This is a genomic window from Neisseria sp. (assembly GCF_030530745.1).
Lineage (GTDB): Bacteria > Pseudomonadota > Gammaproteobacteria > Burkholderiales > Neisseriaceae > Neisseria.
This window is the reverse complement of sequence record NZ_JAUMUI010000015.1, coordinates 1-57,671: the sequence shown is the minus strand read 5'-3', so window position 1 is coordinate 57,671 and position 57,671 is coordinate 1. Positions and strand designations below refer to the sequence as shown.

Here is a 57,671-nt window from a genome sequence, read left to right as displayed (position 1 = left end):
ACGAACGTGAAAACATCGCCCCCGGCCTTTCCGACAAAATGACCGTTACCCTCTTGCCCGGCGAATACGCCATGACCTGCGGCCTCTTAAACAACCCGCGCGGCAAGCTCACCGTTACCGACAGCGGCTTCAAACAGGCCGGCGGCGAAGCCGATTTGGAAAAACTCGCCCAGCCGCTGGCCGACTATAAAGCCTATGTTCAGGCCGAAGCCAAAGAGCTGGTTGCCAAAACCGCCGCATTCGTTGCCGCCGTGAAAGCGGGCGAGGTGGAAAAAGCCAAATCCCTGTTTGCCGACACCCGCACCCACTACGAGCGCATCGAGCCGATTGCCGAATTGTTCAACGAACTCGATCCCGCCATCGATGCGCGCGAAGACGACTATAAACAAGGCCCGAAAGACCCCGGATTTACCGGCTTCCACCGCATCGAACACGCCTTGTGGATTGAAAACTCCGCCGAAGGCGTGAAAGAAACAGCCGGCAAACTCGAAGCCGACGTGAAAAAGCTGCAGGCCGAAATCGACGCGCTCACCTTCCCGCCGAGTAAGGTTGTAGGCGGCGCCGCCGTGCTGATGGAAGAAGTGGCCGCCACCAAAATCAGCGGCGAAGAAGACCGTTACAGCCGCACCGATTTGAGCGACTTCCAGGCCAACGTCGAAGGATCGCAGAAAATCGTCGAACTGTTCCGCCCGATGATTGCCGAAAAGAATCAGGCGCTGCTTGATAAAGCTGATGCCAACTTCAAGCAGATTAATGAAATTCTGGCGAAATACAAAACCGCAAACGGTTTCGAGCCCTACGACAAGCTCACCGAAGCCGACCGCAAAACCCTGCAGGCGCCGATTAACACGCTGGCCGAAGATTTGGCGCAACTGCGCGGCACTTTAGGCCTGAATTAACCTGAATTAAAAACTTTCAGACGGCCTTCAAAGCAAATTGAGGCCGTCTGAAACATAATAAACTCAAGATAGGGAAAAACCATGCCAAACAACCGCCCGCCCGCCCAACCCGGAAAACGCACCCTGTTGAAAACTGCCGCCGCCGCAGGCGCAGCCGGCATTGCCGCCGCAGGCGGATTCGTGTGGGGCGGAAAACAGGGCAAAACCAAACAGGAAACCGCACAACGACAGCATTCCGAACAAAGCTACCCCTGCTACGGCACGCATCAGGCGGGCATTACCACCCCGCACCAGCAATTTGCCATTATGGCCGCGTTCGACGTAACCGCCAAAACCGTTAAAGAGCTGGAAAACCTGCTGCGCATCCTCACTTCGCGCATCGAATTTCTAACCCAAGGCGGCGAATTGAACGACGGCGACGCCAAACTGCCGCCCGCCGGCAGCGGCATACTCGGCAAAACCGTGCGCCCCGACGGCCTCACCGTTACCGTCGGCGCAGGCGCAGGCCTGTTTGACGAACGTTTCGGCCTGGCAGAAAAAAAACCCCGTCATTTGCAGGAAATGAAAAAATTCCCCAACGACCGCCTGCAGCCGGAATGGTGCGACGGCGACATCAGCCTGCAAATCTGCGCCTTCACCCCCGAAACCTGCCAAAACGCCCTGCGCGACATCATCAAACACACCGCCCAACTGCTCACCACCCGCTGGAGCATTGAGGGCTTTCTGCCCAAAACCGAACCGGGCAGTGCACCGCGCAACCTGTTCGGTTTCCGCGACGGCAGCGCCAACCCGAACGTGCAAAACCCTGAAACTGCCGGTGATGTGTTGTGGACGGGCATCGCCGAAAACAGCCTGAACGAACCGGCATGGACAAAAAACGGCAGCTATCAGGCCGTACGCATCATCCGCCATTTTGTGGAATTCTGGGACAGAACGCCCCTGCAGGAACAAGAAGCCATTTTCGGGCGCGAAAAATACAGCGGCGCCCCTTTGGGCATGAAAAAAGAACACGACACGCCCGATTACGCGCGCGACCCGGAAGGCAAAACCATCCCCAAAGACAGCCATATGCGGCTGGCCAACCCGCGCAACCCCGATTTTCTGAAAAAACACCGGCTTTTCAGACGGCCTTTCAACTATTCGCGCGGCCTGGCCAAAAACGGCCAGCTTGATGTCGGCCTGATATTTATCTGTTACCAGGCCAACCTTGCCGACGGCTTTATCTTCGTGCAGAAACTGCTCGATTTCGAGCCGCTCGAAGAATACGTCAGCCCGTTCGGCGGCGGCTATTTCTTCGTTTTGCCCGGCACGGAAAAAGGCGGCTTTTTCGGGCAGGGGCTGCTGTTCGGCTGATGCCGTCTGCAGGGGCTGCCGACATTCAACGCAACGGAAAATCCGCTTGAGAAAAAGTACACACGTCATACCCGGGCCTGACCCGGGTATCTTTTTGGATTTCAGAAATTTTTAGGAAAAGGAGATACTCGGGTTAGGATCGGGTATGACGGAACTGTTACTAAAACAAACGGTTTAGCCATAACCGCACTAACCGCACTTCGCCCGCGCCTCTGCCAGCGCCCGGTCGAGCTTTTCTGCCGTTACCTCGCCCAAAACCGTTTTTTTATAAGCGCATTTGGGTGCTTCCACCACGGTAAAGGGCAGGCCGCCCACGGTATTGCCGAAACCTTTCATAAAGCCGCGGCTGTCGTTGCCGGTGTAGCGCCAAACAGGGTAGGCCACCGGCGTTTGTTTGAGAAACCCGGCAATGTTTTCGCGGCTGTCGAATGCGATGCCCACCATATCCACACTGCCTTTTTTCTGCTTTTTATACCATGCCGACATGGCCGGCATTTCTTTACGGCAGGGCGCGCACCAGGTTGCCCACAGGTTGATGACGCGCACGGGGGCTTTGAGCGACGCAATATGCCGGGGCGTGCCGTTATCCCAGCTCTGCAGCCCGGAGGCCGCAGCGGTGCCGCACGCAGCGGCCAGCAGCAAGGCAGATAAGATTTTCATAATATTTCCTTTTTCGAAACCGTTCCGGCAGCATTGTAACCTTTTACGCGGCCTTGCCGCCCCATGCCGCACTCATATCGAAAACTTTTTGATTTTACTCAAAATATGGCTGGAACAATACGTAAAGATTGGTTTACAATCAGAAAAACCGTTCAAATATTAAGGAACCGCCATGCCGAAAACCGTTACACTCTACCATAACAACCGTTGCAGCAAATCCCGCGCCGCCCGCCTGATGCTGAACGTGCGCGGCATAGACGCAAAAGTGGTGAACTATCTCGACACCCCGCCTTCGCTTGAAGAGCTGCAGGGCATTTTCGCCAAACTCGGCGCCGATTCGCCCCGCAGCATGATGCGCGTAAAAGACGCGCTCTACCGCGAACTGGAACTGGACAATCCTGCTTTGAGCAACGACGACCTGCTTAAAGCCATTGCCGGACACCCCGCACTTTTAGAACGGCCGATTGTGGTGGCCGGCGGCAAAGCGGCGGTGGGCAGGCCGCTGGAAAACATTGAAGCTTTGCTGTAAAAAAACACCCTTTCAGACGGCCTGCCGTTTGAAACGCAAAGGCCGTCTGAAAAACCCGCTTTAACCAACCGGAAACTATGCACACACCCGCCCTACGCAGCCGCAACGGCCTACGCTACCACTTTCTGCACGGCTTGGTTTTAAGCCTGCTGCTGGTGGCATTTTCATTTGCCTGCTGCGTGTGGTCGGTTTACCGCACCGGCAACCAAACCCTGCCCGCCTATGTACACGCCGATGCCGCCGTGGTGCTGGGTGCGGCCGCATGGGGCACACGCCCCTCGCCCGTGTTTCAAGAGCGCATCAACCACGGCATCGCCCTTTACCAGAGCGGGCGGGTGGAAAAATTGGTGTTCACAGGCGGCACCCCCAAAAAAGGCTTTATGACCGAAGCCGAAGTCGGCCGCCGCTACGCCATCAAACAAGGCGTGCCCGCGCGCGACATCCTGTTTGAAAACAAATCGCGCAACACCTATGAAAACCTGTATAACGTGCGCCCGCTGCTGCGCACCAACGGCATCGGCACCATCATCATCGTCAGCGACCCCTACCACACCGCCCGCGCCGCCGCCATTGCCAAAGATTTAGAATTAAGTGCCTACACCTCGGCCACCCCCACCACCCGTTACAGCGAATCGCGCAAAAAAACCAAGTTTTTATTGCAGGAAAGTTACGCGCTGTTCCTCTATTATTTCGAACGCTGGGGTAACAGCGTGCTGGCATTTTTCGGCTTGAGATAACCGCCGTGCACGGCCCGCAGCCTTTTCAGACGGCCTTTTCATGTAACCCACTGTAATCATGACGCAAATCAAGCCCGCAACCGCAGCGGCTTTACCCCAAACCGCTCTTCGCGCATAATAAACCCCGATTTTTCCCATTCTCCGCAAAGGAAACCTGCCATGGCATTCTTGAAGCTCACCGACCAAAACGTATCCGGCAAAACCGTACTCATCCGCGCCGACATGAACGTGCCGTTTAAAGACGGTAAAATCAGCGACGACACCCGCATCCGCGCCTCGCTCGCGTCCATCAAATACTGTTTGGACAACGGCGCGGCGGTGATTGTGATGACCCACCTCGGCCGCCCCACCGAAGGCGAGTTCCGCCCCGAAGACGACGTGGCCCCCGTGGCCGCGCACTTGGGCGGCCTGCTCGGCAAAGAGGTGAAAGTGCTGAACGACTGGCGCGACAACAAACCCGCGCTCAAAGCGGGCGAAATCGCCATGCTGCAAAACGTGCGCATCAACCAAGGCGAAAAGAAAAACGATTCGGAATTGGGCAAGGCCTACGCCGCCTTGTGCGACATATTCGTCAACGACGCATTCGGCACCGCCCACCGCGCGCAAGCGTCCACCGAAGCCGTGGCCCAAGCCGCCCCTGTGGCCTGCGCGGGCGTATTGATGGCGGGCGAACTCGATGCCTTGGGCAAAGCCCTGAAAAACCCCGCCCGCCCGCTGGCGGCAATCGTGGCCGGCAGCAAAGTTTCCACCAAACTCACCATTCTCGAAAGCCTGGCCGACAAGGTTGATCAATTAATCGTGGGCGGCGGCATCGCCAACACCTTCCTGTTGGCCGCCGGCAAGCCCATCGGCAAATCGCTGGCCGAACACGATTTGGTGGAAGAATCCAAAAAAATCATGGAAAAAATGGCCGCCAAAGGCGGCAGCGTGCCCCTGCCCACCGATGTGGTGGTGGCCAAAGCCTTCGCCGCCGACGCAGAAGCCACCGTTAAAGCCATCGACGACGTGGCCGGAGACGACATGATTCTCGACATCGGCCCCCAATCCGCCGCCGCGCTGGCCGCCGCCCTGAAACAGGCCGGCACCATCGTGTGGAACGGCCCCGTGGGCGTGTTTGAGTTCGACCAGTTTGCAGGCGGCACCGAAGTGCTGGCCAAAGCCATCGCCGAAAGCCCCGCCTTCTCGATTGCCGGCGGCGGCGACACGCTGGCGGCGATTGCCAAATTCGGCGTAACCGACCGAATCAGCTACATTTCCACCGGCGGCGGCGCTTTCCTGGAATTCTTGGAAGGTAAAGAACTGCCCGCCGTGGCCGTGCTCGAAAAACGCGCTTAAGCTGCGTTTGAACGCAAGCAGGCCGTCTGAAACCTTTCAGACGGCCTGCTATCTTTATTATTCCCTCTCCCGTGGGAGAGGGCAAAGAAGGCGGGTATTTCAGAAACAACTGTTTTAAAATGTCTGCATGAATCTTGAAAACCCGACCATGCTCGAAATCCTCTACCGCGACAGCCTCTGCACCGCCGTCAACAAACCCGCCGGCATGCTGGTGCACAGAAGCTGGCTCGACAGCCGCGAAACCGTGTTCGTGATGCAGACCCTGCGCAACCAAACCGGCCGCCATGTGTTCCCCGTCCACCGTCTCGACCGCCCCACCTCGGGCGTTTTACTGTTTGCCTTCAATAAAGAAAGCGCCCGCTCCCTCACGCAGCAGTTCGAGCGGAAAAACGTGCAAAAACGCTATTGGGCGGTGGTCCGCGGCCATTTACACGGCAGCGGCCGCATCGACTACCCGCTCAAAGAAGAAGCCGACAAAATCGCCGACCCCTTTGCCGACCCCGGCAAACCCGCCCAAAACGCCGTTACCGACTACCGCTGCCTCGCCCTCACCGAGCAGCCCTTCCAATCGGCCAAGCGCTACGCCACTTCACGCTATTCGTGGCTGGAACTCACCCCGCACACCGGCCGCAAACACCAGCTGCGCCGCCATCTGAAACACATTTTCCACCCCATCGTGGGCGATACCACCCACGGCGACAACGCCCAAAACCGCGCCGTGGCCGAACGCACCGGCGCCACCCGCCTGCTCTTGCACGCGCGCGAACTGGTGTTCCAAAGCCCCGAAAACGGCCGAACCGTTACCGTGCGCGCCGATGCAGACGAACAATGGCAGCGGGTGGCCGAAGCCTTCGGCTGGGCGGGTTTACCGGTGGAGTAACAATGCAGAACCAAGTTGGAGCCTTACAAAACTACTTTACGGCCGTCTGAAACGCTTTACGCGCTGTTCGTCAAAAACCGCGCCTAATATTTAAAAAATCTTTTATAATCGCCCGTTTACCGCAACACAACCCGCAGGCCGCCCGAAGCCTGCGTTTACCGGAAGAACCACTGTGGACAAACTCAAAATTTCCGCCAACGGCCCGTTAAACGGCGAAATCACCGTTTCCGGCGCCAAAAACGCCGCGCTGCCGCTGATGTGCGCAGGCCTGTTAACCGCCGGCACCCTGCGCCTGAAAAACGTGCCCATGCTGCGCGACGTGAAAACCACCCAGAAACTGCTGCAAGGCATGGGCGCGCGCGTGCTCACCGACAATGTGCACGAATTCGAAATCAACGGCGGCACCGTCAACAATACCGTCGCCCCTTACGAATTGGTAAAAACCATGCGCGCCTCGATTCTGGTGCTCGGCCCCACGCTCGCCCGCTTCGGCGAAGCGCAGGTGAGCCTGCCCGGCGGCTGCGCCATCGGCTCGCGCCCCGTCGACCAACACCTGAAAGGGCTGGAAGCGATGGGTGCCGAAATCACCATCGAACACGGTTATGTGAAAGCCCGCGGCCGTCTGAAAGGCGCGCGCGTGGTGATGGACGTGGTAACCGTAGGCGGCACCGAAAACCTGTTGATGGCTGCAACTTTGGCTGAAGGCACCACCGTTTTGGAAAACTGCGCCATCGAGCCCGAAGTGGTGGATTTGGCCGAATGCCTGGTCAAAATGGGCGCGAAAATCAGCGGCATCGGCACTTCGGTGATGACGGTGGAAGGCGTGAAAGAGCTGCACGGCTGCGAGCACAGCGTGGTGCCCGACCGTATCGAAGCAGGCACGTTTTTGTGCGCCGTCGCCATGACGGGCGGCAAAGTCGTGCTGCGCAACGCCGCGCCCAACACCATGGAAGCGGTGCTTGAAAAACTGGCGGAAACCGGTGCCGTTATCGAAGCTGGCGACAACTGGATTTCCATCGATATGCGCCAACGCCCCAAAGCGGTGGACATCCGCACCGTCGTCCACCCCGGTTTCCCCACCGATATGCAGGCGCAGTTTATGGCCGTCAACGCTGTGGCAGAAGGCACGGGCAAAGTGGTGGAAACCATTTTTGAAAACCGCTTTATGCACGTTCCCGAACTCAACCGCATGGGCGCCGACATCACGGCGGAAGGCAATACCGCCGTGGTGAAAGGCGTGGAAAAACTTTCCGGCGCCACCGTGATGGCCACCGACCTGCGCGCCTCGGCCAGCCTGGTGATGGCCGGTTTGGTGGCCGACGGCGAAACCATCGTCGAGCGTATCTACCACCTTGACCGCGGCTATGAACACATCGAAACCAAGCTCGGCCAAGTGGGCGCGAAAATCGAGCGGATTTCCTGATTATCCGACCGGATAAAGAAACCGGGTTCTGCAAACGGCAGAATCCGGCTTTTTCAGCTTCACGGCCGCAATACCCGTATAACGGAATCACTAAATTGCAGCGGCTTTCTGGAAACCAGCAGCCTGAAACCTTTTATTTTAGAGCAATCACCCTTAAAATAGCCCGTCCGCCCGCCGTGCACGGGTCTCCGTTTAACTTATTAGGAAAATAAAATGATTAATCAAGTAAATGCTGTAAGACATTGGGCAGACGGCCATCAGAACACTGCGTTCTGGCTGAAAACGGTTTTGGGCGCAAACCTGATCGCGGTTATGGCCCAATTTTCGATTCCGCTGCCGTTTGTTTCCATCACCCTGCAATCCCTGGCGGTTACACTGATAGGTTTTTCCCTCGGCCGCAAAGCCGGCACTGCGGCAGTGTTGCTGTATTTGTTGGAAGGTGCGCTCGGCATGCCGGTATTTGCCAACGGTAAGGCAGGTTTTGCCGTATTGGCAGGCCCCTCCGGCGGCTATCTGTTCGGCTTTGCCGCCATGGCCTTTATCTTGGGCTGGTTCAGCGACAAAGGCGTGCTGAAATCGGTTTGGAAAAGCATTGCCGCAGCGGCATTGGCAACTGCCGTGATGTATGCGCTGGGTTTGGCGCAGCTGTCTTTGTTTGTCGGTTCCGGCAAAGTATTGGAATACGGCCTGTATCCGTTTGTTGCAGGCGATTTGATTAAAGCCGTTGCTGCGGCGTTTCTGGTATCGCCGACCTACCGTTTCTTCAAAAAGCTCTAGGGCCTGTTAACAATTAACGCAACGGCGGTGTTTTTGGTCAAAAATCCCCGTCTGCGGCGTTAAAAATGCTCGCAAGGTGTCCAACCTTGCTGCGCTTTTTGCCTTGCATACGCGCTTTTTGCCTCAAAAAACCGCTTCGCCGGTCAATTGTCAACAGACCCTAAGGCTGAAGGCCGTCTGAAACATTGAAGCGGAATCACGGGTTCCGCTTCAATGTTTCAGACGGCCTTGCGTATAACATGCAGAAATTATCCGATATTTTTCAAAAACTCAGCCGAACCGAAACCCTGCTTTTCGAATCTTCCAGCCTTAACGGCTCGCAAATGGGCTGGAATTGCAGCGGCAGGGGAGAAACTTCGGTCGGACAAAGCGGCATGCTGCTGACTTTCCGCGACCGTTTCCGCCTGGACAACGGCCGCATCTGCCGCGATGACAAACAGTGGCTGCTGGAAGAGGGCGGTTTGGCATTTTTCCATTACCGCGAACAACGCTTCCAACGGATTTTCACCTTTCAAGAACACGGCGGCGAAATCGTATGCAAACAACCCTACCTCTGCGCGCCCGACCGCTATTTCGGCACGCTGGCAGCCGACAGTGTGCAAACCGTGCTGACAATCCGGATTAAAGGAACACGCAAAAACGAAGTGATACGGTATGTTTACCGTTAAAAATTTTATGATTCCTGCTTAAAGGCCGTCTGAAAAGCTTGTTTCAGACGGCCTTTGGCATTGCCCGAAAAAGACGGGGCGGCGGTTACGGCACAATCACGGTAAACACATACGCCGCCAAACTTACCAGCAGCACCACGCCGTAGAGCATATTGGTGCGGCCGTGGTTGAGCGAGAGCATCACGGTAAACACCGAAAGCGCCAACAGCACCATCGATTTTAAGTCCAAACCCAAAACCATATTGATGTCGAACAGCAGGCACACCACCACCACGGCGGGAATGGTCAGGCCGATGCTGGCCAGTGCCGAACCCAAAGCCAGGTTGATGCTGGTTTGCAGGCGGTTGCGGTGGGCGGCTTTAAGTGCGGCCAAGCCTTCCGGCAGGAGCACCACGGCGGCAATAATCACACCCACCAAGGCTTTGGGCGCGCCAAAATCGGCCACAATGGCTTCAACGGCGGGCGAAAGCGCTTTGGCCAGCAACACCACAATGCCCAGGCAGACAATCAAAAACACCAAACTGGTAAATGCCACTTTGGCCGAAGGCGGGTCGGCATGATGGCTTTGATCGTCGTCGTCGGCAAGAAAATAATCGCGGTGGCGTATGGTCTGCACCATGATAAACGAGCTGTACAGCACCAACGAGGCAACGGCCACAAACATGAGCTGCGCGGCATTGTAGGTGGGGCCTTCGGTACTGGTGGTGAAATTGGGCAGCACCAGCGTGAGCGTGAGAATGGCCACCAGCGTAACCAACGCAGTGGTGGCCGATTTCTGGCCGAAAAACTGTTCGCGGTGCCTCAGGCCGCCGATTAACAGACAACCACCCAAAATACCGTTTAAAATCAGCATAATCGCGGCAAAAACCGTGTCGCGCGCTAGATAGGCGGCGTTGTCGCCGCCGGCCACCATCAGCGACACGATCAGTGCCACTTCGATAATGGTAATCGCCAGCGCCAGAATAATCGTGCCGAAAGGTTCGCCGACCTTGTGCGCCACCACTTCGGCGTGGTGCACCGCCGAGAGCACGCTGCCGATCAGCAAAACGCCGCCGCCGATTTGCAGCCAGCCGCTGTCTTTAATGCCGATGAAATAAAGCCCCCAGGCCAAAACGGGAAGCGCGAGCGACCACCAGGGAAGTTGTGTGTGCGGGTGTGAAGCCATAAATAACGGATATCCTGTTAGAATGAAAATATGTGGAAAAGCCGCATATTATAACGGGCAACGGCCTATTTTTCATAAACTTATCAAACAAGCGCCATGCCGCCGTTTGCATTTTCCAACGATTTTGCAAACGCCGCGCGGTGCGGCCGTCTGAAACGGCTGACTGCCGCCATCCCCGGGTATGACGATAATCGGATGTTTCAGACGGCCTAAAAGAATTTTGCAAAGGTCTCGGATTAGAATTTTCAAAGGTTTCAGTCTGCCAATCACGGCTGTGCTTATGTTATAAACGTATTTCGTCCGACAACCGCCGTTTTGCTTATGCCCAAGCTTGCCGATTTTTCCGCCTCCCATTTTGCCGCCGCCGTTGCCGCGTTTTTGGTGTCTTACGGCAGCAGCGCGGTGATTATTTACCAAGCCGCGCTGGCTTTCGGCGCATCACCCGCACAAGTTGTGTCGTGGTTTACCGCGCTGGCGCTGGTGTGCGGCGTGCTTACCTTGGGCCTGAGCCTGCGCTACAAAACACCCGTGATGATTGCCTGGTGCACGCCCGGCGCGGCGGTGCTGGCGGGCCTGGAAGGCATCATGCTGAACGATGCGGTGGCGGGCTTTATGGCGGCGGCGGCGGCGATGTGGCTGGTGTCGGCGTTCGGCTGGTTCGACCGCCTGGTGCGTATGATTCCCGCCCCGCTGGCGGCGGCGATGCTGGCGGGCATATTGATTAATTTCGGCAGCCGCGTGTTCGGCGCCATGGGCAGCCAAACGGCTCTGGTGCTGATTATGCTGGCGGTGTTTTTCTTAACCAAAATCCGCCTGCCGCGTTACAGCATCCTGCTGATGTTGGCGGCGGGCTTCGGCTATGCGGCATGGGCGGGGCTGATCGACTGGTCGCGGCTGGTTTGGCGCAACCCCGTGTTGGAATGGGTTAGCCCCGGGCTGCATTTGGGGCATATCGTCAGCGTGGCCGTGCCGCTGTTTATCGCTTCGCTGGCCACGCAAAACGTGCCGGGCATGGCTATTTTGCGCAGCTACGGCTACCAAACCCCCGCCCGCCCGCTGGTGGAAAGCAGCGCCGCCGCTTCGTTGCTGGCCGCGCCCTTCGGCGCATTTATGGTGAATCTGGCCGCCATCAGCGCCGCCATCTGCATGGGCAGCGATGTGGATAAAAAGCCCGAACGGCGCTATCTGGCCACCGTTCTGCTGGGCGTGATTTACCTGCTGATGGCCGCTGCCGGCGGCGTAACCGTGGCCATGTTCACCGCCCTGCCCGCCGAACTGATGGCGGCGCTGGCCGGCATCGCCGTATTCGGCACCCTGCAAGCCAACCTCGCCGCCGCCTGGCAGCACGAAAGCTCGCGCGAAGCGGCATTGGTAACGCTGCTGGCTTCCGCATCGGGCATGACGCTCTTGGGCATAGGCAGCGCATTCTGGGGGCTGGTGCTGGGTTTGGCGGTTTACCATCTGAATCTGAAAACGGCGAAATAACATAACCAGGCAATGGTTTTCAGGCCGTCTGAAATCACCTGCTTACGTCATAAATACCCTGTTCGCGTCATACTCGGGCTTGACCCGAGTATCTTTTTGTTCCGTAAAAAATAACAGATATTCGGATCAAGCCCGGGCTTGACGGAACGGATACCAAATAAGCGGTTCAACTATATATCCAGGCCGTCTGAAAATTTTTCAGACGGCCTTAAGTTTTTCATTCAAAGATATCCCGCAAGCCCTAACGCAACAGCTCGTCGGTAATCCGCTGCAAAAACGCCAGCCGCGTTTCGCGGATTGCACCTGCTTCAGCGGCGTTTTTTACAGCGCAACCCGGCTCGGCGCGGTGGGTGCAGTTGTGGAAGCGGCATTGCCCCGCCAGATGGCGCAGGTCGGGAAAATAGCGCAGCAATTGCGCCGCGTCCAGATGGTGCAGGCCGAACTCTTGCAGGCCGGGCGAATCAATCAGCTTGGTTTCTTCATTCAAATCATACAATTGGGCGTGTGTTGTGGTGTGTTTGCCCGAATCGAGCGCGGTGGAAATTTCGCCCACGCGCGCGGCATCGCTGCCCAACAGCGCGTTGGTGAGCGTGGATTTGCCCATGCCGCTCTGCCCCAGAAAAATATTGGTGTACCCCTGCATCAGCGGCCTTAGGTTGTCGGCGTTATCCAACGCGCAGGTTTCGATAACTGGATAACCCAATGATTCGTAAAAACTTAATTTTTCACGCCAAGCCGCTGTTTCGGGCAGGTCGGCCTTATTCACCACCACTGCCGCATCAATGCCCGCCGCCTCCGCCGCCAGCATCGCCCGCTGCAGCAGCAATTCATTCGGGGCAGGCACGGCGGCGGTTACGATAAACAGCTTGTCCACATTGGCGGCAATCAGCTTGGTTTTCCAAGCGTCCTGCCGGTAGAGCAGGCTTTGGCGCGGCAGATAATCTTCGATTACCGCCTGCTCACTGTTAACGGGGCTGATGCGCACCCAATCGCCGCAGGCAAAATCCACCCGTTTTTTGCGGGCGGTGGCTTCGAAAACGGCACCTGCAGGCGTGCGCACGATAAAACGGCGGCCGTAACTGGCAATAATTTGAGCGGTATCCGGCATAAGCGGCAAAACAGAAACAAAAAATTTATTCTACAGGAGGATTCAGGCCGTCTGAAAATAAAAATTTTATAGACAAAACCCACCAAGGCAGCATTCTGTGTTGAGCTATAATAGGCAGCCTATGATTATTATTCCACTCTAATCAGGATCCATCATGAAGAAAAACGTTTTCCTTTTTATCACCGCCCCGCTCGCCATCCTGCCCGCCGCCGCGGCCGAAATCCATATTGCTGAGCAGATTCCTTATAAAGAAGGCCATAATATCAGCCCCCGGATTACATCCCAATGCACTGAAACCGGCACCATATTATCCGAATCCATCGCCAAACATGCGGCCAAGAAAGGCATCACCGTAATACGCAGCCCCAATTACGAAAGCCACAGCACCTATGCCAAAATCGAAATCGACTCGGCCACCGGCATAGGCGGCGCCATGATAGGGCATTGGAAAGGCATGGCGTTAAGCGGCGGGTTTTATCAAAACGGCAAAGAATCGGATAAAACCACCTTCAAACGACATTCGACGGGCGGCATGTTCGGCGGATTTAAAAGATCATGCTCGGTGCTCTACCGCACCGCCAATACCTTGGGCAAAGACGTAGCAGGCTGGCTGGCAGCCCAAAGCAAGCGGTAGCCGGCAGTTTATAGCGGCTTAACTTAACTTCCGCTACGGCGTTATTGCGCCTAAGCTCAAAGGGAACGGTTTTGCAAGCAGCCAAAGCGGCAACAGAACCGGTTCCGTATTGCTTGTACTGCCTGCGGCTTGCTGCCTTGTATCGAAGCAATTAAATCCGCCATAAACCATAATTCAAAGCAAGGCCGTCTGAAAAAAATCTTTCAGGCGGCCTTTGTCCGTATGGGTTTTTCCTGCCGGGCGGCGGTTTCCGGCGCGGCGCCGTTTTATGCCATCTGTTTGAATTAAATTCCGTTTGTCATTTCATTATGTATTTGTTATATGCGTGTGGTTAAACTGATCCGATTTAACCACACGCATATAACTTTATCATGAACCTTTGTTCCGCCATCCGCCTGTATTTCCCCGCCCTTTGTATCGCTTCCGCCGTTACCCCGGTGCCGGCCGGCAGCCTGCCGGCAGCCGACATCGAGCAGCGGCAGTCGGTACAGGAAGCGCAGCGGCAGCTGCTGCTGCACCAACCGCAGCCCGATGTACGTTTGGATGCCCCGCCGGTGCCGGCGGTGCAGGCACTGCCGCAGGGGGAAACACCGTGTTTTGCCGTTAACCGCATCAGCCTTGAGGGTGAGGAAGCCGGCCGCTTCGGGTTTGCGCTGGAGCGGGCACTGAAGCAGTCGGGCTTTGAAGCGGGCATGTGTTTGGGCGCGCAGGGCATCAACCGCATCATGACGCTGGCGCAAAACGCCCTGATCGGCAGGGGCTACACCACCACGCGCATTCTGGCAGCGCCGCAGGATTTGAACGGCGGCGTGCTGGTGCTGACGGTGATGCCGGGGCGCATCCGTGAAATCCGTGTCGACATGTCGGATGCGCAGACCACTCATGCTGACCGGATTGTATCGTTTCAAAACGAATTTCCGGTTTCGGCGGGAGAAGTTCTCAACCTCCGCGCTTTGGAGCAGGGGCTGGAAAACCTCAAGCGCATCCCCACGGCCGAGGCGGATATCCGCATCGTTCCGGCGGACAAGCCGTCCGAAAGCGACGTGGTGGTGGTGTGGCGGCAGCGGGAAGTGCCGTTTCGGGTGAGTGCGGGCGCCGACGACGGCGGCAGCAGGGCCACCGGCAGGTATCAGGGCAGCATAACGCTGTCGGCCGACAACCCGTTGGGGCTGAGCGATTTGTTTTATGCGTCATACAACCGCGATTTGGGGCACAAGGCATCGTATACTGATGCCGAAGGGCGGCATACCGGCAGCGGCACCAACGGCTACAACCTGCATTATTCGGTTCCGTTCGGTTATTGGCAGGTGTTTTGGAACCACGGTTATTACCGCTATCACCAGGCCGTGGCGGGCGACTCGCAGAATTACGACTACAACGGCAGAAGCCATACCGGAGAAGCGGGGCTGGGCCGCCTGCTTTACCGCGATGCGCGCCGTAAAACCCATATAACGGCCAAACTGTGGCAGCGCGAATCGGAAAGTTTCATCGACGATGCCGAAATCGAAGTGCAGCGCCGCCGCACCGCGGGCTGGGCTGTGGGCGCGACGCATAAAGAATACCTCGGCCGAACCGTGCTGGACCTGGGTTTGGGCTACAAACGGGGCACCGGCCGCAACCGCAGCCTCTCTGCACCCGAAGAAGCGTTTGGAGAAGGCACCTCGCGCATAAAAATCCTCACTGCCGATGCCGGTGCGAACGTGCCGTTCGAAATCGGCCCTCAAAGCTTCGCATTCGACAGCCGCCTGCATGCGCAGCGGAACAAGACGCCTTTAACGCCGCAAGACAAAATCGCCATCGGCAACCGCTACACCGTGCGCGGTTTCGACGGCGAAACGGTGTTGGCGGCCGAGCGCGGCTGGTATTGGCGCAACGATTTGTCTTGGCAGTACCGTCCGAACCATCAGCTTTATGCAGGCGCGGACGGCGGCCGCGTTTCCGGCGCCTCCGCCGGATACCTGCCGGGCCGGGGCCTGAGCGGCGCGGCATTGGGCGTGCGCGGCCAAACCAAAGCCGGCGGCGTGCTTTCCTACGATTTGTTTGCGGCCAAACCGCTGCACAAGCCCGAGCGCTTTCAGACGGCCGAAACCTCCTTCGGCTTCAACCTGAATTACAGTTTCTAATCCCTGCTTCCCCATGCCGTCTGAAAACCGAAGGCATGGGGCGCTTTTGTTTCACAGGAGCCTGCCATGAACAAAACCTGCTACAAGGTCATCTTCAACAAAAAGCGCGGCATGATGACGGCTGTGGCCGAACACGCCGTCCGCAGCGGCAAAAACGTGCGGGACGGCCGTGCAGGCGTTTCAGACGGCCTTTCGCAGGGTGCGGGCAAATTTCAGATGCGGACGGCGGCGTTCTCGGTGTGGTTGGCGGCGGGCTCGGCGGCCGTTGCCCCCGTGTGGGCGGCCGGTATTCAGGCGGACAAATCCGCACCTTTAAGCCAGCAGCCCACCGTTTTGCAGACGGCCAACGGTTTGCCGCAGGTCAATATCCAAACCCCGAGTGCAGGCGGCGTGTCGGTCAACCAATACCGCCAATTCGATGTCGACAAACGCGGTGCCATATTGAACAACAGCCGCAGCAATGTGCAGACGCAGCAGGCCGGTTGGATACAGGGCAATCCGTGGCTGGCGCGCGGCGAAGCGCGGGTGATTGTGAATCAGGCCAACAGCGCCAACCCCTCGCTGCTGAACGGCTATGTCGAAGTGGCGGGGCGCCGTGCCGATGTGGTATTGGCCAATCCGGCCGGCATCCAAGTGAACGGGGCGGGCTTTATCAATGCGGCGGGGGTAACGCTCACCACGGGCAGGCCGGTGTTCGATAACGGCGGCCTTGCCGGCTTTCAGGTGCGTGAGGGCAATATTGCCGTGGGCGGCGGCGGATTGGACACATCGGATGCCGACTACACCCGCATTCTCGCCCGCGCCGCGCAAATCAATGCCGGCGTTTGGGCAAAAGATTTAAGCGTGGTATCGGGCAGCAACGATGTGGCAACCGACGGCAGCCACACCCAAGTTTCAGACGGCCGCCCTGCTCCTGCCGTGGCCATCGACACCGCGCAACTGGGCGGCATGTATGCCGACAAGATTACGCTGGTTTCCACCGACAAAGGCCCGGCCATCCATCATGCCGGTCAGGCCTTTGCCGCAGCCGGCGGCGTGACCCTGAGTGCCGACGGCAAAATCGGCAACAGCGGCAGCATTGTGGCCGCCGGCAATACGCAAAGCTCGAGCGCAGCGGCGCGCGTGAATGTTCAAGCCACGGCGTTTGACAACAGCGGCACCGTGTCATCCCAAGGCAAAACCGCGATTCAAAGCCCGAAAGTCAGCAACAGCGGCCTGATCACCTCATCCGACGAACTGAATATCCGCACGCAAAACCTGAGCAACAGCCGAAGCATGCAGGCCGCCCGTTTCGACATCGAAACAGGCCGTCTGAACAACAGCGGCAATATGGCGCAAACCGGTCTGCAAAGCCTCAATATTGAAGCAGGCAAATTGAACAACAGCGGTTTAATCGGTTATGCCGACCAAGACCATGCTTCCGGCAAGGGCGGCAATGCTTCCCCTGCCGCGCCCGCTGCGCCGTCCACCGCGACCGGTGCGGGTTCTACCCAAAGTCAAAGCCAAACTGCAGCCGCGCCACTCAATCTTGCCCAAGGCCGTTTAAAGGTTTCAGACGGCCTGAACAACAGCGGCACACTCACCGCCAACGACGGCATCGAATTAAACACGCAAAACAGCTTGGCCAACAGCGGCAAGCTGCATTTGGGCAGCCTGAATGCCCAAGGTGCGCTGCTGGACAACCGCGAAGGCGAAATCATCACCCGCCAAGCGGATATTGGCGCGCAAACTCTGGATAACCGCCAAGGCGTCTTCACCGCAACCGAATCGTTGCGCATCAACAGCCAAACCGCCGACAACCGCCAAGGCAGCCTGCAATCCGGCGGCAGCCTGGCTGCGGCCGTCCAAACCTTGGACAACGGCAACGGCCAGCTGGCCGTGAATCAAGAAGCCGATATCAAAGCCGCTTCTCTGCTCAATCCAAACGGCCAAATCGACACAGGCCGTCTGAAAGCCGAAGCCGCCCGTCTGGACAATCGCTCAGGCAAAATCCGCAGCGATGAAATGACCGAGCTTAAAGTTTCAGACGGCCTCGAAAACCCAAGCGGCCTGATCGGTTCGGCCAAAAACATCCGCATCCACGACGGCAATCAGCAAACCTTAACGCTGAACAACGCATCGGGCGAAATCCTGGCCGGACAAAACCTCGATATCCAAGCCGAAACATTGGCCAAGCAAGGAGAGCTTGCGGCCAATCAAAACCTGTCGCTCAAGCTCAAAGACAGCTTTACCGCCGAACGCAACATCCGCGCCGGACAAGGTTTGCACATCAGCAGCGAAGGCGGCATCCGCAACAGCCGCACCTTGGAGGGCGGCCGCTTTGTGCTGCTTGACGCCCAAAACATCGAGAACACAGCCAACGGCGTCATCCAATCCGGCAGCGACACCCGTCTCAAAGCAAAAAACCTCACCAACCGCGGCTTAATCAACAGCAACGGCCTCACCCTCTTGGACGCGGGCGGCACCGTATTGAACATCGGCACCGGCCGCGTGTATGGCGACCGGATCGGTATTGAAGCGGAAAAGCTGGTGAATCGTGAGGAGGACAAAGGAGCCGTGATTGCCGCGCGCGAGCATTTGGCCGTGGGTGCGAAAGAGATTGTGAATGAGGGCAGCGGTTTCCATAAGATTGAAAGCGGCAAACTGCAAAGCGGCACCTCATCATCGCTGATTACCAGTCTGGGCACGCTCTCTGTCGGAAGCCGTCTGAACGGAGATTATGACGCAGAGGGCAGCGCGGAAACATTGGCCAACAAAGGCGCGAGGATCGAATCCGGCGGCAATATGGCCTTGAATGTGCGGCAGATACACAACCTGAACAGCCGTTTGGAAATCGACAAAAAAGTCCGCATTCAAAGCCTCGGCAGCGAACACTCGGTCAGCGCGCCGGGCAATCCCGAATGGTGGGTTAACGGTAAAGACGGCCGTTTCCGGCAAACCGGCGACCATGCCAAAGGACAGTTTGACTTTACAGACGGCCGCGCACCGGTTATCAGCGATGTTTGGAATGAAAAACAGGTCAATGTCGATGTTTATCAAGACCAATTAAAGCATTCCGAACCCGGACAGATTATTGCCGGAGGCAATTTGCGCGTGGACGGCAACGAATTTCTGAACCAAGACAGCCAAATTTTAATCGGCGGCACTTGGCAGGGAGCGGATCAGTCCAAAGTTTTGAAAAATTCAGCCGCACAAAGCGAACTCGTCACTACCGAAAAAGGCTACGGCAAGCAGACTTACGCGAAAAAATCCAAAAGCTTCAAATGGGGGCGTAAAGATCGTAACGGCTATTCGATAGATGCCGTCCGCTCCATCGAAACCAAGCCGTTTGAAAACGACTTTATCCATTATCAAGAACGCGCTTCCGCACTGGAAGTTACGGATACGGCAACCGCCGCCGCAACCAACCCAACCACCGTTACCCACGGCGGCAGCACCCCTGCGCCCGTTAAAACCCTCAACACCGATACCAAGCTGCCCGCCTCCGGCCACTATGCCGTCAACCCGGCCAACCCGTCGTATCTGGTCGAAACCGATCCGGCCTTTACCGACTACAGGCAGTGGCTGTCAAGCGGCTACATGCTCGACGCACTGGGCGTCGATCCCGCCGCCGCCCACAAACGCCTGGGCGACGGCTACTACGAACAAAAGCTGGTGAACGAGCAGATCGCCCGCCTCACCGGCTACCGCCGCCTCGACGGTTACCAAAGCGACGAAGAGCAGTTCAAAGCCCTGATGGAAGCCGGCATCACCTTCGCCCGCGGGCAGCAGCTCACGCCGGGCATCGCCCTTTCGCCCGAACAGGTGGCGCGGCTCACTGCCGACATCGTCTGGCTGGAAACCCAAACCCTCACCTTAATCGACGGCAGCACGGTTGATGTGTTGGCGCCCAAAGTCTACCTCACCGTCAAACCCGGCGACATCAACGCCCACGGCGGCTTAATCAGTGCCGGCAAACTGGCGCTGGACGGCGCGGGCAGCATCGTCAACAGCGGCACACTGGCCGGACGCAAAATCGTCGACTTATCCGCCGCCGATATTCAAAACAGCGGTGTGGTTCAAGGCGGTAAAGTGCGCTTACGCGGCCAAGATGTGAACATCGAAGGCGGCACCGTTGAAGCCGATACGCTCCTCGCCGTTGAAGCCGACCGAATCCGCGTTGCCTCCACCACCGCCACCGGTGGCAACGAGCGTAACGGCCAAACCCAAATCGACCGGGTGGCCGGTTTGTACGTCAACAACGCTTCAGACGGCCTCTTAAGCCTCAAAGCCAACCAAAGCATCGACTTTGTGGCCGCCACCCTGCGCAACGAAGCAGCCAAGGGTAAAACCCAAATCGTTTCAGACGGCCGCATCGGTTTGGGCACCGCCAAGCTCGAAGCCCGCGGTAAACGGGGCGAGTTGAGCGATAAAAACCACCGCCACATTACCCAAACTTCCGAAACGGGCACCGCCATCAGCGCGGCGGGTGATATTCTGGTTTCAGCCAAAGACGATTTAAGCATCCGCCAAGGCAGCATTGAAAGCGGCGGCACGGTTGCCCTCTCCGGCCGCAACGTCAGCATCACCGAAGGCCGCCAAACGCTGAATTTGGACGAATCGGTTTACAGCAAATCGCGCGGCTTTGCGTCTAAAAAAACCAGCCTCGACCAATACCGCCGCCAACACGACGAAGCGGCGGGCAGCAGCATCAAGGGTAAAGAGGTAACAGTTTTTGCCGGGCAGGACATCAACGTGCGCGGCAGCAATGTGGTTTCAGACGGCCGCACCGTGTTGAAAGCGGGCAATGATGTGAACATCACCGCTGCCGGGAACACTTATGCCGACCATGAGTTCCACGAACGCAAACGCTCGGGTTTGAGCGGCGGCTTTAAAGACGGTGTGCTCAGCGTCGGCGCGGGTAAATCATCGCAGAAACTCAATCAAGATGATGCATCCACCAGCCTCACCGTTTCCCAAGTCGGCAGCATTACGGGCGACACCGCCATTATCGCGGGCAACAATCTGACCACCGAAGCTGCTGTCTTGGCCACCGGCGGCGATATGACCCTGCAAGGCCGAAATGTGTCGCTCAATGCGGGATACACCGCATCGCAAAGCGACAGCCGTACGGAAACCAAACAGTCAGGCGCGTCAGTCGGCATCACCGTCAATCCGTTTGAAGCCGCGAAAGCCGGCTACGACCGCAATATGCAGGGCGGCGGCTACAGCGGTTCCGTTGTCGGCAAAACCATACGGCGTGACGATGCCGTCGGTAAGGCCATTCATGCCGCCGCCAGGGTCGGCGTGGTTACCGCAGGCCGCCGAAAATCCGGCGAAAGCCGCCACAGCGGAGGCACTCAGGCAGTCGTGACCTCGGTATCCGCACAAGGCGATTTGAACATCATTGCCACCGAAGGCAATATCCGCAGTGAAGGTGCGAAGCTTACCGCCGAAGGCAATGCGCTGCTCTCAGCCGCCGAAGGCATTGAGTTAGGGTTCGCACGAGATACCGTTGCGCAAAGCGGCGGGCGCAAACGCAGCGGCTTCAGCATTGACAACCGCGAAGCCATTCCGATCGGCACCTTCAACGACAAGAGCGAAGCGCAAGGCAGCCTCGACAAAGCCACCGGCACACAATTGTCTGCCGGCGGCACAGCCCTCTTGCAGGCGCAAAAAGCCGATATCGACATCTTGGGCAGCAGCATTGCCGCCCAAGACGACGTTACCCTGATTGCCGGCCGCAACATCAACATCCGCTCCACCCGAAACAGCCAAAACCGATCCGAACGCCAAACCACCGGCGGCATCGGCACGGCGGTGATTTCCGATACCGAACACTTCGCCGGTTGGATGAAAAACCGCCAAGACAGCAACAGCAAGCAAGTCGAGCAGGTCAAATCGCAAATCGGCAGTTTGGGCGGAAATGTCCATATTCAGGCCGAGGGCAGCTACACCCAGCAAGTCGCCGATGTATTGGCGGCCAAAGACCTCAATATCACCGCAAAAAGCGTCGACGTGCTGGCCGACCACAACCTCAGCAGCAGCAGCCAAGCCGAACGCGACGTTAAAATCGGCACCTTTGCCAAAATATCGTCGCCGCTGATTGATTTGGTGAATGCCGCCGAAGGCGCGGTGAAGAGCAAAGCCGACGACCGCACACAAGCACTGCAAACGCTGGCGGCCGGCGCACAGGCTTATTCCGCCTACAATACCGCCACCGGCGGCGGCGCATTGGCCAAAGCCGAAGTCGGTTTCGGCTTCAAAACCGCCAACAGCAGCCAAGACCAAAGCCAAAGCCTCAGCCAGGGCAATGTGTTGAACGCCGGCGGCGACCTCAATATCCGCTCCACCGAGGGCGACATCCGACTGCAGCACACCCGTGCCACAGCCGCCGACACCCTGCGCTTAGATTCGGCCAATAACTTAATCCTCGAATCCGGCCAATCCGCCCAAACAGCCGACGGCAAAAACAGCAGCCTCGGCGCATCGGTGGGTGTCGGCGTTTCCGTGGGCGCGCAAACCGGTGTGTACGCCTATGGCGAAGTGGGCGGCAGCAAAGGCAAAAACCGTTATCTCGCCCAAACCCACGACCATACCACGCTCGAAGCGGATAGAATCCAATTGGCCAGCCAAGGCGACACCACCCTCAAAGGCGCAACTGCCACCGCCCGCCGCATCGATGCCGATGTCAAAGGCCGTCTGAACATCGAAAGCGTTCAAGACCATATCGAGCAGGAAAACAAACAGACCGGCGCGGGCGTACGCGTCCAGGTTTCCTTCGGCACCGCATGGGAAGCCTCGGGCAACTTCAGCCAAAGCAAAGCCTCGGGACAGAGCCAAACCGTCACCACCCAATCCGGCCTCTTCGCCGGCGACGGCGGCTATCACGTCAACGCCGACAGCGTCCGCCTCAAAGGCGGCGCCATCGCCTCCACCGCGCCTAAGGAACAAAACGAGCTGACCGCCAACCGCTTTACCTTTGAAAACATCCAAAACCGAAGCAGCTACAGCGCGTCCGATGTCGGCTTAAGCGGTGGTTACGGCGAAAACCCCGACAAGGAACCGGGCTATACCGACGGCACCAGCTTCAGCCCGTCTCTGCCGCAATACCAAAAAGGCGGCGACAACAGCACCACCTACGCCACCTTAAGCGAAGGCCGTCTGAACATAGCCGGTAAAGACACCACCGTACAGGAACTGGGCATAAACAGCGACAGCGAAAGCGCACACCGCGCCGTTGCCGCCCTGCCCGATTTAGCCAAGATTACGGAGAAACAGCAGATTGTGGCGAAGGCTACGGCAGATGTGGCTTCAGCCGTATCGACTTACCGTCAAAACCAACTGGCCAAAGCCCAAGAAGCCCTCAGTAATGCTGAAACCGAGTTGATGGGTGCAACCTTCAGCGGCAATCAAAGCGATATTGAGGCAGCCCAAGGCCGTCTGAATGAAGCACGGGAGAATGTGAAAGCATGGGAAACCGGAGGCAGCAAAACCCGAGCCTTAAACGCAGGTACGACGCTGATTACCGGCATATTGGGCGGACAAAGCGAAGTTCAGGCAGCGGTGAACAGCGCGAGCCCCTACACTGCGGCAATCATCGGCCAAACCTTCGGTCAAAACGGCAGCCATCCGAATGAAGGGCTCCAACTGCTCGCTCATGCCGTTAACAGCGGCGTATTGGCCACTGTAAACGGCGGCAGCTTTGAAGCCGGTGCCGTCAGCGGCGCAGGCAGCGAGCTGGCGGCCAAAGTGCTCACGCAAACCCTGTTCGGCGAAGAAGCAGCGGCCAATCCGAGTGTATTGGGCGAGCAGGAAAAGACACTGGTCAGCGACTTATCGGCGGCGTTCGGTATGGTGTCGGGCGGTTTGGCCGGCGGTTCGGCTGTTAATGCGCAGATTGGTGCTGTGGCGGGGCAGAATGCGGTGGAGAATAACCAATTAGGTGGATACGAGTATTTAATAGGAGGGAATGCTGGAGTTGAATCATTAAAAGGGGCTGTATCACTTTATAAGCAACAATTAGAAAATGGAAAAACAATAGAGGAAGCTAATAAAGAAGTTAACAAATATCTACAAGGACATGGCTTGACACAACATACAGGTGCTGAAGTTCTAGTATACGGTTCTTTAGCGCTTCCTATTATAGCGATTGGAGGAAAAACTTATACTATTGCTGCTTTATCTTCTGCCGGACAAGGTGCTATTACTACTGTAATAATAGAAGGAAAACCATATAAAGTATCTGATTTATCTTATGATGCAAGTTTGGGAATTTTAGTTGGTAAAGGTTTGAGTAAGGCTTCTGAAAGTATGTTCAAGTGGTCTAATGTAAGAAGTAATGATTTAAAAGCAAATCAAATCATGAGGAATAGCCTTATCATTCCATCCCTATCTACTCAATATGGTGTAGGGAAAGCAGGTAGTGGGACTGCATCAAAGATTCTAGGAAAAAGAGATATTATTCTTATAGAAGTTCCAGGGATAAGAAAGAACATACAAAAAAGATAGGTATTTTTATGATTAAATTTAAAGAAAACAGGAGAACCCTATATGGTACTTCTCTCTTAATTCCAGCTGTAGTGCATTTTAATTTATTCATAATCAAAATATTTTTAAACATACAAAGTAAAAATCAATTAATTTTAGCAAATATATTAATATTTATAATGTTTCAATTAGAGTTTTTATTAATTATTTTTCTAATTGGAAAAATAGATTTATTTAGCTTTAAACAGATAGGAATTATTTTTATAGCTTCATCATTATTTTTTTTGCTAGGATGGGATAATTTACCGTATTGGAGTGAGGATGAAAGTATTTAAGTTTTTGTTTTAAAGTTAAAAACCAACCTGCAAGCCGCCGCCAACACCCTGTCGCCCTACGCCGCAGCCGCCATCGGCAACACCTTCGGCCACGGAGAAAACCAAAACGAAACCGCCCAACTGGTCGGCCACTTCGTCTTGGGCGCGACCTTAAGCTACATCAACGGCGGCGACCCGTTGAGCGGCGGCAGCGCGGCGGTTGCAGCTGAAAAAGCGGCACAATACCTGTCGCAGCAGTACAATGACGGTCAAACCGCCATCGACCCGCAAACGGGCGAGTTCAACCCCAACCTTTTACCTGAACATATCAAAGACGAAATCAAATCGACCACCGGTGTGATTGCGTCCATCGTCGGCGCGGCGGGCGACGGCGGCGCGGCGCTGAATGCGCAGATCGGCGGGGTGGTCGGGCAGAATGTGGCGGAGAACAACTGGCTGCATTCCCAAACTGCCAAGCAGAGAGGCTGGTTATCCAAAACGGAAATTGAGCTGTTGGACAAACTGGCCAAGCAGTCAGGTGCACGGAGTATTGAGTATTTCATTCAACAAGAGCAGAAAATCCGTCAAAGCAGCCTGAATGCTGCCGATAAAGAAAAAGCCTTAGCCAACCTGAAGCGCGAATACGAAGCCGACAGCCGCAAAATGGAAGCGGCAGCAGCGAAACTGCCCAAAGGCAGCAAAGAGCGGGAGGTTTTGTTTACGGCAGCAGGCAAAATGCAGGGCATCGTATCCGTCCTTCCGCCGTATGAAAAATCCGAGTTTGTCCGTGCGGAACAACGGGACTGGCTGCCAACGGCAAACCCGATTATCCATAGCGGAGAAAGTGGCTTTGTTGCTGTTCAGCGGCAGTGGGCGGTTAATGACGGAAAAACACCTGAGGAAGCCCGCTTCCAAACGGAAATGACGGCAGGCGGCAGAGGCGGAAATATTGCCAAAAGACCCGTGGCAAAACCTCATGCAGCCGAGCGTCTGAGAACAGCAGATAAGCCCCGACAAACTGAAAACAGCAACCAAAAATTGGATGAAGCTTATTTCAAACAGCAATACGGTTCGGGAAATGTTCAAAGTGGCGGTGGGAACAGGCTGGAAACCCGTGAGCGGGTAGATGGGAATGTTCGGGAAACAAGAACTCATCGCAGCCAAACTGAGCTGGCAAGGGCTGGGCAGTTGGCAAACGAATTGAAGAAAGGGAAGTTACCAGGTACCCCGATAGGTCAATTAGGTACACCCCGTACCATGCCTGCTTCAATCAATCCTAATGCTACAGCCGAAAGATTTGCTGAGACATTTTTAGGCAGAAAGCCAACACAAGCAGAACGTATGGAGGGTGCAAAAATGAACAACAATAATTGTATTGGTTGTTGGCGTGCTCAAGCAGCAGATGGAACAATGGTTGTCTACAGGCCTGCTGGCTATGCAGGAAAAGGTACTTTGCCAACAACTGCAACGGCAGAAATTCACCATTCAGAAACCCTGAAAAATTTGAATAATGGTAGGGATTTAAAATTAAAATTCCCAATTAAATAAAGGTATGAGAATGAATTTAAGATTTGCCAAAATGGCACAATGGTATTTTGAAGTTTTATCATTAGATGATATGTCTGCGATTTATATTTTAGGAGGATATATGAAGATTTTGGAAGAGGACTGGCAATGTGCTGTTGAATTTATATATCGAATCTTGAAGTGTGAATTAGTAGATGTGTGGCCTCATGATATTTTAATTAAAGGGAATGAATATTCATATGATGGGATTGAAGGATATTGCAAAGAGTTAGCAAATCACAATCCAATCAATGATACACCTTTAGTATGGACCAGCCCTGATATTACATTAACAGAAAAGGGGCAAGAATTAGTGAATAAATATCTTATATTTGATGGAGAATATAGTAATAAATTTGATGTTAACTGTAATTTTATTGAAGAATTAGAGAAGATATTTGATGATTATGGAGTGTGTTGGGATGAACAATCTATTAAATTTCCTATTAATAACAAGCCAGCCGTACCTTTATGACCTCTAAAATTCACAGCTAGGGTGTGTGCCCCGGCACGCACGCGTTCTATGGCTTACGGTTCAATGCCGTCTGAAAAATTATGAAATTTTTCAGACGGCCTTTTCATAAAAGTAAATGTCCGATACCTTGTATGCATGATATGGATGCCCTCAATCCCGCCGCCGCCCACAAACGGCTGGGCGACGGCTATTACGAGCAAAAACTGGTGAACGAGCAAGTCGCCCGCCTCACCGGCTACCGCCGCCTCGACGGTTACGGCAGCGACGAAGAGCAGTTCAAAGCCCTGATGGAAGCCGGCATCACCTTCGCCCGCGGGCAGCAGCTCACGCCGGGCATCGCCCTTTCGCCCGAACAGGTGGCGCGGCTCACTGCCGACATCGTCTGGCTGGAAACCCAAACCCTCACCTTAATCGACGGCAGCACGGTTGATGTGTTGGCGCCCAAAGTCTACCTCACCGTCAAACCCGGCGACATCAACGCCCACGGCGGCTTAATCAGTGCCGGCAAACTGGCAATGGACGGTGCAGGCAGCATTGTCAACAGCGGCACACTGGCCGGACGCAAAATCGTTGATTTGGCCGCCACCGACATCACAAACAGCGGTGTGGTTCAAGGCGGTAAAGTACGCTTACGCGGCCAAGATGTGAACATCGAAGGCGGCACCGTTTCCGCCGACACGCTCCTCGCCGTTGAAGCCGACCGCATCCGCGTTGCCTCCACCACCGCCACCGGTGGCGACGAGCGCAACGGCCAAACCCAAATAGACCGTGTGGCCGGTCTGTACGTAAATAACACTTCAGACGGCCTCTTAAGCCTCAAAGCCAGCGAAAGCATCGACTTTGCGGCCGCCGACCTGCGCAACGAAGCGGCCGGGGGGCAGACGCAGATTATTTCGGACGGCCGCATCAATATCGGCACCGCCAAGCTCTCTTCCCACGGCAAACAGGGGGAATTGGGCGGTAAAAACCACCGCCACGTTAGCCAGACTTCGGAAGCCGGCAGCATCATCGGTGCGAAGGGCGGTATCCTGATTTCGGCCAAAGACGATTTAACCGTCCGCCAAAGCAGCATTGGCAGCGATGAAGGCCGGGTTACCCTTTCCGGCCGCAACGTCGACATCGGCGAAGGGCGGCAAACGCTGGATTTGAGCGAATCGGTATACAGCAAATCGCGCGGCTTTGCGTCTAAAAAGACCTCGCTCGACCGATACCGCAGCCGGCATGACGAAGCGGTCGGCAGCAGCATTGAAGGCAGGGAAGTCGTCATTCGTGCCGGGCAGGATGTGAACGTGCGCGGCAGCCATGTGGTTTCAGACGGCCGCACCGTGTTGAAAGCGGGCAATGATGTGAACATCACCGCTGCTGAAAACACTTATGCCGACCATGAGTTCCACGAGCGCAAACGCTTGGGTTTGAGCGGCGGCTTTAAAGACGGTGTGCTCAGCGTCGGCGCGGGTAAACAACAGCGCAGCATCGATGCCGATGTCCGCAAGACCACGGCCGCCCTTACCGGCATCACCGCCCTTTCCGGCGATACGGTGATTTCGGCAGGCAACCGTTTGCGCAGCGAAGGCGCATCGGTTTCGGCTGCCCGGGATATCTTGCTGCAAGGCAAACAGGTGGTGTTGGATGCCGCCTACAACGCCGAATCGGAAACCGTTCACACGCAAAGCAAAGAAAGCGGAGTGCGTGCCGGCATCAACCTGAAAGCAGCCGAAGTGCGCCAGTTGCAGAAATTGGCCGAAGGCGCCAAGAATGCCGCTTCGGAAAGCGGTGCACAAAACCGTTTGCGTGCCTGGGATCAGGGGCAGCTTTCGTCTGCAGCGGAGCCTTTTATGCCTGCCGTCAACTTCAGCGCAGGCAGAAGCCGCAGTCAAAGCCAAGACAAGCTGCACACCCTCACCCCCGTGGGCAGCCGCGTCAATGCGGGCGGCAATGTGGTGATTAAGGCCACCGAAGGCGATGTGAACATTATCGGTTCGCAGGTTTACGGTGCGCAAAACACCCGGATTGACGCTTTCGGCGATGTCGGCATCACCGAAGCGACCGGCAACATCGGGCGCAGCGCGCAGGGCAGCAGCAAAACCTCCGGTTTGATGAACGGCGGCAGCAGCTTCAGCCTCTTTGCCGGCAACAAAACCGAACGCAGCGGCGAGCAGTCCGGCCGCAGCAGCAGCGTAGGCAGCGTGGTGGGCAGCGGCAGCGGCGATACCGTTATCCGCGCCGGAAAAACCTATACCCAAAGCGGCAGCCAGCTGCTGGCCGACGGCAACATCAGCGTCGATGCCCAAAAAATCGACATCCGCGCCGCCCAAAGCCCTTATCATTCCGATTTCTACAGCAGCCAAACCCAAAAAGGCATCACCGCCGGCTTCAGCTCGCCCGTTACCGATGCCGTTGGTTCCGTGCAAAAACTGGCCGACAGCCGCGCCCAAGTCGGCCAAAGCAGTAACGGCCGCACCAACGCCATGGCCGCCGCCAACACCGGCCGGCAGGCCTATCAGGCAGCGCAAAGCATCGGCAAAGCCGCCGACGGCAAAGGCGCGGGCATCAATGTCAACATCACCTACGGCGAACAACGTAACGAAAGCGGAAGCCATATCCGCGGCACCGAATCCGGCGCATCTACCGTGGCGGCCGGCGGTGTGGTGCGTTTGAACGCCGCAGGAGCGGGCAAGGATTCCGACCTCACCGTTATCGGCTCCGACGTGGCCGGTAAAGGCGGCACCGTGCTGCTTGCCGAAAACAACGTCAACCTTCTTGCCGCCGAACAAACCCACAGCGAACGCAGCAGCAACAGCCAACGCGGCTGGAACGCCGGCGTCGCCCTCGACTTCAGCAACGGCGTCAGCGTCGGCTTTACCGGCGGCGGCAACTACGGCAAAGGCTACGGCAACGGCGACGAACAAACCTACCGCACCACCCGCATCGGCGATGCCAACAGCCGAACCGTGATCCAAAGCGGCGGCGACACCACCCTCAAAGGCGCGCAGGTGAAAGGCCGCGGCGTTGCCCTCAGCGCCGAAAACCTCCGCATCGAAAGCCTGCAGGACAGCGCCGCCTACGACAGCCGCCAATTCCAAGGCAGCGGCCAGATTACCGTGGGCTACGGTTTCAGCGGCAGCGCCGATTACAGCCAAAGCAAAATCAACGCCGGGCACAGAAGTGTCAACCAACAATCCGGCATCTTTGCCGGAGACGGCGGCTTCCAAGTCGATGTGAGAAACCATACCGACCTGAAAGGCGGTATCATCACCTCCACCGAAACCGCCGAACAAAACGGCCGCAACCGCTTTCAGACGGCCACATTGAGCCGAAGCGACATTCAAAACCACAGCCGCTTTGAAGGCGAAAGCTTCGGCCTCGGTGTGAGCGGCGGCATGAGCGGAGAAGCCCTCGGGCAAGAGCAGAACGGCCGTCTGAAAAACGCCGCCGATAAAGACGGCATGGGCAGCGCTACCGGTTACGGCCGCGACGGCGACAACCGCAGCAGCGTTACCCGAAGCGGCATCGGCACGCGCAACATCGTCATCGGCAACGATACCGACGGCACACAGGCAGCATCGGTATATACCGCCACCCGCACCGAAACCGCCGAGCAGAACTCAGGCCGTCTGAACAATGCGTTTGACAGGGAGAAAGTCCAAAGCGAACTTGATTTGCAGCGGAGTGTGAGTCAGGATTTCGGCAGGAATGTCAGCCAAATAAAAGGCGAAATCAACCGCAAAGCCGAAGGCTACCTCAAACGTGCCAAAATCGCCGAAGCGGAAGCCGTGACGGCATGGCAGAACGGCAATATGGCGGCCTACCGCCAAGCGGTGCAAAGCGCAGATGAAAACCGCCGAAGAGCCGGCAACTGGCAGAAAGGCGGCGTAGCCTTGGCTGCCGTTGCCACGGGCTTGAGTGCACCGACCGACAGCGCATTGGGTATCACCGCCGCCACTGCCGGCCCGGCCGCAGCCTACCAAATCGGCCAATACTTCAAAGGCGTAGCCGCTCAAAATTCAGACGGCCGGTTAACCGGCGCACAAGAAACCGCGCGCGCCGTTGCCCACGGCGTCATCGCCGCGGCCGCCGCAGCGGCAGGCGACAATAACGCCCTGACCGCCGCCATCAGCGCAGGAGGCGCAGAAGCTGCCGCGCCGTATGTAAGCCAATGGCTGTATGGCGAGAAAGACGGCAGCAAGTTAACGGCCGAGCAGAAGCAGACGGTTTCGAGCATCTTGAGCTTGGGCGGTGCGGCGGTTGGCGTAACCGGCGGTTCAACGGCAGATACTGTGGCCGGCGGGCAGGCTGCGCAGACGGCAGTGGAGAATAATTTCTCGTTGAGTGATTTGGGAATTTCCCAAACTGCACAGAACAATCTTCAACAAATTGCACACCAACAAGTTCAACAATTTGTTGTAAATTCGAATAGTTCCACTACTGATAAAAGTAAATTATTTGAGCTATTAAAAGCATACAATGCAAATGCTGCTATTACTGCCGAAATAACAGCTGCATTGGGATTAGGTGCAAATTTAAGTGTTACCATTAACAAAGATAAAAGCATTGTAATAACAACTGCTCTTACAGCAGGTGCTGGTTTTGAAGCTTTTGCTGGCTTATCTGCTTCAAATGAAGCTAGAAAAGACGGAGCTTTCGCTGAAGTATGCAGCACAATTGGCGGAGGTATTGTTTTAGGTGGTTGTGCAGGAGCACATCTTGCCAGGAATGAACCATTAGTGTTGACTGGAAAGGTTGGTGGAGGAGCATCGGCAATTGCAAATGCAAATATTGGTTATCAATGGACTATTAACGCGCCTAAATCCCAAGGGAGTAAAAAGTGATGTCATCAACCTATTTTTTCGGAATACTAGTACTGACTTATATAATTATAGCAATAATAAATTTTGTAATTTCGTACAAAATATTTAAATCAGAGGGGGAAGTTTCTGGTTTGTTTGATTTCCTAGTTAATCTCAGTTCTTTAAATTTTAAATATTTTAAAATAATTTTAGGGAAAGAAAAAATATCAAATAAATTTCATTTATTACTATTAAGGATTAATTTAATATTCGGCATAATAATTCTATTATTATTGATAAAGAATATTTTTTGGCAAGTAAGCTAGTGCAGAAAATAAGGATTTGATATGTATTCTGATAAAACACAAATAAATATTGATTTCTCAATTGTTGGAGATTTTTTCGAAACTGATTTAATTACTGAGAAACTAGGAGTAATTCCTACTGAAATTTTAAAAAAAGGAGAGCTTCTAGAAAGTAGAAGATTGCCTAATATAGAAACTGTATGGAGTTATCAAACAGGAATAAGAGATTCTTTTGATTTAGAAGAACAATTTTCAATAATCTTCAATTTATTTGAAAGTAAAAAAGATGTTATTAAGGATTTATGTAAACAATATAATTTAAAAGTTTACTTGCAATGTTATATTTCAATATTAAATGATGAAACACCTATTATCCATTTAGATAATAGATCTCTGAACTTTATTTCTGAAATTGGAGCAGATATAGATATTGATATAAGTATTTAGCACGCCGTAGCCTACATAAAGCCTTCTGATTTAACCGATAAAGCCCTGAAAACCATCGGTAAAGGTACTGCCAAAGGTTTTGCCAATACGCCAAGCGTTGCGCTGAATGCACCGATTGACTGGGTGAATGAGTTTACGCACGGCCGTATGGGCAGAATACCGAATGTGCCTTATGCCTACGATTATAATAATGAAGTGGAAGCGGCTATTGGCAATCAGACCAGCAAGCGTAGGGTGGGCACTTGCTGCCCACTACCTTGTTTCATCTGTACCACGGGCACACAGGCAGCAGCGGTATACACCGCCACCCGCACCGAAACCGCCGAAGCAGACTCAGGCCGTCTGAACAATGCGTTTGACAAAGACAGGGTACAGCGCGAAATTGATTTGCAAAGGAATGTGAGTCAGGAGTTTGGCCGCAACGTGCAGGAAGCCAATGCCGAAATCAACCGACATTTGGACAGCCTGAAAGACAAGCTGGAAAAAGGTAAAATCAGCCAAAGCGAGTACGACCGCCAAACAGAAAACTGGCAATACGGCAAAGTCGCGCTGAATATGCTGTCTACCGGATTGAGCGCACCGACCGACAGCGCATTGGGTATCACCGCCGCCACCGCCAGCCCTGCTGCTGCCTATGCCGTCGGCCAATACTTCAAAGGCTTTGAAGACGAAAACGGCCAATTAAGCAGTGACAAAGAAATAGCCCGCGTGTTGGCTCACGGCATATTGTCTGCATCAGTGGCGGCGTTAGGTGGTAATGATACCTCCGCGGCCGCGCTATCAGCAGCCGGTGCGGAAGCAGTTGCGCCGATAGTTTCAAATTGGCTTTATGGTACAGATGACCCCGATAAACTAACATCGGAACAAAAAAATACAGTTTCGTCTATTGCGAGTTTGGGTGGATTAGTTGTTGGTGGATATGTGGGTGGTAGTGGCAGTAGTTCTATAACAAGCTATCAGTCAGCCCGCAATGCCATAGAAAACAATTTACATCTCAGAAAAGGCGAGCGGGCACGATTGCGTCAAGAGTTGAATGTTTGCAAAAAGCAAAAAGGTTGCGATATTGCAAAAATAGAGCAGAGATGGGAACAAAAAGCCATTAATAATCAAAAAGAGCTTTATGCAGCCTGTGATAAAGGTGTGGCAACCGCGGAATGCAATGCTTTGAGAAACAAAATAGATAGAAGCACATACAATGGTTGGAAAGATTATTGGTATCCCACAGGAATGGAGCTTTCTGTTTCTACGGATGCTGCGCTTTACGCCATATTTGGCGGTAGCATCAAAGCTGATGTTGCTATCGGTAATCGAGGTGCAGCGGCACAATTTGAAGGCGGTATTGGTATCGGTATTGGTGCAAAAGCTAAAGCGGGGAAATGGGAGAGGGAAGACAGAGGTGTAAGTGTTTCTTCTGGAACGATTTTAAGGGAAAAAACATTTGGCTCCAAGCCCAATCCGAGTTCTGCTACTTTGTCGACTAAAGCTTCTGCTGAGCTAAATGTAGGAGTTGTTAATTTGAATACTGAAATAGTAGGTGGAAAAGAATATAAAGAAGATGGAACTTCATCGATTTATAGAAATTGGTCTAATAATGCAGCTTTTAAAACACAGCTTGGTATTGGTGGAACTGCTAAATGGGATTTTTTAAATTATAGGACGAGTAAACATGAAAAAATATTACGATAGAATTCCATCATTTGAGCCAGTTAATAAAGAAAATGAATTAAAAATAGCAAAGAAGTTTCAAAAAAAGCTATTTTCATCAAAATTAATTTATTACTTTATACCATTTATTGCTTTCTATTTTTTATTAGACAAAATTTATGGATTTAATATAAAGTTTAGTGATGCTCAATTAATGTGGTTGATAGGAATATTTTGGGTGGCAGTTTTATATAGCATTATTTCCACATTAATACTGGGAATATGTCCGTATTGCCAAAGATTTCAAAAGCTAAATGGTAAGGCGGTTGGTGTGGATAGTACTTCAATTTCTTATACAAAAGGCGTTTCACCTTTTATAAAATATTGCACGCGATGTGGTGCTCCATTATCTGAAAAAGCAGTAAATGAGGTCTATAAAAAGATGGCAAAAGATGAGTCATAACAAGCGTAGATAAGGTTAGCTGCCCCAAGCGGCGTAACCGTACGCATGCCGTAAACTTTAATGGAGAAAAAGACGGCAGCAAGCCGTAGCCTGCATGAAACCTAGAATTCACTGGTAGGGTGTATGCACTAGCACGCACGCGTTCTATGGATTTGAACTTAATGCCGTCTGGAAATTGATAAGATTTTTTCAGACGGCATTTGTTATAAAAGTAAATATTCAGATTCCCTGTATACTGTCTAAACGCGTGCGTGCCAAGGGCACACACCCTACGCTTGCTACGGCAAAGGCTACGGCAACGGCGACGAACAAACCTACCGCACCACCCGCATCGGCGATGCCAACAGCCGAACCGTGATCCAAAGCGGCGGCGACACCACCCTCAAAGGCGCGCAGGTGAAAGGCCGCGGCGTTGCCCTTTCCGCCGAAAACCTCAACATCGAAAGCGTCCAAGACAGCGCCGCCTACAACGACCGCCGATTCCAAGGAAGCGCCCAGATTACCGTCGGCTACGGCTTCAGCGGCAGCGCCGGTTACAGCCAAAGCAAAACCAATGCCGACCACCGCAGCATCAGCGAACAATCGGGCATTTACGCCGGCGACGGCGGCTTCCAAGTCAACATTAAAGGACATACCGATCTAAAAGGCGGTATCATCACCGCCACGGAAGCGGCCGAACAAAACGGCAGAAACCGCTTTCAGACGGCCACCCTCAGCCGTTCCGATATCGAAAACCACAGCCGCTACCAAGGCGGAAGCTTCGGCATCGGCATGAGCGGCAATGCAGACGGCGGCCGGGACGGCAGACAGCAGGACGGTCTGAACAAAGGCATCGGCTTCGGGCGCGACGGCGGCAGCCGCAACAGCACCACCCGAAGCGGCATCGGCACAAGAAACATCACCATCGGCAACGACCCCGACGGCACACAGGCCAAAGCCGCCTACACCGACACCCGCACCGAAACCGCCGAAGCCAACACAGGCCGTCTGAACAACATGTTTGACAAAGACAGGGTTCGGAAAGAGCTGGATAGGCAGCGCGAGGTAACGCAGCAGTTCGGCGGCAGCGTGCAGCAGGTTAGGACGGAGATAAACCGCAAAGCCGAAGGCTACCGCAAACTTGCCAAAATTGCGGAAGAGGAAGCCGCGGCCCGCCTGCAAAACGGCGATACGGCTGGCTGGCGCCGCGCGGTTGGGAGTGCGGACGAAAACCGCCGGAAAGCCGGCCAATGGCAGAAAGGCGGGGTGGCCCTGTCGGCCCTGGCTTCGGGTCTGGCCGCCCCGGCCGACAGCGGTTCGGGCATTGCCGCCGCCGCACTCAATCCCGCCGGTGCCTATGCCATAGGGCAGTATTTCAAAGGTTTGGCACAAGAAAACCTGCTCGGCGGCAAAACCGAAACCGCCGAATTAACCGCCGCCCAAGAAACCGCCCGCGCGGTAGCCCACGGCGTAATCGCCGCCGCCACAGCAGCGGCGGGCGGCAGCAACGCCCTGAGCGCCGCGATAAGCGCGGGCGGGGCGGAAGCGGCGGCGCCGTATGTGTCGCAATGGCTGTATGGAGAGAAAGACGGCAGTAAGCTGACGGCCGGGCAGAAAGAAACCGTTTCCGCCGTCCTCAGCCTGGGCGGTGCGGCGGTTGGTGCGGCATCGGGTAACGGAACGGATGCGGTTGCGGGCAGCCGGGCAGCGCAGACGGCAGTAGAGAATAATGCATTCAGAGGTCTGGAAGCATTGGCAGGAGAAGCTAAAGGAATGGCTTCAATGGCAGGAGCAACTTCTCTTTATGAAGCTCAAATGAAGAGTGGCAAAACACAAGAAGAAGCCCGAAAAGCGGTTGAATCTTATTTGAAGGGTTATGGTTTGCAACAGCATACGGGAGCGGAAACATTAGTATATGGTTCAATGGCTGCCCCGGTGGTGATGATTGGGGGCAAGGCTTATATTGTTGCAGCCACTTCATCTGTTGCACAAGGTGTAGCAACAACAATAGTGCTTGAAGGGACTCCATATAAAGTATCTGATTTAGTTTATGATACAACTTTAGGCGTATTTTTCGGTAAAGCTTTAGATAAAGCTTCTGGAAACATGTTGAAATGGTCAGGAGAAAATAATAAATTTTTAAAAAGAAGCCTTGATGTTAAGTCTAGATTTATCCAATATAGTGTTGGAAAAGCTGGCTCTGGAAGTATATCAAAATATTTGAAAGATAATGATATTATTCTTATTGAGATTCCAGAGGCTTTAAAATCTAAAGGTAAGAATAAAAATGATAAAATATAAGAAAAAGCAAAGTACTTTATATGGGCTAGCTGGTATTGTTTCTATTTTTATTGAATTTAATTTATTCATCTTAATGAAAATATTTAAAATTGAAAATAAATATAAACTATTATTGGTTAATATTCTTGTTTTCATAATGTTTAATTTTGAAATTATTTTTTTTATGTTAATCCTTGGAAGATTGGATTGGCCATTTAATTGGAATCAGCTTTTGTGGTTCTTTGGAGGAACAGTATTGTTATTTTTTTCGGATTGGATTATTTGCCGTACTGGGAAGATGAGTAGAATGTAACTTTAAGTAGTTCTCAATTTACACTAGAGCAATTAAAAGCCAAGGCATGGGCGGCGTCAACCTCTACAGCGCCGGTACCGCCAACGGCGGCAGCCGCAGCAGCACCACCCGAAGCGGCATCGGCACAAGAAACATCACCATCGGCAACGACCCCGACGGCACACAGGCCAAAGCCGCCTACACCGACACCCGCACCGAAACCGCCGAAGCCAACACAGGCCGTCTGAACAACATGTTTGACAAAGACAGGGTTCGGAAAGAGCTGGATAGGCAGCGCGAGGTAACGCAGCAGTTCGGCGGCAGCGTGCAGCAGGTTAGGACGGAGATAAACCGCAAAGCCGAAGGCTACCGCAAACTTGCCAAAATTGCGGAAGAGGAAGCCGCGGCCCGCCTGCAAAACGGCGATACGGCTGGCTGGCGCCGCGCGGTTGGGAGTGCGGACGAAAACCGCCGGAAAGCCGGCCAATGGCAGAAAGGCGGGGTGGCCCTGTCGGCCCTGGCTTCGGGTCTGGCCGCCCCGGCCGACAGCGGTTCGGGCATTGCCGCCGCCGCACTCAATCCCGCCGGTGCCTATGCCATAGGGCAGTATTTCAAAGGTTTGGCACAAGAAAACCTGCTCGGCGGCAAAACCGAAACCGCCGAATTAACCGCCGCCCAAGAAACCGCCCGCGCGGTAGCCCACGGCGTAATCGCCGCCGCCACAGCAGCGGCGGGCGGCAGCAACGCCCTGAGCGCCGCGATAAGCGCGGGCGGGGCGGAAGCGGCGGCGCCGTATGTGTCGCAATGGCTGTATGGAGAGAAAGACGGCAGTAAGCTGACGGCCGGGCAGAAAGAAACCGTTTCCGCCGTCCTCAGCCTGGGTGGTGCGGCGGTTGGTGCGGCATCGGGTAACGGAACGGATGCGGTTGAGGGCAGTCGGGCAGCGCAGAATGCGGTAGAGAATAATTATTTGCTTAAACAAGATTGGGATAAATATCGAAATACCATCAAATCTTGTTCTCAAAGCGGGAATGTAACTGCATGTTATCGTAATGCGCAAAAATATCTATATGAAACAAGTAAATATAGAAATGAGAAACTGAAGGCCGCATGTGCGGAAAATGGTGATATTACCTTATGTAGTAAATATGTTATGGAGGCAGATTTAAGTCGAGAAGTAACAAAAAAAGAGTTGGGTTCTTATGGAACTAATAATCCAGCTAAGCCTTTACCTGCCTTCATCAATTATTATGATATTCCATGGTCTGACAATCCCACTATTCATTACTGGGCAACAAGTATTAATCTACCTATTGCTAACAAGTTAAATTATGGATTTAATTTAGCTGTGAATAGACTTACTGGGGAAATATTTATTGGAGTAACAAGTTCACCTAATATTAATAAAAGTAACGGAAATACTAAACTCTTAGGAGTGCCAAGTATCTCAGCAACAATAGGCCATATTAATAACTTATCATCTATTGAAAAAGCCCAGTTATGGAAAACAATTTCGGATACTATTCAAGGGCAATCTACAACAGCATCAGGTTGTGGTTACTTCACTTGTTTTGGCGCGAATAAAACATCTAGTGGAAAAGTTTCTTTTGAACTTGGTGTTACAACTGCTAAGCCATACTCTGTTACTGTTGGTAAAGAAAATATGATAAGGGTAGGTAGAATTGTTAGGGAATAAAAAATCCAAGAATAGTTTTTAAAAATATTCAATTGGAGTTTTTAATGAAATTTTCTAACATTTGTTTAAGCTTAAAACATCAGTTTTTAATTTTTTCAATTTTAGTTTCTTTAATGATTTTTTTGGTAAATATGTTTGAAGCAAAAAAAGAAAAATTTGGATACAAAAAAGATTATTCAGAAAGAAACAGTAGAATTATGGAGGAAATTCCTATTATTATTAGGCCTTATCAGATTTCTAAAGTTAGTTCTGCCCAACAAGGCCCTCTAAGTATTCGTAACTTTTATATTGAAGGAACGAGAGAGGATTATAATAAAATAAATAAAATTTTAGAAAAAGAGAGTATTTCTATTGGATTTAATGGAATATGTAGAGATGGAGAAGTTATATTGATTAGTTTTGATGAATTATCAAACCGTAACCGCATAACTATCCAGTGGAAATATCCTGAGAAATCTTGTAGTAAGAATAAGTCGTAGCTTATATCCCAAATGCCTGTTATTGTTACACATAACCACGGTCGTTATCAGGGCGAAAACTGCAATATAGGCTTTGACCGCATCGTATCGGGCGCAAACCTGACCGTTGCCGCCGCAGACGCTGTCAACGACAAGGGCCACATTCTGGCGGCGGGCACGCTTTACACCCCCGTCAGCGGAATACGGAACCTCGGCGACGACACGGCCAAATCGGTTACCGTCAAAACCGGCGCCGACAGGAGGTGGCACATCGTCCATTACAGCGACGGCAAAAAGCGCAGCCGTTACGACAGACGCCCGGCGCCGGCCGATGCCGAGCTGGTTAAAGATCCGGATTTCCGCCTCAACGTGGTCAGAACCGAAGGCGGCTACCGCGGGGACACCTCGGTGGCCGCCGCCGCCCGGGCACAGGTTGAAGGCGCAGACGTGCGCGTTCCCGGTTCCGGCGGCGCCGCCGCCAAAACCTATGCACAGGGGCGCCAAAAAGCCGCCGCCGCAGCCAGGGCCCATGCCGAAGCGGAGTTTGAAGGCCGTCTGAAAGCAAGAAACGACGGCAGCTACGAAGCCTATGCCAAACTGAGCGGCAGCGGACGCCAAAGCGTATTAATCAGCGAATCCGAAACCTACCGCAATGCCGACACCGAAGCCCGAAACTGGGGCATAGGCGGCGGCAGAACCCGCGCCTTAAACGCCGGCACCGCACTGGTTACCGGCATATAATCAAAATCAATCGCCCATCACCCGGCCTTCCCTGCGCGGGTCGGCACCGCCTTGCAGGCCGTTTTTACCGATTACGATGCCTTGCACGCCCGAGTTCAAATCGCGCACCTGCACTTTGTAGCCCAGTTTTTCCAAATCTGGGGCTTTGGCGGCGGCGGCGCTGTTTTCCTCCAATTCATAGACACTGCCGCGGTTAAGTATATTGGGCAGGTCGATGGCGGCTTGGATATCCATGCCCCAGTCGATGTGGGCGGTTAGGGTTTTGGCCACATAACCGATGATGCGGCTGCCGCCGGGCGAGCCTACGGCCATATAGGGATCGCCGTTTTTCATCACGATGGTAGGCGCCATCGAAGAGCGCGGGCGTTTGCCGCCGGCCACGCTGTTGGCCACGGTTTTGCCTTCTGCATCAACGGGGTTGAACGCAAAATCGGTTAACTCGTTGTTGAGCAGGTAGCCGTTGGCCATCAGGGTGGAACCGAAAGCGTTTTCGATTGAAGTGGTCATCGAAACCACGTTGCCGCTTTTATCCACCACTACGATATGACTGGTGGAAGGCAGCTCCATGCCCTGCCCTTTGCCCTGCGTGCGGGCGAAACCGCCGGGGCTTACCTGCGGCAGCGCGCCGTAGCTGTCTGCAATCAAACCGGCACGCAGTTTCAGGTATTCGGGGTGCAGCATGGCGCGCACCGGCACGTCGGCAAAGGCGGGATCGGCCACATAATAATCGCGATCGGCAAACGCCAGGCGCGATGCGTCGCCCAGCACGCGCCAGCTTTGGATATTGCCTGCGCCCATGGCTTTCATGTCGAAATGCCGCATCACGCCGAAAATCTGCGCCAGCGCGATACCGCCCGAGCTGGGTGCGTCCATGCCGCAGATTTCAAATTCGCGGTAGGGCGCGCAAACCGGCTCGCGCTCGATAATGCGGTAGTTCCTCAAATCGGCCGCGGTGATTTTGCCGGGGTTGTCTTTCGAGCCGTTCACGGCTTTGATGATGTTTTCGGCAGGCTTGCCGCGGTAGAATGGCGCGCTGCCTTCGGCCGCCAAAAGTTTCACCGAAGCGGCAAATTCAGGGTTTTTCAACACCGCTCCGGCCGGGAGCGGTTTGCCGCCGGGCAGAAAATAAGCGGCGGTTTCGGGATAGCGTTGCAGATGTTGCCGGTTTTGATCGATGGATTTCGCCATACGCGGCGACACGGCAAAACCCTGTTCGGCCAAACTTATCGGTTTGGCAAACAGGGTTTTCCACGGCAGTTTGCCGTAGCGTTTGTGCACGTCTTCCAACAGTTTGGGCACGCCGGGCACGCCCACCGAACGGCCGCCCACCACCGCCTGCATAAATTCGAGCGGTTTGCCGTTTTCATCTAAAAAAAGCTGCGGCGTGGCAGCCTGCGGTGCGGTTTCACGCGCATCGAAGGTGGTGAGTTTTTTGGCCTGGTTGTCCCAATACACCAAAAATGCGCCGCCGCCCAAACCTGAAGACTGCGGCTCGGTTAAACTCAGCGTGGTTTGCATGGCGATCATGGCATCGATGGCGCTGCCGCCGCGCTTGAGCACTTCGTAACCCGCTTCGGTGGCCAGCGGGTTGGCCGATGCCGCCATAAACTCTTTGGCTTCAACCAGCTGCTGCGCCGTTTTACCCGTGCCCTGTTCGGGCGCACGGTTTTCTGCGGCGGGTGCAGGCTGATAGGCGTAGGCGGCTGGGGAAAACGCGGCCAATAGGCCGATCAGAACAATCTTTAACGGCATAAGCTCCTCCTTCAGACTGAAAATTTTTAGAACAACCGCACTATACCTGATTTTCAGACGGCATGCGGGTTGGATACAGAACCTGCATATTGGAAAAGGCCGTCTGAAAGCTGTGCACAACCTGCCGGTTTTCCACAGATAATGCTTGACAGGGAAAACTATCCACAATTTTCCCCATCGCCCGAGGCAGGTTTTCCAAAAGGTTTTACCTGATTCAATACATTGAAATTTAATGTTAAAAACAGATTATCCACAACAAAACACCAGCTTCAAAATCAAAGTCTTTTTATTATTTAAATATTAAAATTTTATACTTTTCCAACCCCTTTCCCCCAACAAACAGACTCTGCTTCAAACATTGTTTAACCGCACTTAATCGGTTAAAGTAGGCGGCTGCAATTCACAAACAGAAGGATTCCCGATGAAAGGCGATATCGGCGTAATCGGTTTGGCCGTGATGGGCCAAAACCTGATTCTCAACATGAACGACAAAGGTTTTAAAGTTGTCGCATTCAACCGCACCGTTTCCAAAGTAAACGATTTTCTCAACGGCGCAGCCAAAGGCACCAATGTTATCGGCGCAGATTCGCTGCAAGATTTGGTGGATAAACTCGAAAAACCCCGAAAAATCATGCTGATGGTGCGCGCAGGCAGCGTAGTGGACGATTTTATAGAGCAGCTCGTGCCGCTTTTGGAAGAAGGCGACATCATTATCGACGGCGGCAACGCCAACTACCCGGATTCCACCCGCCGCACCCGCGAGTTGGCCGAAAAAGGCATCTGTTTCGTGGGTGCAGGCGTTTCCGGCGGCGAAGAAGGCGCCCGCAACGGCCCTTCGATTATGCCGGGCGGCAACGAAGAAGCGTGGCCGCACGTGAAACCGATATTGCAGGCCATTGCCGCCAAAACGCCGCAGGGCGAGCCGTGCTGCGACTGGGTGGGGCGCGACGGCGCCGGCCATTTCGTGAAAATGGTGCACAACGGCATCGAATACGGCGATATGCAGCTCATCTGCGAAGCCTATCAGTTTATGAAAGACGGCCTGGGTTTGAATTACCAGCAGATGCACGAAATTTTCAGCATCTGGAACCGCACCGAGCTTGATTCCTACCTGATTCAGATTACCGCCGACATTTTGGGCTTCAAAGACGAAAACGGCGAACCTTTGGTTGAAAAAATCCTCGATACCGCCGGCCAGAAAGGCACCGGCAAATGGACGGGCATCAACGCGCTGGATTTGGGCATTCCGCTCACCCTGATTTCCGAAGCCGTGTTCGCCCGCTGCGTGTCGGCGTTCAAAACGCAGCGCACCGAAGCCGCCAAGCTTTTCAACAAAACCGTCAAACCTGTTGAGGGCGACAAAGCCGAATGGGTGGAAGCCCTGCGCGAAGCCCTGCTGGCCTCGAAAATCATCTCTTACGCGCAAGGCTTTATGCTGATACGCGAAGCCGGTGAAGTGAACGGTTGGGCGCTCAACTACGGCCAAACAGCCCTGTTATGGCGCGAAGGCTGCATTATCCGCAGCGCGTTTTTGGGCAATATCCGCGATGCCTACGAAACCAACCCCGATTTGGTGTTTCTCGGAGCCGACCCCTATTTCAAACGCATTCTCGAACAATGCCTGCCCGCGTGGCGCAAAGTGGCGGCCAAAGCCATAGAATGCGGCATCCCCATGCCGTGCATGGCATCGGCGCTGACTTTTCTCGACGGCTATACCAGTGCGCGCCTGCCCGCCAACCTGTTGCAGGCGCAACGCGACTATTTCGGCGCCCACACCTACGAGCGCACCGACAAACCGCGCGGCGAGTTTTTCCATACCAATTGGACGGGCAAAGGCGGCGATACCGCTTCCACCACTTACGATATTTAAACGGGCCGGATTAAATAAACTTTGTTTAAACAATATGCTGTTTAAAAAAACAGGCCGTCTGAAAATGTTTTCAGACGGCCTTTGCCGATTTTCGGGTTTTAGAAAATTTCACGCCAGCTGATGCGCCGGACGGTGCGGGGGAAACGGTTCAGGTATTCGATAATGAATTTTCCGTCATCGCCCATTTTGAACACCACATCATACTGCCTGCCGTCGATCATTACTGTGGCGGTTGACGGAAACAGGGCAATTTTTCCCTGTTCCACCGCCATGCCTGCGGGCATATCGTCGGATCGGGTAAACTTTTTATCGTTGTTGGTGTCGAAAATTATGTCTTTATACATGGCACCTGTGCGTACGTCGATTTCAATGGTCGCCGATTCTCCCGATTCTGCTTGGCAAACGTTGCCTGTGGCGTTTTGATCCACGATGCCGCCTCCTGCAATTTTAAAGGCCGAAAACTGGGCGGTTTTCCTGCGGCGCACCAAGGCATCGGAAACGCTGATGAAACCTTCGGGCATTTCGAAGCGCCAGCCCATGTGCGAATCGTTCAATCCGTTCCGGGTGGTGCTGTAGTAAACCCTGCTTCCTTGGGTTGCAACGGGATTTTTGCCGGCCTGCTGATTCAGAAGCCGGTTTTCACTGATTTGCGAACCGTCTTTGTCGAACAGGCCGTAGGCGTAGTTTTTTTGAGAAGGTGATGCGTCGCTGCCGTCGAAATATTTACCGGTGCTGAATATAACGGTGTAGCTGCCGTTGTTTTTAAGTACGTCGGGTGCGCCGGTAACCGGCCTGCTGCCTTGGAAGATCTTTTTGGCCTGCCATGTGCCGCTGCTGTAATCTGCCCGCCACAATGCGCCCGATTCGTCGCCCGCGTAAATACGGTCGATGTTGCCGTCGCCGTCGGTATCCACTGTTTTCGGTATACCCACGCCGGTGTTGCCCAATTTGATTTTCCAATAATTAGATCCTTGCTGCCATGTGCCGCTTTTTTCCAGTTTCAGGATATAGAGGTAGCCGTTTCCTGTTTTTGCATTGTAGCCGCCGCTGACTACGGCAACCGGCAGGGACTGCCCGCCTGACGCCATATTGGCGATAACCGGTTTGTGTATGGTCAGGCCTAAGTCTTCATCGTCTGAATTATTGAATTCCCACATAACGTTTTTAGAATCCGCAGTGGTGCTGCCGCCCATATCGGTGGTGTCGAGGGCATACACGCTGTTGCCGCCCCGCCCTGTGGTGCCGACAAGAACCGATTTGGCGGTTTTTGACGAAGCAAAGCATACTTCTGCCGCTGCCGGCGTGCCGTCGTTGATAAAGGTGTGTTTCCACCCGGTTTCACTGTCGGCAAACTGTTTCAGTTTCGGCAGGGCGTCGGCAGGCAGATAGGCAAACTGTTCGTTGCCGCTGTGGTCCGCGATGTGCAGCATACCGTCGTTTGCTGCAAAAGCATAAAGTGTTTTGCGGTTTTTAACCGTTTCAAAATTTTCATATCTGCATTCTTTCAGGTTTTCGGCCTGCGGGGCTTTGATTACGGTTACCGAAGAATTGACCACCGTGCCTAAAAGCCCGTTGTCGGGGCGTTTTCTGAACAGGGTGCTGCCTTCCTCATAAGTTTTCGATCCCAAAATATAGTCGATAAGGTTACCCGGATCGTCGGTAGCACGGCCTTTGTTTTCCAATGCCAGGCTGTTTTTGAATTTTTCTGCGTTTGTGCGCGAAAAACGGTGTATGCCGTCTGAAGAACGTGCCCAAACGTTCCGGTTTTGGGGGTTTGAACGGTAGCCTGCCAGAATATTGCTTAGTTTCCATGCGGCTTCGGGAGGATTGGCGGCAGAGCTGCCGAACACATCCGAAGATCGGTAGGCAATCACATCGCCCTGCCAGCCGTGGTCGTTTTGTTTGTAGCTCGACTGCATAATCAGGGTACCGGCCGACACATCCATCACGCCTGCCGTATTCAAATCTAACCCCAATGCGGTTTGGGTGGGGGTGTCGGATTTTGCGCCGATATTGGCAAATGATTTTTTCAACACTTTAACCAGATCCTCCGGATTTGCCGCTGCGCCGTAGGTGCCCGGCACGCCTTCTTCAAATTCGGGTATGCTGGTACTGCCTGCGGCATCGGTGGTCCACTGCGCGCGTGATTCCGGGTTTGAATTGGGCTTCAACACGGGCAGCAGGCCTTTTTCTTCGTTTTCCCTGTCGGTAAAGCCGCCGTATTTGGCCGCCCAATAGAAAATATTATCGTTGTAGCCTTTTCCGGCTCTGTATCGGGCACTTTCCAACACGTCTACCATAATGGTGCGGATGGTTTGGTTGCCCGGCATATCTTTGCGGATATCGTTGGTGCGCGCCCAATAGGCCAGGCCGACGATGCTGCCGTAGGAATATCCGCCGCCTGCACCGAACTGTTTTCCGGCGTTGAGGATGAAGGTACTTTCGGCGCCGGCTGCTTTTTGCAGGTAGGTTTGTGTTTCAACTTCATTATCATCAGTGGGAATGACCGGTGCCGGGAGGCCTTCGCCGCTCGGCTTGTAGGCATTGGGCAGGTCGTTATCGTGGTGGGTGTTGGTGTCGCCGATATAGAGCAGGAAATTGGGGCGGCAAACCGTTTCTTTGCTGTTTAAGGTTTCGCCTTTGGCGAGCAGGGGGTCGTTCCAGGTTTCAATTACCGGGAAATTGTCTTTGGCGGTTTTAGCCGCGTCATCTCCGGTTTTTACCCATTGTGTGTAATCAGGCAGATTGCCTTTGTTTCTGAAATAGCGCAAACCCGCATAATAAAGCTCGGCGGCTGGATCGGATCTGCGGTACATTCCGCTGTCTCCGAATTTGTTCAGATAATTGATTACGCCACTGTTGGCAACCCCGCTGGCAGAGGCATCTGCTTGGTCGGGATTGGTATAAAACTGCCCGGTCGATTCGTTGATTTCAGCCCCCAGCACGGTGCCTTCGGAAGTGGTTTCGCCTTTGAGCGACTTCATACGGGCGCGCATTACCCCGCCGTTCATACTTTTGCCGGTATCATAGTTGTCGGTGTTCAGGTAGCCGAATACGCTGAAGCGCATTTTTTGCAGGTATTCCTGCATCAGGCCTTCAGGCTTCAGATTGGTGGCGCTGTAGGCGCGGCAGTTGCCTTCGGGCATGGCGGGGCGGCAGACTTCCACCTGCACGTTGTAGGCCTTGACGGCGTTGCTTTCTTGCGGTGCGGGCAGGAAACGGTTGTAGTGGCGGTAGGCCGTGCCCGCTTTTTTAGGGTTGTCGTTCGGATAATGATAGTTGTGTTGCTTTTCGGTAGCAGGTTCAATATAGCCGAAGGCCATCTGAAAACCTTCGTTGCGCACCAGCAACCTTGCGTTTGAGGGTATTTGAGAAACAACGGAAGCAGGCAGGATTTTGGTTGCAAGGCTCCGGTCTACTGCTTTGACATAAAGGCCGTATGCCGCATTTTGGTTCAGATTGACATAAGCACGGCGGAGGATGGTCTTACCTTCGGCATCCCCGCTTTTATAATCTTCCTCAGAGGTGCCGGGCCCCTTGGCGCGGTTACCGCCGGTCATGGTTTGGCGGAAAATGTCGATGGTGGTCATGGCCATCCAGTTTAAGGCGTTGCCGCTGAATTTGCCGCTGGAGCCGCAGAAGCGGTCGGCAGGTGCCTTACCGGCAGGCTCAAAGTAGCCGCCGTTATCGTTGTAGCTATAGCATTTGTCGGGATCAAAATAACCCAGATAGGTGTTTTGTTTAAATTTTTCTTCTGTAAGCTGCAAATATTTTTCCGGGTTGGTGTTGCTGGTGCCTTGTTCCTGATATGCCGCTCCCGCAGTCGGAAATTCCACCGAAAGCGCCAGCAGCACATTGGGCGGGTAGGAACTGCCGATGCCCAGCATCGGATTCTGATCGAAAACGGTAGCCCCCGCATTAAGGGCATAAAATGAAAGCGCGGCGGCGGTCAAACGGGCAGAAACCTTCAGCCGCAGAAGCGGAACGGAACGGAACGGAATTTTCATGGTTTCCCCAAAGGATTTTGGATTATTGAGTTAAAAACATTTTAAGTTTTCTATTTTTAGTAAAATTAAAATAATATTTCATAATTTTATCATTTTTTTGTTTGAAAAACGAGGCTGTCGGTTTGTTGCTGTGCGGTATATGCCACAGGCTTGCCGCCGGTAATTTGCATTATTTAATGTATGGGTTGTTTTGAAAGATGACTCGGTGCGATGTGAATAATGTGGAACCATGGCGGAAACAGCGGCAGATATTGAAGGCCGTCTGAAAATATTTTCAAACGGCTTCGGTTCTTGGTTTTCCGATGGCTTTCCGCCCCTTTCGGCTATACAATGCTTCCTTTTACGCAAACCATTTACCAATATGTTTCAATACACAGGGCGGCACATAAAGTAAAGCGCCTCCCTGATTTGGCAGGGCTACTTCCCTGCCGGATAAAGTTAAATTCTGCCGCCACAAACGGCGTGGTTTCAACCGAAAAGGAATTTTTGATGAAAAAACCTGCCGCCCCGAAATCTTTTGAAGAAGCCTTGAAACGCCTCGAAACGCTCACCCAAGCCATGCAGAGCAGCGAAATGCCGCTGGAAGATGCATTAGCCGCCTATCAGGAAGGCAACGAACTGGTGAAATACTGCCAAGCCAAACTGGCCGAAGTGGAACAAAAACTGCAAGTGCTGGATGCGGGCGAACTGAAGGAGCTGAACCTTGAGCAAAGCGAATGATTTGAAAGCGTGGCAGCAAAAAGCGCAGGCGCAGACCGAGCTTGTGCTCGAAAGGCTGATGCCGCCCGAACATATGGTGCCGCAAACCCTGCACCAAGCCATGCGCTACGTTACCCTCGGTGGCGGCAAACGCCTGCGCCCGCTGCTGGTGCTGGCTGCATCCGAATTGGGCGAAGCCGACCAAACCGCGGTGGAACACGCGATGGCAGCGGTGGAAATGATTCATGTGTATTCGCTGGTACACGACGATATGCCCGCGATGGACAACGACAGTCTGCGCCGCGGCAAACCCACCTGCCATATTCGATACGACGAAGCCACCGCGCTGTTAACCGGCGACGCGCTGCAAACGCTGGCGTTCGACGTGTTGAGCCGCCCCACCGGCCTGCCCGCCGCGCGCCAGCTCAAGATGGTTGCCGCGCTCGCGCAAGCTTCCGGCAGCCTCGGCATGGCGGGCGGCCAGGCCATCGATTTGGCCAACGTGGGCAAACCCATGAACCAAACCGAATTGGAGCAGATGCACGGCCTGAAAACCGGCGCCTTAATCCGCGCCGCCGTGGCGCTCGGCGCACTGGCCTGCCCCGATTTGGGCGATGACGATTTGCAGCGCTTAGACGGTTACGCCCGCAAACTCGGCCTGGCTTTCCAAGTGATAGACGACGTGCTCGACTGCGAAGCCGACACCGCCACACTGGGCAAAACCGCCGGCAAAGACGCCGACAACGACAAACCCACTTATGTGAAACTGATGGGCTTGGAGCCTGCCCGCCGTTATGCGGAAGATTTGGTTGCCGAAGCGGCGGCCTTATTGGCGCCGTTCGGTGAAAAAGCCGGATATTTGCAGGCATTGGCCGAATTTGTTACGGCGCGCAAGCATTAGTGGTTTAACGGCCGGTTTCTAATGAATATAAAGGCCGTCTGAAAGGTTTTTTTCAGACGGCCTTTATCCTTTCCCAAGTTTTTGAGCAGAAAAATCAATAATTTTTTAAGAAAAAACGGTTATCGGCTCATGTATAATTTCACATTCTTCATGTTTTTACATATATAGGAAGCATTACCATGACCGGCACCCGGCAACGAGCAGAATTACAACGCCGCATCTGGCAGATTGCCAACGATGTGCGCGGTTCGGTTGACGGTTGGGATTTCAAGCAATATGTTTTAGGTGCGCTGTTTTACCGTTTTATCAGCGAAAATTTCGCCGCCTATATCGAACAAGGCGATGAAAGCGTTGATTATTCAACCTTTCCCGAAAACAGCCCGATTCTCAGCCAAATTAAAGAAGATACCGTCAAAACCAAAGGTTTTTTCCTTTATCCCGACCAGCTTTTTAAAAACGTTGCCGCCAAAGCGCATCAAAACGAGCGGCTCAACACCGATTTAAAAACCATTTTTGATGCAATTGAAAGCTCCGCCAACGGCTATCCGTCCGAACACGACATCAAAGGCCTGTTTGCCGATTTCGATACCACATCCAACCGTTTGGGCAACACCGTTGCCGATAAAAACAAACGCTTGGCCGCCGTGTTGAAAGGTGTGGCAGATTTGGATTTCGGCAAATTCGAAGACAACCAGATAGACCTGTTCGGCGATGCCTACGAATTTCTGATTTCCAACTATGCCGCCAACGCCGGCAAATCGGGCGGTGAGTTTTTCACCCCGCAACACGTTTCCAAACTGATTGCCAAACTCGCCACACACGGGCAAGAGCGCATCAACAAAATCTACGATCCGGCCTGCGGCTCGGGCAGCCTGCTGTTGCAGGCCAAAAAGCAGTTTGACGAACACATGATCGAAGAAGGCTTTTTCGGGCAGGAAATCAACCACACCACCTACAACCTCGCCCGCATGAACATGTTTCTGCACAACATCAACTACGATAAATTTCATATCGAATTGGGCGATACCCTGTTCAACCCCAAATTAAAAGACGACAAACCCTTTGATGCCATCGTATCCAATCCGCCTTATTCCGTGAAATGGATGGGCAGCGACGACCCCACCCTGATTAACGACGAGCGTTTTGCCCCCGCCGGCATTCTGCCGCCCAAATCCAAAGCCGATTTCGCCTTTATCCTGCACGCTTTAAACTACCTTTCCGCCCGCGGCCGCGCCGCCATCGTTTCTTTTCCCGGCATCTTCTACCGTGGCGGTGCGGAGCAGAAAATCCGCCAATATCTGGTAGACAACAACTATGTAGAAACCGTTATTGCCCTAGCCCCCAACCTCTTTTACGGCACCAGTATCGCCGTCAACATCCTGGTATTGTCCAAAGGCAAACCCAATAACAACAGCGTCCAATTTATCGACGCCAGCCAATATTTCAAAAAAGAAACCAACAACAACGTCTTAACCGACGAACACATCGAGCAAATCCTCAATCTATTTGCCGATAAAAAAGACGTCGCCCACCTTGCCCGATCGGTGGAAAACAGCACCATTGCCGCCAACGGTTACAACCTTTCCGTCAGCAGCTATGTAGAAGCGGAAGACACCCGCGAAATCATCGATATTGCCGCACTCAATGCCGAGATTAAAGCCACCGTGGCTAAAATTGACGAATTGCGCCAAAGCATTGACGAGATTATTGCCGAGCTGGAAGCCTGAACCGTGCCAAATATTCCGACTTACCGCACCGAAGGCAAAAAACAGCAGCAGCCCGAATATCGGCATAACTTAAAACACCGGGTAAATCAAGGCCGTCTGAAAACGGTTTCAGACGGCCTGAAAACAAACACCATGGAATACTAAAATGACAAATATCCGATTATTTGAACAACAAGAAATCCGTTCGCATTGGGATGACGAACAAGAAAAATGGTATTTCTCCATTGTGGATATTATTGCTGTTTTAACCGAACAGCAGGATTATCAAAGTGCGCGAAATTATTGGAAAGTATTAAAAAACAGATTGTTGAAAGAAGGAAATGAAACGGTTACAAATTGTAACCGGTTGAAAATGCTTGCTGCGGACGGCAAACAACGGCTGACCGATGTTGCCGATACAGAGCAGCTTTTGCGCCTTATCCAGTCTGTTCCCAGCCCTAAAGCCGAGCCGGTCAAACTATGGCTGGCGCAAACAGGCAGCGAACGCCTGAATCAGATTCAAGATCCGGAGCTAGGCATTCGGCAAGCTTTGCAGGATTACCGCAACCTCGGCTATTCCGATGATTGGATTAACCAACGGCTGAAAAGCATAGAAATCCGCAAAGAGCTTACCGACGAATGGCAGCGTGTCGGCGTACATGATCAGCAATTCGCCGTTTTAACCAATATCATCAGCCAAGCTTGGTCGGGGAAAACCGTTAAAGAATACAAGCAGCACAAAGGATTAAAAAAACAGAATCTGCGCGACAATATGACCGGCACCGAACTGATTTTAAACATGCTTGCCGAAGCGTCAACCAAAGATATTTCCCAAGCCGTTAATCCTGAAACTTTTGCACAAAGCAAACAGATAGCGCAACAAGGCGGCAATGTTGCCAAAGTGGCGCGGCAGGAATTGGAAAAACAAACCGGCAAAAGCGTGATTACCAGCGACAATGCCAAAACATTACGCAAGCTGCCGGAAAAGAAAAGCAAGTCATAAAGTTCATACGCTTTCAGACAGCCTTACAGTACACGACAATCCGTAGGTCGGGCATAAATGCCCGACATGATTACGGCGCGTTGTGTCGGGCATTTATGCCCGACCTACGGCTGGCCGGCAACATCATCATTCGGGCGGCGGACGATATTGCCGCATTGGCAGAACCAAAACGATAAGCATATAGGCCGTCTGAAAACGGCTTCAGACGGCCTCTAAAGTTATTTAAGGACAACAGGATGATTCAACAAAACTTACTGCAAATGATTCAGGCGGAAAAGGTGGAGTGGAAAAAATTGGGAGATATTTTATTAATACAAAGAGGTAAAAGATTAGTACGTAGTCAATTACAACATAGCGGTAAATATCCTGTTTATCAAAATAGTTTACAGCCATTGGGTTTTTTTAATGATAAAAATTGTAGATCTAATATGAGTTTTATCATAGCAGCAGGGGCTGCGGGTGAAATTGGCTTTAGTGATACTGAATTTTGGGCAGCAGATGATTGTTATTATTTTGATTGTCCTCAGGAATTGTTGAACGATAAATTTTTATATTATTTTTTATTAACTCAACAAAGTAAAATCACAAGTCAAGTGAGAAAAGCAAGCGTTCCACGATTAGGACGAGCATCTGTTGAAAACATTCAAGTTCCCATTCCATCGTTAGAAACCCAGCAAAAAATCGTAAAAATACTTGACAAAATGACCGAGCTGGAAGCCGAACTGTCCCAACGTCGCAGACAATATGAATATTACCGCAATGCGCTGTTAGATTTTGACAATCGCGGGGGGGGGTAATAGCTAAACTTTATCCTGACTGCCTGAAAGATGTGGCGTGGAAAACGTTGGGGGAAGTTTTTGATATGAGAGCAGGCAAGCATATTTCTGCTAGTAAAATTTTTGTTGAAAGCAATACAACCTATATTTATCCATGCTTTGGCGGAAATGGAGTACGTGGTTATGTAGAAGAATTTAACCACAATGGTGAGCATGTAATAATTGGTAGACAAGGTGCATTATGTGGCAATGTACAGCGTGCAAATGGCAAATTTTATGCTACTGAACATGCTGTTGTTGTTACAGCGCAATCTAGTATCAATATTCACTGGGCTTTTTATATGCTGACAGTCATGAACTTAAATCAATATGCTTCGAAATCGGCTCAACCAGGTTTGGCTGTTGGTAAATTAGCAGAGTTAAAAATCCCCATCCCACCTTTGGAAATCCAACAAAAAATCGTCGCCATTCTGGATCAGTTCGACACCCTTACTCAATCCATTTCAGACGGCCTGCCGCGCGAAATCGCCTTGCGCCGTCGGCAATACGAATATTACCGCGGGCAGCTGCTCAACTTTGCGCCTGCCGCTTGAGTTTCAGACAGGCATGATGCCTGTCTGAACGGTTTTCAGTGATTCCGCTACTAGTAAGCATAAGCAAGCGCTTCGGCAAAACATCATCCATCGGCAATACCGCCCGCTTCCGCGTTTGTAGGGCTGGCGGTTTTGCTGCTCAAAAAAGCGGTTTGGTGATTGGCAACGGATGTTGTTGCTCACGGATGCACAGCAAGCAAGTTTGTTACTCAAAAAAATCACAATGTGAGTAACAAGCTTGCTTGCTGTGCACTGCTGAGTGATAATGCGCTTTGTCAATCATATTTTGAAAATTGTGATAAACAAATGAATGCTTTTTTACCGAATCTGGAACAGGCCGTCCGCTATCACGACGGCGGTTTTCCTCCTGAATCATTGGATTTGCACCGCATCATGCCCGCGCTCTTGGAGGCAACGGATGCCATTGCCCGTTATGACCAGATGCTGAAAAATATGCACAATAGTGAGATTCTGCTTGCGCCTCTGCGTAATCAGGAAGCGGTGATTTCTTCACGTATGGAAGGCACAGTCAGCACCATGGATGAAATTTTGCAGTATGAGGCTGATTATGCCGCCGATGAGTTTTCTGATCGTGTCCGCTCCGAGATTGTGGAGACGGTTTTGTATCAGAGAACTTTGAAAAATGCACAGCAGGCAATGGAAGCAGGCTACCCCTTGAGCAAGTCGCTGCTCAAAACCATGCACCAGCAATTGTTGTCTTACGGGCGGGGTGCGGGTAAAGCGCCGGGTGAGTTTAAACGGGAGCAGAATTATTTGGCGGATACTGTCAGCCGCAAGATTTTGTTTGTGCCAGTCAGCCCCGAAAAGCTGGAGGCGGGTTTGGATTCTTTATTTGCCTATCTGCATCGGGATGATGTGCCTGTTTTGGTGAAAACGGCGGTGGCGCATTTGGAATTTGAGGCATTGCATCCGTTTCAAGACGGTAACGGAAGGATTGGCAGAATGCTGATTACGCTGCTTTTATGGTCGAACCAAACTATTTCGGCGCCGCATTTTTATATCAGCGGATACTTTGAAGAACATAAAAACCGTTATATTGATTTGATGCGTTCGGTTTCTCAATCGGGCGACTGGAATGAATGGGTGGTTTTCTTTTTGCATGCGGTGGAAGGCCAATCTGTCCGCAATCTGGAAATTGCAGAAAATATCCGCCGCTTGTATGAAGAAATGAAGCCGCAATTTAGTGAGATTTTATCCAGTAAACATGCGTTGGCCATGTTGGATTTTGTGTTTACTTATCCCGTGTTCCGCAATACCAATCTGGTGGAAAAAACTGAAATTTCCCAAGCTACGGCAAACCGGTTCACCCGCGCATTGCATGAGGCCGGTATCTTGACGGTTACCGAAGAAAGCAGCGGCAGAAAATCGACGCGCTATTCTTTTGAGCATTTGATGAATTTAGTCCGTGTTTAAGGAATTCCCACCATGACTTACGAAACCCGCCCCATCGCCGAAACCGATCATTTTATCGTGCTCGACCAATATGAAAAAATCGACCAATCCGGCGCGGGCTATCAAACCGAAGGCGATTTGGAACGCGAATTAATCGCCGATTTGCAGAATCAGGGCTATGAATACCGCAAGGATTTGAACAGCCGCGACAAGCTGTTGGCCAATCTGCGCGAATCTTTACAGAATCTGAATCATGTGGTGTTTTCAGACGGCGAATGGCAGCGTTTGTTAGACGAATATATCGATAGGCCGTCTGAAAACATCATCGATAAAACCCGCAAAATCCACCACGACCATATTTATGATTTTGTGTTTGATAACGGGAAAATCCGCAATATTTATTTGGTCGACAAGAAAAATCCGGCGCGTAACCGCTTGCAGGTAATCAATCAGTTTGAGCAGCAGGGCGTTTACGCCAACCGCTATGATGTTACCGTGTTGGTAAACGGCCTGCCTTTGGTGCAGATCGAATTGAAGAAACGCGGCGTGGCGGTGCGCGAGGCGTTTAATCAGGTGCACCGCTACACGAAGGAAAGTTTTAATGCGGAAAACTCGCTGTTTAAATATCTGCAAATATTCGTGATTTCCAACGGTACCGATACGCGTTATTTCGCCAATACCACGCAGCGTGATAAAAATAGTTTTGAATTTACGATGAATTGGGCGAAATCCGATAATTCGCCGATTAAGGATTTGAAAGATTTTACTGCCACGTTTTTTCAGAAAAACACTTTGCTGAAAGTGCTGCTGCATTATTCGGTGTTTGATACCGGCAATAACCTGTTGATCATGCGGCCTTACCAGATTGCCGCCGCCGAACGGATTTTGTGGAAAATACGCGGTTCCTTCCAATCGAAAAACTGGGGTAACCGCGATGCGGCAGAAAAAAGCGGCGGTTATATCTGGCACACCACCGGCTCGGGTAAAACCTTAACCAGCTTCAAGGCGGCGCGTTTGGCCACCGGGCTGGAATTTATCGATAAAGTGTTTTTTGTGGTCGACCGCAAAGACCTCGATTATCAAACGATGAAGGAATATCAGCGGTTTTCGCCTGATAGTGTCAACGGTTCGGACAGCACGGCGGGGCTGAAGCGCAATCTGGAAAAAGACGACAATAAAATTATTGTTACCACCATCCAGAAGCTCAATAACCTGATGAAAAGTGAAGAGAGCTTGCCGGTTTATCAACAGCAGGTGGTGTTTATTTTTGACGAATGCCATCGCTCCCAGTTTGGCGAAGCACAAAAAAATCTGAAGAAAAAGTTTAAAAAATTTTATCAGTTCGGTTTTACCGGCACGCCGATTTTTCCCGAAAACGCATTGGGCGCGGAAACCACGCAAAGCGTGTTCGGCACGCAATTGCATTCTTATGTGATCACCGATGCCATCCGCGATGAAAAAGTGCTGAAATTCAAGGTGGATTACAACGATGTGCGCCCGCGGTTCAAATCGTTGGAACAGGAAACCGACGAGCAGAAATTAAGTGCGGCCGAAAACCGGCTGGCGCTGCTGCATCCCGAGCGCATCCGCGAAATCTCTCAATATATTCTCAACTGTTTCAAACAGAAAACCCACCGTCTCAATGCTTCGGGCAAAGGCTTCAATGCCATGTTTGCCGTGAGCAGTGTGGAAGCGGCCAAGCTGTATTACGAAGCTTTGAAACAGTTGCAGCAAGATGCCGCGCAGCCTTTAAAGATTGCCACGATTTTTTCTTTTGCAGCCAATGAAGAACAAAACGCCATCGGCGATATTGCCGACGAAGGTTTTGAAATTTCGGCGATGGATGCCGGTGCCAAAGAGTTTCTGGCTTATGCGATTCAAGATTACAACGCGGCTTTTCGAACCAATTACAGCGTGGAAAGCCAAGCGTTTCAAAACTATTACCGCGATCTTTCCCTGCGGGTGAAAAATCAGGAAGTGGACTTGCTGATCGTGGTGGGCATGTTTCTAACCGGCTTCGATGCGCCAACGCTCAATACTTTGTTTGTCGATAAGAACCTGCGCTATCACGGCCTGCTGCAAGCCTATTCGCGCACCAACCGCATCCACAACGCCACCAAAACCTTCGGCAATATTGTTACCTTCCGCGATTTGGAGCAGGCAACGGTTGATGCCATCACTTTGTTCGGTAACAGCCAAACCCGAAACGTGGTGCTGGAAAAAAGTTATCAGGAATACATGGAAGGCTACACCGATGCACAAACCGGCGAAGCCCGCAGGGGCTATCTGGAAGTGGCGGCGGAATTGCAGCAGCGTTTTCCTGATCCCGGCAATATCGTTACCGAAAAAGACAAACGCGATTTTGCCAAGCTGTTCGGCGAATTTCTGCGCGCAGACCATATTTTGCAAAACTATGATGAGTTTGCCGCTTTGCAGGCATTTCAGCAGCTGGATACGGGAGACCATGCGGCGGTTGAAGCATTCAAAGAAAAATATTATCTGACCGACGAAAACCTGCAAGCCATGCAGGCGGTGAAAATCCCCGGTGCGCGGGCAATTCAGGATTACCGCTCGGCCTATAACGATATCAGGGAATGGCTGCGCCGTGAAAAAGCAGGCAATGAAGCCGCGCAATCCGCCATCGATTGGGATGACGTGGTTTTCGAAGTGGATTTGCTCAAATCTCAGGAAATCAATTTGGACTATATTTTAGAGTTGATTTTCGAACACAATAAAAAAATCAAAAACAAAAGCGAATTAACGGAAGAAATCCGCCGCATTATCCGCGCCAGCATCGGGCAGCGCGCCAAAGAAAGCCTGATTGTGGATTTCATCAATCAAACGGATTTGGACGATATTCCCGACAAGGCGGGGCTGATGGAGCAGTTTTACCAATTTGCCCAACGCGAGCAGCAGCGCGAAGCAGCAGAGCTGATTGCATCGGAAAATCTGAACGGAGAAGCGGCCAAACGCTATATCACCGTTTCATTAAAACGCGAATATGCCAGCGAAAACGGCGCAGATTTAAATGCGGCCTTGCCGAAAATGAGTCCGCTTAATCCACAGTATTTGACCAAAAAACAAAGTGTTTTTGAGAAAATCGCTGCGTTTGTGGAGAAGTTTAAAGGAGTGGGGGGAGATATTTCATAAGAAGCCGAAATTTTGTAGGTATTTGTTATTAAATTTTAAGGCCGTCTGAAAATATTTCAGACGGCCTGAGACCTTTGCAAAAATCCCAAAACTCCTCTAAATTCCCCCT

The 57,671-nt window shown here is 52.9% G+C and carries 39 protein-coding genes (1 of these 39 running past the window's edge); 34 read left to right on the top strand and 5 right to left on the bottom strand.

Features of this window, described 5'->3' with window-relative positions; all coding sequences use genetic code 11:
* Together efeO and efeB are read left to right on the top strand one after the other, a co-directional pair.
* On the top strand, positions 1-899 hold part of the coding region annotated (efeO, locus tag Q3970_RS07135; protein WP_303099893.1) for an iron uptake system protein EfeO (this coding region is incomplete at its 5' end). 27 nt of the annotated region lie to the left of the window's left edge; 899 of 926 annotated nt are visible.
* Positions 900-980: 81 nt separating this feature from the next.
* Positions 981-2,252, top strand: a complete 1,272-nt coding sequence (gene efeB, locus Q3970_RS07130; protein WP_303099892.1) for an iron uptake transporter deferrochelatase/peroxidase subunit — start codon at positions 981-983, stop codon at positions 2,250-2,252.
* Between the two features lie 189 nt (positions 2,253-2,441).
* Here efeB and Q3970_RS07125 read toward each other — a convergent pair whose 3' ends face one another.
* Positions 2,442-2,912: a TlpA disulfide reductase family protein gene (locus Q3970_RS07125; protein ID WP_303099891.1), complete on the bottom strand. Its 471-nt coding sequence runs from the start codon at positions 2,910-2,912 to the stop codon at positions 2,442-2,444.
* Positions 2,913-3,084: 172 nt separating this feature from the next.
* Here Q3970_RS07125 and arsC point away from each other — a divergent pair, with 172 nt between their 5' ends.
* The 7 genes from arsC to Q3970_RS07090 all read left to right on the top strand — a co-directional run bounded on the left by arsC (position 3,085) and on the right by Q3970_RS07090 (position 9,261).
* A complete protein-coding gene (arsC, locus tag Q3970_RS07120; protein WP_303099890.1) occupies positions 3,085-3,441 on the top strand; it encodes an arsenate reductase (glutaredoxin) in 357 nt (118 codons plus the stop codon).
* Positions 3,442-3,518: 77 nt separating this feature from the next.
* Positions 3,519-4,178 carry a YdcF family protein gene (locus Q3970_RS07115; protein WP_303099889.1) on the top strand — a complete coding sequence of 220 codons (660 nt, stop codon included), beginning with the start codon at positions 3,519-3,521 and terminating at the stop codon, positions 4,176-4,178.
* A 159-nt stretch (positions 4,179-4,337) separates the two neighbouring features.
* Positions 4,338-5,513, top strand: a complete 1,176-nt coding sequence (locus tag Q3970_RS07110) for a phosphoglycerate kinase (RefSeq protein WP_303099888.1) — start codon at positions 4,338-4,340, stop codon at positions 5,511-5,513.
* 148 nt (positions 5,514-5,661) lie between these two features.
* Positions 5,662-6,393, top strand: a complete 732-nt coding sequence (gene truC, locus Q3970_RS07105; protein ID WP_303099895.1) for a tRNA pseudouridine(65) synthase TruC — start codon at positions 5,662-5,664, stop codon at positions 6,391-6,393.
* Positions 6,394-6,565: 172 nt separating this feature from the next.
* On the top strand, positions 6,566-7,816 hold the full coding sequence (murA, locus tag Q3970_RS07100) for a UDP-N-acetylglucosamine 1-carboxyvinyltransferase (protein ID WP_303099887.1): 1,251 nt from the start codon (positions 6,566-6,568) through the stop codon (positions 7,814-7,816).
* Positions 7,817-8,029: 213 nt separating this feature from the next.
* Positions 8,030-8,593 (top strand): biotin transporter BioY, encoded by a 564-nt coding sequence (locus Q3970_RS07095; protein ID WP_303099886.1) that lies wholly within the window; start codon positions 8,030-8,032, stop codon positions 8,591-8,593.
* Between the two features lie 239 nt (positions 8,594-8,832).
* On the top strand, positions 8,833-9,261 hold the full coding sequence (locus Q3970_RS07090; protein WP_303099885.1) for a hypothetical protein: 429 nt from the start codon (positions 8,833-8,835) through the stop codon (positions 9,259-9,261).
* A gap of 85 nt (positions 9,262-9,346) precedes the next feature.
* Here Q3970_RS07090 and Q3970_RS07085 read toward each other — a convergent pair whose 3' ends face one another.
* The gene (locus Q3970_RS07085) at positions 9,347-10,426 is read right to left on the bottom strand and encodes a calcium:proton antiporter (RefSeq protein WP_303099884.1); all 1,080 of its coding nucleotides are present in this window, start codon (positions 10,424-10,426) and stop codon (positions 9,347-9,349) included.
* Between the two features lie 321 nt (positions 10,427-10,747).
* Here Q3970_RS07085 and Q3970_RS07080 point away from each other — a divergent pair, with 321 nt between their 5' ends.
* Entirely contained in the window at positions 10,748-11,911 is a 1,164-nt protein-coding gene (locus tag Q3970_RS07080) for a benzoate/H(+) symporter BenE family transporter (RefSeq protein WP_303099883.1), read from the top strand.
* A 241-nt stretch (positions 11,912-12,152) separates the two neighbouring features.
* Here the strand turns inward: Q3970_RS07080 and rsgA are convergent, their stop codons facing one another.
* Positions 12,153-13,019: a ribosome small subunit-dependent GTPase A gene (rsgA, locus tag Q3970_RS07075; RefSeq protein WP_303099882.1), complete on the bottom strand. Its 867-nt coding sequence runs from the start codon at positions 13,017-13,019 to the stop codon at positions 12,153-12,155.
* A gap of 154 nt (positions 13,020-13,173) precedes the next feature.
* Here rsgA and Q3970_RS07070 point away from each other — a divergent pair, with 154 nt between their 5' ends.
* The 14 genes from Q3970_RS07070 (at position 13,174) to Q3970_RS07005 (ending at position 39,692) form a co-directional block, all read left to right on the top strand.
* Entirely contained in the window at positions 13,174-13,653 is a 480-nt protein-coding gene (locus Q3970_RS07070) for a hypothetical protein (protein WP_303099881.1), read from the top strand.
* Positions 13,654-14,024: 371 nt separating this feature from the next.
* Entirely contained in the window at positions 14,025-15,776 is a 1,752-nt protein-coding gene (locus Q3970_RS07065) for a ShlB/FhaC/HecB family hemolysin secretion/activation protein (RefSeq protein WP_303099880.1), read from the top strand.
* Positions 15,777-15,842: 66 nt separating this feature from the next.
* Positions 15,843-24,266 (top strand): hemagglutinin repeat-containing protein, encoded by an 8,424-nt coding sequence (locus Q3970_RS07060; RefSeq protein WP_303099879.1) that lies wholly within the window; start codon positions 15,843-15,845, stop codon positions 24,264-24,266.
* An 8-nt stretch (positions 24,267-24,274) separates the two neighbouring features.
* Positions 24,275-24,580, top strand: coding sequence for a hypothetical protein (locus Q3970_RS07055; RefSeq protein WP_303099878.1), 306 nt, complete (start codon positions 24,275-24,277; stop codon positions 24,578-24,580).
* 138 nt (positions 24,581-24,718) lie between these two features.
* Positions 24,719-26,107 carry a hypothetical protein gene (locus Q3970_RS07050; RefSeq protein WP_303099877.1) on the top strand — a complete coding sequence of 463 codons (1,389 nt, stop codon included), beginning with the start codon at positions 24,719-24,721 and terminating at the stop codon, positions 26,105-26,107.
* A 10-nt stretch (positions 26,108-26,117) separates the two neighbouring features.
* Positions 26,118-26,600 (top strand): hypothetical protein, encoded by a 483-nt coding sequence (locus Q3970_RS07045; RefSeq protein WP_303099876.1) that lies wholly within the window; start codon positions 26,118-26,120, stop codon positions 26,598-26,600.
* Positions 26,601-26,740: 140 nt separating this feature from the next.
* Positions 26,741-31,429, top strand: a complete 4,689-nt coding sequence (locus Q3970_RS07040; protein WP_303099875.1) for a hemagglutinin repeat-containing protein — start codon at positions 26,741-26,743, stop codon at positions 31,427-31,429.
* A gap of 305 nt (positions 31,430-31,734) precedes the next feature.
* Positions 31,735-32,139 (top strand): DUF4279 domain-containing protein, encoded by a 405-nt coding sequence (locus Q3970_RS07035; RefSeq protein WP_303099874.1) that lies wholly within the window; start codon positions 31,735-31,737, stop codon positions 32,137-32,139.
* A gap of 147 nt (positions 32,140-32,286) precedes the next feature.
* Complete coding sequence (locus Q3970_RS07030) at positions 32,287-33,825, top strand: VENN motif pre-toxin domain-containing protein (RefSeq protein WP_303099873.1); 1,539 nt, start codon at positions 32,287-32,289, stop codon at positions 33,823-33,825.
* Entirely contained in the window at positions 33,806-34,246 is a 441-nt protein-coding gene (locus Q3970_RS07025) for a hypothetical protein (RefSeq protein WP_303099872.1), read from the top strand. Before Q3970_RS07030 ends, Q3970_RS07025 begins: the two co-directional genes overlap by 20 nt.
* A gap of 330 nt (positions 34,247-34,576) precedes the next feature.
* Positions 34,577-36,526: a hemagglutinin repeat-containing protein gene (locus Q3970_RS07020; RefSeq protein ID WP_303099894.1), complete on the top strand. Its 1,950-nt coding sequence runs from the start codon at positions 34,577-34,579 to the stop codon at positions 36,524-36,526.
* A gap of 338 nt (positions 36,527-36,864) precedes the next feature.
* Complete coding sequence (locus Q3970_RS07015; RefSeq protein WP_303099871.1) at positions 36,865-38,493, top strand: VENN motif pre-toxin domain-containing protein; 1,629 nt, start codon at positions 36,865-36,867, stop codon at positions 38,491-38,493.
* 44 nt (positions 38,494-38,537) lie between these two features.
* Positions 38,538-38,972: a hypothetical protein gene (locus tag Q3970_RS07010; protein ID WP_303099870.1), complete on the top strand. Its 435-nt coding sequence runs from the start codon at positions 38,538-38,540 to the stop codon at positions 38,970-38,972.
* Positions 38,973-38,984: 12 nt separating this feature from the next.
* Entirely contained in the window at positions 38,985-39,692 is a 708-nt protein-coding gene (locus Q3970_RS07005) for a hypothetical protein (protein WP_303099869.1), read from the top strand.
* Between the two features lie 6 nt (positions 39,693-39,698).
* Here Q3970_RS07005 and ggt read toward each other — a convergent pair whose 3' ends face one another.
* The gene (ggt, locus tag Q3970_RS07000; protein WP_303099868.1) at positions 39,699-41,444 is read right to left on the bottom strand and encodes a gamma-glutamyltransferase; all 1,746 of its coding nucleotides are present in this window, start codon (positions 41,442-41,444) and stop codon (positions 39,699-39,701) included.
* Between the two features lie 421 nt (positions 41,445-41,865).
* Between ggt and gnd the strand changes: the two genes are divergently transcribed.
* Positions 41,866-43,314, top strand: coding sequence for a decarboxylating NADP(+)-dependent phosphogluconate dehydrogenase (gene gnd, locus Q3970_RS06995; RefSeq protein ID WP_303099867.1), 1,449 nt, complete (start codon positions 41,866-41,868; stop codon positions 43,312-43,314).
* Positions 43,315-43,412: 98 nt separating this feature from the next.
* Here the strand turns inward: gnd and Q3970_RS06990 are convergent, their stop codons facing one another.
* On the bottom strand, positions 43,413-47,321 hold the full coding sequence (locus tag Q3970_RS06990; protein ID WP_303099866.1) for a pilus assembly protein: 3,909 nt from the start codon (positions 47,319-47,321) through the stop codon (positions 43,413-43,415).
* 489 nt (positions 47,322-47,810) lie between these two features.
* Between Q3970_RS06990 and Q3970_RS06985 the strand changes: the two genes are divergently transcribed.
* The 9 genes from Q3970_RS06985 to Q3970_RS06945 all read left to right on the top strand — a co-directional run bounded on the left by Q3970_RS06985 (position 47,811) and on the right by Q3970_RS06945 (position 57,562).
* Positions 47,811-48,041, top strand: coding sequence for an exodeoxyribonuclease VII small subunit (locus tag Q3970_RS06985; RefSeq protein WP_303099865.1), 231 nt, complete (start codon positions 47,811-47,813; stop codon positions 48,039-48,041).
* A complete protein-coding gene (locus tag Q3970_RS06980) occupies positions 48,025-48,921 on the top strand; it encodes a polyprenyl synthetase family protein (RefSeq protein ID WP_303099864.1) in 897 nt (298 codons plus the stop codon). The genes Q3970_RS06985 and Q3970_RS06980 overlap by 17 nt, the downstream gene beginning before the upstream one ends.
* A gap of 179 nt (positions 48,922-49,100) precedes the next feature.
* Complete coding sequence (locus tag Q3970_RS06975; protein WP_303099863.1) at positions 49,101-50,648, top strand: type I restriction-modification system subunit M; 1,548 nt, start codon at positions 49,101-49,103, stop codon at positions 50,646-50,648.
* Between the two features lie 3 nt (positions 50,649-50,651).
* Entirely contained in the window at positions 50,652-50,792 is a 141-nt protein-coding gene (locus Q3970_RS06970) for a hypothetical protein (protein ID WP_303099862.1), read from the top strand.
* A gap of 1 nt (position 50,793) precedes the next feature.
* Entirely contained in the window at positions 50,794-51,630 is an 837-nt protein-coding gene (locus Q3970_RS06965; protein ID WP_303099861.1) for a BRO family protein, read from the top strand.
* Between the two features lie 236 nt (positions 51,631-51,866).
* Positions 51,867-52,427 (top strand): restriction endonuclease subunit S, encoded by a 561-nt coding sequence (locus tag Q3970_RS06960; protein WP_303099860.1) that lies wholly within the window; start codon positions 51,867-51,869, stop codon positions 52,425-52,427.
* 32 nt (positions 52,428-52,459) lie between these two features.
* Positions 52,460-52,999, top strand: coding sequence for a restriction endonuclease subunit S (locus Q3970_RS06955; RefSeq protein ID WP_303099859.1), 540 nt, complete (start codon positions 52,460-52,462; stop codon positions 52,997-52,999).
* A gap of 159 nt (positions 53,000-53,158) precedes the next feature.
* Entirely contained in the window at positions 53,159-54,433 is a 1,275-nt protein-coding gene (locus Q3970_RS06950) for a Fic family protein (protein WP_303099858.1), read from the top strand.
* 12 nt (positions 54,434-54,445) lie between these two features.
* Positions 54,446-57,562 carry a type I restriction endonuclease subunit R gene (locus Q3970_RS06945; protein ID WP_303099857.1) on the top strand — a complete coding sequence of 1,039 codons (3,117 nt, stop codon included), beginning with the start codon at positions 54,446-54,448 and terminating at the stop codon, positions 57,560-57,562.
* Positions 57,563-57,671 lie beyond the last annotated feature (109 nt).

Bases quoted from the DNA above. Each gene is read 5' to 3' on its own strand.
- Q3970_RS06960 (WP_303099860.1), top strand. From the start codon at position 51,867: ATGATTCAACAAAACTTACTGCAAATGATTCAGGCGGAAAAGGTGGAG.
- Q3970_RS07085 (WP_303099884.1), bottom strand. From the start codon at position 10,426: ATGGCTTCACACCCGCACACACAACTTCCCTGGTGGTCGCTCGCGCTT.
- Q3970_RS07035 (WP_303099874.1), top strand. From the start codon at position 31,735: ATGTATTCTGATAAAACACAAATAAATATTGATTTCTCAATTGTTGGA.
- Q3970_RS07115 (WP_303099889.1), top strand. From the start codon at position 3,519: ATGCACACACCCGCCCTACGCAGCCGCAACGGCCTACGCTACCACTTT.
- Q3970_RS06990 (WP_303099866.1), bottom strand. From the start codon at position 47,321: ATGAAAATTCCGTTCCGTTCCGTTCCGCTTCTGCGGCTGAAGGTTTCT.
- Q3970_RS07030 (WP_303099873.1), top strand. From the start codon at position 32,287: ATGGGCAGAATACCGAATGTGCCTTATGCCTACGATTATAATAATGAA.
- Q3970_RS06985 (WP_303099865.1), top strand. From the start codon at position 47,811: ATGAAAAAACCTGCCGCCCCGAAATCTTTTGAAGAAGCCTTGAAACGC.
- rsgA (WP_303099882.1), bottom strand. From the start codon at position 13,019: ATGCCGGATACCGCTCAAATTATTGCCAGTTACGGCCGCCGTTTTATC.
- Q3970_RS07060 (WP_303099879.1), top strand. From the start codon at position 15,843: ATGAACAAAACCTGCTACAAGGTCATCTTCAACAAAAAGCGCGGCATG.
- Q3970_RS07125 (WP_303099891.1), bottom strand. From the start codon at position 2,912: ATGAAAATCTTATCTGCCTTGCTGCTGGCCGCTGCGTGCGGCACCGCT.
- truC (WP_303099895.1), top strand. From the start codon at position 5,662: ATGCTCGAAATCCTCTACCGCGACAGCCTCTGCACCGCCGTCAACAAA.
- Q3970_RS07055 (WP_303099878.1), top strand. From the start codon at position 24,275: ATGATTAAATTTAAAGAAAACAGGAGAACCCTATATGGTACTTCTCTC.
- Q3970_RS07005 (WP_303099869.1), top strand. From the start codon at position 38,985: ATGCCTGTTATTGTTACACATAACCACGGTCGTTATCAGGGCGAAAAC.
- Q3970_RS06975 (WP_303099863.1), top strand. From the start codon at position 49,101: ATGACCGGCACCCGGCAACGAGCAGAATTACAACGCCGCATCTGGCAG.
- efeB (WP_303099892.1), top strand. From the start codon at position 981: ATGCCAAACAACCGCCCGCCCGCCCAACCCGGAAAACGCACCCTGTTG.
- ggt (WP_303099868.1), bottom strand. From the start codon at position 41,444: ATGCCGTTAAAGATTGTTCTGATCGGCCTATTGGCCGCGTTTTCCCCA.
- Q3970_RS07040 (WP_303099875.1), top strand. From the start codon at position 26,741: ATGGATGCCCTCAATCCCGCCGCCGCCCACAAACGGCTGGGCGACGGC.
- Q3970_RS06945 (WP_303099857.1), top strand. From the start codon at position 54,446: ATGACTTACGAAACCCGCCCCATCGCCGAAACCGATCATTTTATCGTG.
- Q3970_RS07025 (WP_303099872.1), top strand. From the start codon at position 33,806: ATGAAAAAATATTACGATAGAATTCCATCATTTGAGCCAGTTAATAAA.
- Q3970_RS07045 (WP_303099876.1), top strand. From the start codon at position 26,118: ATGAATTTAAGATTTGCCAAAATGGCACAATGGTATTTTGAAGTTTTA.
- Q3970_RS07070 (WP_303099881.1), top strand. From the start codon at position 13,174: ATGAAGAAAAACGTTTTCCTTTTTATCACCGCCCCGCTCGCCATCCTG.
- Q3970_RS06965 (WP_303099861.1), top strand. From the start codon at position 50,794: ATGACAAATATCCGATTATTTGAACAACAAGAAATCCGTTCGCATTGG.
- Q3970_RS07095 (WP_303099886.1), top strand. From the start codon at position 8,030: ATGATTAATCAAGTAAATGCTGTAAGACATTGGGCAGACGGCCATCAG.
- gnd (WP_303099867.1), top strand. From the start codon at position 41,866: ATGAAAGGCGATATCGGCGTAATCGGTTTGGCCGTGATGGGCCAAAAC.
- Q3970_RS07010 (WP_303099870.1), top strand. From the start codon at position 38,538: ATGAAATTTTCTAACATTTGTTTAAGCTTAAAACATCAGTTTTTAATT.
- arsC (WP_303099890.1), top strand. From the start codon at position 3,085: ATGCCGAAAACCGTTACACTCTACCATAACAACCGTTGCAGCAAATCC.
- Q3970_RS07015 (WP_303099871.1), top strand. From the start codon at position 36,865: ATGGGCGGCGTCAACCTCTACAGCGCCGGTACCGCCAACGGCGGCAGC.
- Q3970_RS07065 (WP_303099880.1), top strand. From the start codon at position 14,025: ATGAACCTTTGTTCCGCCATCCGCCTGTATTTCCCCGCCCTTTGTATC.
- Q3970_RS07090 (WP_303099885.1), top strand. From the start codon at position 8,833: ATGCAGAAATTATCCGATATTTTTCAAAAACTCAGCCGAACCGAAACC.
- Q3970_RS07110 (WP_303099888.1), top strand. From the start codon at position 4,338: ATGGCATTCTTGAAGCTCACCGACCAAAACGTATCCGGCAAAACCGTA.
- Q3970_RS07080 (WP_303099883.1), top strand. From the start codon at position 10,748: ATGCCCAAGCTTGCCGATTTTTCCGCCTCCCATTTTGCCGCCGCCGTT.